Here is a 56,381-nt window from a genome sequence, read left to right as displayed (position 1 = left end):
GGCGAAGCCCGACGAGTTGACCGTTGATCCCACCAAGACGACGTGTTCCCTCCAAGACCTCAAGGTGCTGGCCAAGACCAACGAGGACAGTGTTCCGGCCGATAAGATGCCGACCTTCTACTTGGAGGTCTTTAACCCGACAACGGCAGATTGCTCCATAGATCTGGATGAGGAACAGCTGCGCTTCGAGGTCTACAAGATGGGCTCTAACGAGCGCGTGTGGGCCGATACCGATTGCTATGCCTCGGTGGAAACCGGCAAGCAGACCTTCAAATCCGGTGAGACTCGCTACTTCCAGGCGGATTGGTCCCGTAAGCGCTCCGAGCCGGGCAAGTGCACCGACCGCGAGGAAGCCGAGCCGGGTGCTTACTTCCTACACTCCGTCATCGGTGAGAATTACTCCCCAGCGCTCCCGTTTAATCTGCTTTAAGAGCAGCAATTGCTTCGCTTAGCGTTGCTGCTTGACGCACCTGCATGCTGCCGCTGACCTCCACCTTTCCGGGCGGGACTAGGGCATGGCGGTAACCCAAGCGGGCGGCTTCCGCCAAGCGACGGTCTAGGTTGGGCACGCGGCGCACCTCTCCGGCGAGGCCAACCTCCCCGATGACAACGGTCTTCGCCGGTAGCGGTTGCTCGTGCAAGGAGGACCACGTGGCAAGGGCTACGGCAAGGTCCGTTGCCGGCTCCTGAATTTTCATTCCTCCCACCGTGGCCACATAGGCATCCTTGTCGTTGGTGCGTTCGCCCGCGCGGGCCTGGAGCACTGCGAGCACCATGGGGACACGGTTTGAGTCGAGCCCCGTCACCACGCGCCGCGGGTTCTTCGCCACAGGATCCACGGTGAGTGCCTGGACCTCAGCCAGAATGGGGCGCACACCATCCATAGCGACGGTCACCGCCGAGCCATCCGGGGTGCTGCCGCGGTGGGAGAGGAAGAGGCCAGAAGGATCCGCGACCTCCCGGATTCCGGACGCTGTCTGCTCGAAGCACCCCATCTCATCGGTGGCGCCGAAACGGTTCTTCAGGCCCCGGAGAAGGCGCAGAGAGGATTGACGGTCACCTTCAAAATTCAGGACGACGTCCACGAGGTGCTCAAGCACGCGCGGTCCGGCAACGTTGCCGTCTTTGGTTACGTGCCCGACGAGGAGGATGGGGATGCCGGTGGTTTTGGCCAGCGTGGTCAGGGCAGCGGTCACCGCGCGCGACTGGGCCACGCCGCCAGCCACGCCTTCGACTCCGGCGGCGTGCATGGTTTGGACGGAGTCCACGATGAGCAGGCTGGGTTTGAGCTGTTCCACGTGCCCAAAGACGACGTCGAGATTCGACTCAGCCGCAAGGTAGAGCGTTTCGTGCAAAGCCCCGGTGCGCTCAGCGCGGGCGCGGACCTGACCGGCGGATTCCTCCGCGGTGGCATACAGCGCAGTGCGCCCTAGCTGCGCCCAGCGGGAAGCAACCTCGAGCAGGAGAGTGGATTTGCCGACTCCCGGTTCACCCGCCATGAGCACCACCGACCCGGGGACGATGCCGCGGCCCAAGACTCGGTCAAGCTCCCCAATTCCGGTATTGATGGCCTTCGTCGCTGACGCACCGACCTTCGTTATCGGCACCGCTGGGCTCGTCGGAGTCAAACCGGTGGGGCGCCGCCCAGACATGGCGGCTTGGGCGGCGGTACTGCTTTGGGCTGCCGCGGTTTCCTGCAGCGTCCCCCACGAGCCGCACTCAGGGCAGCGGCCAAGCCACTTGGGGGAGACGAAGCCACACTCAGAGCAGGTGTGGACGGGACGAACCTTTTTTGCCATGTCTCACACTCTAGTAAGCCGCGTGGACAGGCACGTGTTTGTGTTGCTCCATCAGCAGAAACAAGCGTTACCCCCGAGTGGAGAAAATCTAGCCTACGAGAGGCGTCCCACTAGTGATGGGGTAAACTACGCGGCGAGGGGCATACAACACAGTCCCAAGTTTGTGTGTCTCCGGTCCTATACTCTCCCGACCCGCGAAGGTGTTTTCATGAAGATCCGTCGTACTCTTGTCGCCGTTGGTGCTGCCGTAGCCGTTGCAACTGCTGGTACCCCCGCCGCTTCCGCTGCACAGGCTCCGGAGCCGCTGGCCTCCGTTCTGACCCAGATCGCCAACACTGCTGGCTACGAGGCTCAGAACGTTATTCTTGTTCCGGCAGCTTTGTCCTCCTTGGGCTTCCTGTCCAACCTGCTGTTCAACTAATCCGCCCCACACGTTCATCAGATTTTTCAAGGAGACATAATGAAGATTCGTCGCACCCTCGTTGCTCTGGCCGCTGCTACCTCTGTCGCATTTGCTGGCGCCCCGGCTGCTTCCGCAGCTACCTACCCGGAGCCGTTGAACCAGGTTATGGATCAGATGGTTAAGTACGGCGGCCCGCAGGCACCGAACCTTCTTCTGGTTCCGGCTGCTCTGTCCTCCCTGGGCATCGTGAACTCTATTGTTGTCCTCGCGCTCGCAGGCTCTTCTCAGGCCTAAGCGCCTCGCCGGCACCGTAGAAAAAGGCCACCGCGTGGTATCTCATGCGGTGGCCTTTGTGTATGTGCGAAAACACTAATACGAAACGCAGCTGCCCCAACTGACGAAGTTTTCCCGAATCTTTAAATCACGGGCTACAACTTTGGCAGCTGGGGCGGTTTATCTATGAAGAAAAGGCTTATTTGTTCTCGGCGTAGCCCTCGGTGGACTGCGGGTCGCGGTCATAGTTACCGGACTGCAGCGGGGAGGCAGACACGGTGGCATCAACCTCGATGGTACCGGTGTTGAAGGTGAAGGTCACCGGGCGGGAGCCACCAAAGGCGTAGTCCTCATTCTCCAGGGAGGTGGTCACGTAGGTGATCTTCTCATCCTTGCCGTCCTTGGGGAGGCGGTCCAGGTTCTCCTGGGAATCGGCGTAGAGAGCATGATCGCGCGGAAGCGGCTCGACGCCCTCCAGGGGCACATCCTGGCCGTCAACGCTGACGGACTCGAGGGTAACGTCATCGACCTTGTAGCCCTGGTTCACGGCAACGAACTTCAGGGAGGTCTCACCGGTGTCCGGCTCAACCTGAATGGTGACGTCACGTACGGCCACCTTGCCATCTTCGGAGCTTGCGGATGCACCGTCGACAGCAATCACCTTTTCCGCGGTCTGCGCAACATGACCGGCCGAGCAGGACGCCAAGGCCAGCGCGGAGAGGGCGGTAACTGACATGATGGCACCGCAGCGAGCGGCGGACTTCAGGGACTGCACTGTGAGTGTCCTCCATTGAATTGCGATCACAAAGCTTATCAACGCTTTAGCCTAGTACCTCCGGGGGGAAAGCACACAGTTTCCGCTAAACCCCTTGGGTAGACCGGGGGTAGCCGGGCTTTATATCAGCCGCCATAGTGGTGTAGTGCAGCCAGTGCGCAGCGCCCGGGCGGGGCAGCAGGGGTAGAAAGCAGCGTGCTAGAATAGACTCCCTGTATATGCGGCCCACCGAGAGCACGCCGAGCGCACACGATGGGCATCGTCTCAAAGGCTTCACAAGGAGTGGCAATGGAATTTAAGGTCGGAGAGGTCGTCGTCTACCCCCACCACGGCGCCGCCAAGATTACGGCGATTGAAACGCGGGAGATGGGCGGCGAGGAGCTCGAATACCTCGTTCTCCAAATCAACCAGTCCGACCTGGTGGTGCGTGTCCCTTCCAAGAACGTTGAGATGGTGGGCGTGCGCGACGTTGTGGGCAAGGAAGGACTCGAGAAGGTTTTCTCCGTCCTGCGCGAAGTAGACGTCGAGGAAGCCGGCAACTGGTCCCGCCGCTACAAGGCGAACCAGGAGCGCCTCGCCTCCGGTGATATCAACAAGGTGGCAGAGGTCGTGCGTGACTTGTGGCGCCGCGATCAGGACCGCGGCCTGTCCGCTGGTGAGAAGCGCATGCTGGCTAAGGCCCGTCAGATCTTGGTGGGCGAGCTTTCCCTGGCTAAGCCGGTTGATGAGAAGAAGGCTGACACCATGATGGAGGAGATTAACGCCACCATCGAGCGCCACCGCGCCGCTGGCCTGGTGGAGGACAAGTCCATTACCACCGACATTGACAATGACGTCGATCTCGATGACCTCTCCTTCGACGACGAAGACTAATCAACGCTCCACCGCCCGCGTCATTGCTCTCGTCGCGGCTGCCGGTCAGGGAACGCGCCTCGGGGCCGAAGTCCCGAAGGCCTACGTGGAGCTGCGCGGGCGCACCTTGCTGGAGCGTTCTGTCCGCGCCATGATCACCTCAGAATTCGTCGATGAGATCATCGTTCTGGTCAGTCCCGCGATGGAGGGCTACGCCGCCAGTATCCTCGACCGCATCGATTCTGATGTTCCCGTACGTATCGTCCACGGTGGGGGTGAGCGCGCCGATTCTGTCTGGGCGGGCCTGCAGGCCATCCCGGATGAAGATGCCGTGGTGCTGATCCACGACGCCGCCCGAGCATTGACGCCGCCGGGGATGATCGCGCGCGTCGCCAAGCGCGTGCTCGACGGTGCCACCGCAGTTATCCCGGTCCTTCCCGTGGCGGACACTATCAAAGAAGTCGAAGGGACCGCGGTGCTGTCTACGCCGGACCGTTCCCGTCTGCGCGCTGTGCAGACGCCGCAGGGTTTTAGCCTGGCTGCGCTGCGCCGCGCCAACCTAGACTATTGGGCGCAGGACCCCGACTTCGTCGCCACGGACGACGCCAGCCTCATGGAATGGCATGGTGAGCGCGTGGAGACCGTGCAGGGAGATACCTTCGCGTTTAAAATCACCACCCCCATCGACCTCGTCCTGGCGAAAGCCGTGACGGATGAGGTCGAACCGACCATCTTCGAGGTGCCTAGTGACTAACCCCATCATCCCCCGCGTGGGAATCGCTACCGATGCCCACCAGATCGAGCCCGGAAAACCCTGCTGGATCGCAGGTCTGCTTTTTGAAGGCGTCGATGGCTGCGAGGGCCATTCCGATGGGGACGTGGTGAGCCACGCGCTTGTCGACGCTTTGCTCTCCGCCTCCAACCTCGGCGATTTGGGCTCTTTCGTTGGCGTAGGCCGGCCGGAGTACGACGGGGTTTCCGGCGCCCAGTTGCTGCGCGAGTGCCGCGAGCTGCTAGAAAAGGAAGGCTTCATCATCGGCAACGCTGCCGCACAATTGGTTGGCCAGAGCCCCAAGATGGGCCCGCGGAGGAAGGAAGCCGAGGCCGTGCTGAGCGACATCCTCGGCGCCCCAGTATCCGTTTCGGCCACGACGACGGATCACCTTGGCTTCACCGGCCGCAAGGAGGGCCGCGCTGCCGTGGCGACTGCCGTAGTCTGGCGCGCCTAAGGAGTCCTGAACTTGCCGGCTGGATGAGTCAATTAGACTAGGCCAGGTGAGTACTTTGCGCATTTTTGATACCGCCACCCGCAGCCAACGTGAGTTCGAGCCGGTTCGTCCCGGCCACGCGTCGATCTACCTGTGTGGTGCCACCCCGCAGTCCCAGCCACACATCGGCCACCTGCGCTCCGGCGTGGCCTTCGACATTCTGCGCCGCTGGCTTATCGCACAAGGCTATGACGTGGCACTCGTGCGCAACGTGACTGATATCGATGACAAGATCCTCACCAAGGCCGCTGAGAATAACCGCCCCTGGTGGGAGTGGGTATCCACCTACGAGCGTGAGTTCACCAAGGCCTATAACACCCTGGGCGTTCTGCCGCCTTCCGTGGAGCCGCGCGCGACGGGCTTTGTCACCCAGATGGTGGAGTACATGCAGCGGCTTATCGACGCCGGCTTTGCTTATGCCGTGCCTGGCGAAGGTGATTCCGGTTCTGTTTACTTCGACGTCGCGGCGTGGAATGCCACGGAAGGCTCGGACTACGGAGCGTTGTCTGGCAACCGTGTCGAGGAGATGGAACAGGGCGAAACAGACAACGCTGGCAAGCGCAGTCCCCAGGACTTCGCGCTGTGGAAGGCGGCTAAACCAGGTGAGCCGTCCTGGCCCACCCCGTGGGGCCGTGGCCGGCCGGGCTGGCACTTGGAGTGCTCGGCCATGTCCACCTACTACCTAGGCGGCGAATTCGATATCCACTGCGGTGGCTTGGATCTGCAGTTCCCGCACCACGAAAATGAGATCGCACAATCCCATGCGGCGGGCGATAAGTTTGCCAACTACTGGATGCACAACCACTGGGTCACCATGGCCGGTGAGAAGATGTCGAAGTCCTTGGGTAACGTGCTCTCCATTGCCAACATGCTGGAGATCGTCCGCCCGGTGGAGCTGCGCTACTACCTGGGCTCTGCGCATTACCGTTCGGTCCTCGAATACTCCGAGGCAGCGCTGACCGAAGCTGCGGCTGGCTACCGCCGCATCGAGGACTTCGTGGGCAAGTTCGAAAACGTAGAGAAGGGCGAGTGGACTCCGGCCTTCGAAGAGGCGATGAATGATGACATCGCTGTGCCGAAGGCGCTGGCGGAAATTCACACCACCGTGCGCGCGGGCAATAAGGCGCTCAGTGAAGGCAACCGTGAAGAGGCCGAGCGCCTCGCTGGGGCGGTGCGCGCCATGGCCGCGGTTCTTGGCTTTGATCCACTCGATGAACAGTGGAAAGATAGTGGCGAAGAAAGCGGCGCTGATGCGGCCCTGGACGTGCTCGTCCGTGCCGAACTGGAGCGTCGCACCACCGCCCGCGCAGAAAAGGATTGGGCTACTGCGGACGCCGTGCGCGACCGCCTTGCAGCCGCGGGTATTACCATCACCGACACCGCCGACGGCCCCACCTGGTCCTTGGCGGATTAACCGTCCTTGGCAAAGGCCAAGGACAGCACAGAAGTCGAGGACAACAAAGGAGAAGAATTATGGCACGTACCCATGGCCGCGGCGGCGCGGGCGCCCGCAAGTCCAATAAGAAGGGGGCTACGAAGGGCTCTGGTGGTCAGCGTCGCAAGGGCCTGGCCGGCAAGGGCCCTACGCCCAAGGCGGAGGACCGCGTCTACCACGCCAAGCACAAGGCGAAGCTGGAACGCGAGCGCCGCAATTCGGGCCGCCACCAGAAGGAGACCGCGGAGATGGTCGTTGGCCGCAACCCGGTCATCGAGTGCCTGCACGCCAAGGTGCCTGCTACCTCCCTCTACATCGTGCAGGGCACGCGTAATGATGCCCGCCTGTCGGAGGCAGTGGCCATGTGCAATACCCGCAACATCCCGATTCTTGAGGTCCAGCGCCACGAGATGGATCGCATGACCGGCAACGGCATGCACCAGGGCATTGGCCTGCAGATTCCGCCGTACAAGTATGCCGACGTTCATGACCTGATGGATCGGGCCCGCGATGCTCAGGAACCGGGTATGTTCGTCATCCTCGATAACATCACCGACCCGCGCAATCTCGGCGCAGTCATCCGCTCCGTCGCGGCCTTCGGCGGCCATGGTGTCATCATCCCAGAGCGTCGCTCCGCCTCCGTCACCGCGGTGGCCTGGCGTACCTCCGCCGGCACCGCCGCGCGCTTGCCGGTGGCTCGCGTGACCAACGTGACCCGCACGGTCCAGGACTTCCAGAAGGCCGGCTACCAGGTTGTTGGCCTGGATGCGGGAGGCGAGCACACCCTCGATACTTACAACGGTGGCACCGACCCCGTTGTCATCGTCATCGGCTCTGAGGGCAAAGGCATTTCGCGCCTCGTCCGCGAGAACTGCGATGCCATCATGTCCATCCCCATGACCGACTGGGTTGAATCCCTCAACGCCTCCGTGGCGGCAGGTGCGGTGCTTTCCGAGTTCGCCCGCCAGCGTCGCGCGGCCCAGAAGTAGGCTCACGCTTTCGTCGCCATGTTCCTCACGAGTGTGCGTCCCGCCCCGGAGCTTATTGGGGAGGGACTGCCCGGCGTGCCGGAACACATGCGCCGCCTGGGCGTGCTCATCGCAGCGCTGCCCGGCGGCGCCTTGCGTTTGCCTACGCCCGTGACCGTCGTCGTGGGGGATAACGGCGCCGGAAAATCCACGCTGCTCGAGGCCATCGCCGTGGGGCTTGGCGTCAATCCCGAGGGCGGCTCGCGCCACGCCCGGTTTGCCACCGGCGACGAGGACTATCCCGAGTGGCTCATCTGCTCGCGGGCGCACAACCCGCGCGACGTGTACTTCTTGCGCGGCGAGACCTTCCTCAACTTGAGCGAGTATCACCACCAGATCCACAGCCCGGAGAATCCCGATCCGCTCAGTGACCTGCCGTTTCTCAGCCACGGCCAGGGTCTGCTCGCCCTCGTCGAGAGACGCTTCCATTCTGACGGAATGATCATTCTCGACGAGCCGGAAGACGGCTTGTCCTATCCCCGGCAGGTCGAGGTTGTCACGCAGCTCGAGCGCCTCGCCGCCCAGGGCGCGCAGGTCATCCTCGCGACGCACTCGCCAGTCTTCCTCAGCATGCAAGGCGCGACCGTCTACGCGTTCGGCGACAAGGGGATTGCGCCCGTCGCTCCCGAAGCGACGGAAGCTGTCCACGCCGCGCGCGAGTTCCTTGCCGATCCATTGGGGACCGCCGCGTTTCTTATTGGGGAGGGCGAATGAGAGACTTCTATGTCGACGCCTATGCCGCGCTGGACGGCGGCCACGGACCTGAGTGGGTGTCCTCCGTTCCTGGTTTCGTGGCGCTGCGACGCCAAGGACTGGACCTGCGTGCGCCGGTGACCGTGCTGACCGGGGACAACGGGGTAGGAAAGTCGACGCTCGCCGAGGGCATTGCCTTCGAGTACGGCTTTCCTGAGCGCGGTGGGATATGGGGTGTGCAGCGCTCCGCCGGTCCCATCAATCCCCTCCGGAGGTGGGCGAGCCTGCGGCTAGGTACCGCGCCCAAGGACGGCTACTTCCTGCGAGCGGAGGCGCACTACAACGTTGGTTCGACCGCGATGTCGCATGGCGAGTCCGTCATGGACGTCGTGCAGCGTTCCTTTGATGGGCGCGGGCTCTACATCCTCGACGAGCCGGAATCTGGGCTTTCGCTCGTGCGGCAGATGACGCTCATGGCGGAAATCCATCGCGCCGCGGAGGCGGGTGCGCAGTTCATCGTGGTGACGCACTCGCCGATTGTGGCAGCCATCCCCGGTGCGCGGATTGTTGAAATTACAGAAGATGGGTTCTTCCTTGAGCTGCGCGACGTGACACAGACGCTGGCGTTTCAGTCGTTGCGTGAGTTTCTCTACGCCTCCGGATGCTAGATTCAGGGCCGAGAAAGCTGGATGGCGATCTTTACTTCTTGGTTGCTGGCCAGTACTTCACATCTTGAACATTCAGATTGCGTGCGTGTGCCGAATACAAGGTTCTGGAGGATTGGGGTTCCACGGCTTAGAGACGAGGACGACTCGGTCCTTTCCCTGCCGTTTTCACCTTGTACAGATTCAGCTGCGGGTAACTTGAAGAATCTTCGCCAGCAAACCGTGACATCGAGAGTACATACATGCACAGACGTGTGCAACATCACGCTGGGACGTAATAATTCTCTAGATAACAACGGGTCGCAAGTGTGATTAGTCAGTACGCGAGAAAAGAAAACCTACGCGATGGAACGCGACCTCTACGCGATCGTCAACGACATTGCCGACCACTACAACAAGGTTCACTGAATGATGAACTGAAGGATCTTTTATCCCTTGTAGGCCTTTCATTGCACCACAGTGTTTCCTGCGAGCATGCTTCGCTCGGTATGAAACAGCGTCTAGGAATCGCCAAAGCACTGGTCGGTAATCCACAATTATTGCTTCTCGACGCTCACCTACGAACGGCCTCGACCCGAGGTTGGGGCTGAGTGGAGTGAGACACGATGGGGCGCACGTGCAGTCTAGAGCCCGAAGAATTCCTCCACGAGCTCGGCAGCGATGAAGGAATCCGTGTTTTTACCCAGGCGTGGGTCCAGCTCGTTGCCCGACGGGATGACGTGGCCCATGCCCTCGACGCTCACGAGCTCGACCGGCGCGCCGGTGGCGTCTGCCGGCTCCCAGCGGTCGACAACGGTGTCGGGGAAAAGGTGGGTGCGCTCTGGGCCGGCGGCATGGTTGAGCTCCGCGAAGCGTGCGGCGTTCTCCTGCGCGCCGGTGACGGCACCGCGGGTGCGCTTCGGGTCAATGCCCGCCGTTCCGCCCGTATAGGGCGCGAGCTGGTCGCCCGTGCCGTGGACGAACATGACCGGGGTGGGTTGGTACGCCGAGTCCGGATTGGTGGGCGCATGGTTGGCGCCGGCGCCGAGAGTGGAGGCGAAGACGCAGGCGGCATCGGCAAGCCCGGGGGCGTCGAAGAGCAAGCGGATAACCATCTGCCCGCCGTTGGAGAAGCCGCAGAGGAACACGCGGCCAATCTCCTGCTCCGCGCGCAGCTCGTCGAGGATGGCGCGCGTGAAGGCGACGTCATCGATGCCCAGCTCGCGCGCGGCGACGGGCAGGGTGGCGCGGGCATCGTTAAAGTGCTGTTCCACGCCGGTGGGGTAGACCGCAAGCATGCCGTGGCGGGTGGCGAGGTCATCGAACGTGCCGTTAGTGAAGCGGCGGATGACGTTCGCGGATTGCAGGGAGCCGTGGAAGAACAGGAGGAGGTCTCTCTGGCGCTCGACGTCATCATTCGGGCGGTACACGAGGTACGTGCGGGTGCGGTCTTGTAATTCGAGGCTACGGCGTTCCAAAGTCACGCATCTAGCCTAATCCTGATGCGCGCAGTGCTCATCGTGCGTCGAGGTGTGGTGTGTCTCGGCGTCGGCGCGATCGGTGGCGGCGCGGAAGTGTTCCTGGGAGGCGCGGCGGGCGGCGACGTCGTCGCGGACGGCCTTGCGGCTGCGAGCCCAGCCGATGCCGCGGCAGACCAGGTAAATAACAAAAGAGATGCTCGTGACGAAGACCGAGACGGGCAGGCCCGGCGCCAGGGAGAGGACCAGGCCGCCCACGGCGGAGACCTCCGCGAAGATGGTGGACCACATCACCGCGCGCAGCGGGGAGGAGGTAATCTGTACCGCCGCTGCGCCTGGGGTGATGAGCAGCGCCATGACGAGCAGGGAACCGACGATCTGTACGGATTGCGCGGCCGTCAGGCCCACGAGGATGGCGAAACACACCGCTAGAGACTTCACCGGCACGCCGGCGGCTTGGGCCATGACCGGGTCCGCGGAAGCGAAAAGCAGGGGGCGCCAGAAGAGCGCCACCACGGCGACGATGATGGCGGTGGTTGCGGCGAGCAGCCACACCGACGCGGAGGAGACACCGACGATCTGTCCCGTCAGCAGCGTCATTGCGGTCTTGGCGTTGCCGGGGTAGAGGTGTAAGAAAAGCACCGAGAGACCCAGGCCGAAACTCATGACCACGCCGATAGCGCTGTCTTGTTGGCCTTTCAGTCCCAGCACCGCCAGGATGATGGCGGCCACGATAGCACCGGCAATCGCACCGAAGCCGATGTTGAGACCGAACAGCAACGCTGCGGCCGCGCCCATGAGCGCGAGCTCAGAGGTGGCGTGCACAGAGAAGGACATGTGGCGCAGGACGATAAGTGAGGTCATCACTCCGGAAAGGATTCCGAGCAGCGCGCAGGCGATGAGCGAGGATTGCACAAAATCAACGCCCAGCAGGTACTGGGTATCTTCGATGAATTTAGACAACGATGAGCCTCCCATCGACGTTGAGAACAGTCACGGAGGAGCCATACAGTTCCGAGAGGACCTCGGAGCGCATGACCTCATCGACTGAACCGAACGTGTGGCCATTGGGCGCGAGGTAGAGCACTTTATCCACCACGCCCAGCACCGGGTTTATGCCATGGGTAACGAAGAGTACGGAGGTGCCGCGCTCGTGGCGCCACGCATTGAGCTTCTCGACGGTCGCCTGCTGCCGCGCTGGATCCAAAGACAACAGCGGCTCGTCCGCGAGGATGAGCTCTGGATCGTTGGCTAGGGCCTGGGCTTGGCGGATGAGCTGTTGCTGTCCACCGGAGAGCTGGCCCACGCGGCGGTCAGCGATGCCGGTGGCGCCAACTTCGGCGAGGAGTTCGTCGATACGCCCCCGCGCCGGCTTTCGCTTCCGGAGCACGCCATGGGCGAGGGACAGTGACACGAGATCCCGGGCGCGCAGGGGCAGGTCCTGGGGGAACATTCTTTGCTGTGGGATAAAGCCCACGCGGCAGTTGACGTCGACGCTGCCCGCGGTGAGCTGGCGGGTACCCAAGATTGTTCCCAGCAGCGTGGACTTGCCCACGCCGTTGGGGCCCAAAACGGCGATGAACTCGCCGCGGTCTACGGCGAGGTTCATGTCCGACCACAGTGGTTCTACTGCGGCATTCTTGAAAGAAATGAGCACTTACACAGCCTCGAGTGCGTTGACGACTTCCTCGTAGTAGTCAAGGAAGTTGGTGTCTTCTGGTGGGGTTTCACCAATCTCTACCACCGGGATGTTCTTATCCTCGGCGGCGGCGCGGATGCGCTTGGTCATGTCAGTTTCGGTCTGCGGGTTGAAGATGAGCAGGTCGATCTTGTCCTGCTTGATGTCCTCGAGGAAGCGGGCCAGGTCGGCGGCGGTGGGCTCGCCCTCAGCGACGGTGGCCTTGCGGTAGCCCTCCGGGGTGGCGTCGGTGCTATCGGTGTACTTGAAGATGTAGTCCGCGATGGGCTCGGTCTGCGCGTAGTTGCGCTGCGGGAGCTTCTCGATGCGTGCCTTCAGTCCTTCCATACGTTCCACGAGTGGGTCGGCGGTCGCCTTGGCTTCTGGGTTGGCCTCGTTAACGAGGGTGGCGACCTCCGTCGCCACCTTCTCGATGGCGGCGGAGTCGTACCACACGTGCTCGTTGCCATCGATGTTGGTGACCTGCTCGGGGTGCTCGGCGGCAATCTTCTTGGCCTCGTCCATGGTCACGGTCTCGCCTTCGTGAGCGTGGTCATGGTCATGACCTTCTCCATGGTCATGGTGGTCATGACCATGCTCATCATGCGCGTGGTCGTGTTCCTCGCCATGCTCATGTTCTCCATGATCGTGATCGCCATGGTCATGCGCAGTAAGCGGCAGGGCGTGAATGATCTGGTCCTGGTTCTTGACGGCCTGGTAAAGCCAGGCGTCGTAGCCGCCGCCACCGGCGATGATGACGTCGGCCTCGTCGGCGCGGGCGATATCCGCGGCGGTGGGCTCGAAGTGGTGTGGGTCCACGCTGTTGCCGCTCACGATGGCGTGGACGTCGATATTGACGTCGGTCTGCGCGGTGTTGACGACCGCCTGGGCCACATCAGCCCAGATGGAGGTTGAGGCGACGACCTGAATGGTCTCCTTATCGGAACCGGCATCCGAGCCGCCATCGGCGTTATCGCCGCTGGAAGAACAGGCGCTCAGCGAGGCGGCGCCCAGCGTGGCAGCGAAGAGGAGGGCGGTGGGACGTCGGAAAGCGCGGCGTGGGAGGGTAGTGGTCATGTCCCTATTTCTACGCTTTAGTGAAAATTGTTGTCAAATGATAATGAGTTGAAAACGGGTAACCTTACCGTCATGTCCAAACGCAGCACGACGCTGGCCTCCCTGGCAGCCGAACTCGGGGTTTCGCCCACCACGGTGTCCAACGCGTATAACCGCCCAGACCAGCTGGCCCCCGCCACCCGGGAGCGCATCCTCACCGCGGCGGCTGAGCGTGGCTACACAGGCCCGGATCCCACCGCGCGCAGCCTGCGCACACGCCGCCAGGGGTCGCTGGGCGTCCTGCTTACTGAGCACCTGTCCTATGCCTTCGAGGACATGGCCTCGGTAGATTTCCTCGCCGGCATGGCGGAGGCCTCGGCAGGGGCGAGCACGACGTTGACTCTCATCCCGGCCGGTCCAGATACCGTCGGTGCTCCCAATGACGCCCAGGCAGCGCAGCTCGTAGGGTCGGCGGCGGTTGATGGATTTGTGGTCTATTCCGTGGCGGCGGGTGATGCTTACCTTGAAGCCGTGCAACGCCGCGGCTTGCCGGTGGTGGTGTGTGACCAGCCCACGGATTCGGGCTTGCCCTTCGTGGGCATCGATGACCGCGCCGCGATTGCCCCGGCGGCGCAGGCGCTTGTCGACGCCTCCCATACCCGCATCGGCATCCTTGCCATCCGCCTATACCGCGAGCGCCTCGATGGTGAAGTGACGGCTGCGCAGCTAGCTGCGGCGGATATGCACGTGCAACGCTCACGTGTATTGGGTGCGCTCGATGTCTTTGCAGACGCGGGACTCGATCCTGCAGGCATCCCCGTGGTGACGCGCCACATCAATGATCCACGCACCGCTTATGCGGCCGCAGAGGAATTGCTGACTAGGCACCCGGATCTCACCGCGGTGTTGTGTACGACGGACTCGATGGCGCTTGGCGTAATCGCTTATGCACGCGATCATGGAATCGCGGTTCCCGAGCAGCTTTCTGTTACCGGCTTCGACGGCATTGCGCCCGCCTTGGCGCTGGGCCTGAGCACCGTCGTGCAGCCGAACAAGGAAAAGGGGGCGGCGGCGGGGCGCATGCTGGCCAGCCTCATCGATGGGCGCGGAGAGGTGCCGCGCGCGTTGTTGGAGACCACCTTCCATCCCGGGCGGACCGTGGCCCCGGCTGGGGCTTAAGCGCTGTGCTGCGCGCGGGCGGCGGCGAGTTCTTCGAGGAACTCCGTCACCGCCGCGATATCGGGCACGCGCAGCGCCGCTTGCGTTGCGCCCTCACCGACCTTGACGCCGAGGTCCGGCGGTTGGTTGAGCAGGGCGAAGCCGTCTTCATCGGTGGTGTCATCCCCCAAGAAGACCACTGCCGTGGCGCCGACGCGCTGGCGAAGCTTCTCAAGCCACGTGCCTTTCGTGGCCTGTGTAGCAGAAAACTCGACGACGCACTTGCCCGCTGTCTTGGGGAAACCATCGGCGCTGAGAGCCTCGCCTTCTGCATACGCCGCGGCCGCCGCGTCAGGATCCTGCAATTCTAGTGTCCGCAGGTGCAGCACGCGCTGGAAGGGTTTGACCTCCAGTTCCGCGCCGGGGTGGCGCGCGATGATTTCTCTGAGCTCTGCTTCTTTCTTCGCCAGGTGAGCTTCCATCTCCGGAGTGAGGGCGGAATCCTCCCACGAGGACTCGGCGCCATGCGAACCGCCCAAAAGTACCGGTTCGCGCAGCGGGCATACCTGTTTTAGGCCCTCGAGGTGCCGGCCGGAGAGCACCGCGGCGGTGGTGTTCGGGAGCTCCGCTAAGGTGGCCAGGGCGTCGAGCGAGCGCTGCTCCGGCTTTACATCATACGCGTTGCGTGCGAAGCCCGCTAAGGTGCCATCAAAATCGGAAACAACCGCGAGGTGTTCTGCGGAGGCGAGAGCATCAATCATGCTTCCCACCCTAGCGCCGAAAACTTCAAGGCTACAGCGAGGCCATCCGGATGATCGGTGAGTCCACCTTGTCAGTGCGCAGCGTCAACACCAGCTGGTTGTTCGGGTTAAGCCCGAAATCGAATTCATGGCCCTCAGCAATGAGGTTGCGCATGAGTGAATCGGCCCACTGTATCGAGCCCTCGCAGTCAGCACTGCGCGGCGGGCTCTCATAAGTGGCTTTCTCCACCCGCATCACGTCGCCCTCCCAGATGGTGGAGGCCTTGTCATCCTTGTGGAAGGAAACCTCGGCAGTGAAGGAAACACAGCCGGTCGAGCCCACAGCGGTGTGTTCACCGAAGCTCATGTGCGGCACGTGTGCAGTATCGGCGGGCAGGGAGGAAGGAGCATCCGGAGATGTATAGAGGTTAATGACCTGCCAATCCTTGTCCAGGATGCGCTCATCGCCGCGCGGCGCAGGCTCCTCCTCGGCGGAGCCACACCCGCTCAGACCAAGCGTGAGCAGCGCCGTGCCGAGCACAGCGGTGAGCGCTGCGGCGGGCCGGCGCCGCATCATGCTTCCTCCTGGTTCAGTGCGCCGAGGAAGGACTGCGACCACAGTGCGATATCGTGCTGACGCACCTGCTCGTTCATCGCAATCATGCGCTCGCGCATGGTATCAGGAGATTCCTCCAGTGCCTTGACCGCGGAGAGTAGAGCGCGTTTGATGGACTCGATGTCGAAGGGATTGCACAGGTTGGCTTGGGTAAGCTCTGCTGCAGCGCCCGCGAATTCGGAGAGCACGAGCGCGCCGGAGCCATCGCTGTGGGAAGCCACGTATTCCTTGGCCACCAGATTCATACCGTCCTTGAATGGTGTGACCAGCATGATGTCTGCGAGCCGGTAGTAGCGCCGTAGTACGTCTTTCGGGACTGAGCTGTGCTGGTAATGCACCACGGGTGCTCCTAAGCGCCCAAAGCGTCCATTGATGCGGCCCACGGCTTCCTCCACCTTCGAGCGCGTGGCGCGGTAGTGATCGATGCGCTCGCGCGAGGGAGTAGCTAGTTGGACGAAGGTCACCTCGTCCGGGTCCAGCGCCCCGGTCTCGAGGAGTTCCTCGAAGGCAGTGAGGCGCTGCAGGATGCCCTTCGTGTAATCCAAGCGGTCGACCCCCAAAATGACGTGTGCGGGGTTGCCCAACTCAGCGCGGAGCTGGGCGACGTCCTCTGCATCGCCACCCTCAGCGAACTCACTCGCTGCAATGGAGATGGGAAAGGCGCCGACCCCGACGGAATGACCGCTATTCGTCACGATGCGGGCGGTCACCTCGCGGGTGCTGACCTCACCTTCTACTGTGAGGCCCTGGGTGCGAGCCAGCTCCACGAAGTTGCGGGCGTTGGATTCGAGGTGGAAGCCGATCAGGTTGGCGTCGAGAAGCCCCCGCACCAACTCTTCACGCCACGGCAACTGGCGGAAGAGATCCGGGGAAGGGAAGGGGATGTGGAGGAAGAAACCGATAGTGAGATCGGGGCGCAGTTGGCGCAGGATGCCAGGCACCAGCTGTAGCTGATAGTCCTGCACCCATACCGTGGCATTCTCCGCAGCGACGGCCGCTACCTCGTTGGCAAAGCGCAGGTTGACCTCGCGGTAGGTGTCCCACCAATCGCGGTTATAGATGGGGGTGACGATGAGATCGTGATAGAGCGGCCACAGGGTGGCGTTGGAAAAACCCTCGTAAAAGGCCTCAAAATCCTCATTCGTGAGGCGTACCGGGTGAAGCAGAACGCCGTTGTCGGTGGTGAAAGGCTCGGGGGCTTCGTCGGCCACGCCCGGCCAGCCCACCCAGCAGCCCTGGTGCTCTTCTAGGACAGGGGAGAGCGCGGTGACGAGGCCGCCCGGGGAGGCCTTCCACTCACGGGTGCCGTCGGCGGCGGTTTCGAGGTCCACCGGCAGCCGGTTGGCCACGACTACGAAGCTATTGCTGCGCCCGGACATAACTAGGCCTTCTTCGTGGCCTTTTTAGTTGCCTTCTTGGTAGCTTTTTTGCTCGACTTCTTAGTGGCCTTCTTGGTGGCTTTCTTCGTAGCCTTCTTTGTCGTCTTCTTGGTGGACTTCTTGGAGGCCTTCTTGGTTGCCTTCTTGCTGCTCTTCTTCGGAGCGGCATCGGCTTGCTCAGCCAAAACCTTGCGGTGGACTAAGCCTTCTGGTTCGACGCCCAGCATCGACATGAGGGTCACGCCGTCGAGGAAATCCTCCGCATAGGTGGCGACGACGCGACGCGCGGCGCGGGCGGTCTCTTCCTCTACTGCATGAGTCTGATCAGCGGCGGGCTGAGTATCTGTGACCTTTGGTGGCACGGAGTCCTCCTGGGATGAAGTGTGAAAGCTTTCAGACCGGCTATTCTACGCTATTGCGAGTCCGTTGGGGCGCTCGGGTCATCTTTGCCGGGCACTGTGTAGGTGGGGCGCTGCGCTGGAAATTGCGTGGTGACGGGCCACATGTCCGTGACGGCATCGCCCTGCTGGAAGCGCGCCTGCTGTGCAGGCGTCGGCGGTTTGGGGCCGAACTGCGGCGGTGGGGCTGGCAGGTTGTGACGCGGAGCGAAGGGCGATAGGGGAACGCGCGGAATGCGGGCGCGCTGGGCCAAGCGGGTGGCACGCGAGAAGGAGAACGTGCCCAAGCGCTTGATCGAGTTATAAGGCCGGAAGTATTGCGGGCGGCGCAGGCGGCGGGCCACTCGCTCGCCGAAGACCACGCCAGCGGCTAGTGCACCGGAAATGGCGAGGGCGCTGGCCAGGTTGGTCAGGCCGGTAATGAGCTGTTCGTTGAGCATGGCGTACATGCCGCGGTACAAAGTCAGACCCGGCAGCATGGGGGTATAGCCCACGATCATGGTGATGAGCGGCGGCATCATGTAGCGGCGGGAGAGGAGACCACCGGCGAGGCCGACCGCCACGGCCGAAATGCCAGAGGCGACGACAGCTCCAACGCCTAATAAGACGACGAGGAAATAGTAGAAAATCATACCGGCGGCTGCGGTGAGCCCGGAGATGGTGACCTCGGACCACGACGCTCCCAGCGCTAGTGCGAAGGCGGCAGAACCGATTCCACCGCACAGCACCAGAAGGGGGATCTGGTGATAGACGGGCGGGGCGAGTGTCGCCAGTGGCGGCAGGCTGAAGCCCAACCACGAAGCCACCTGGATACCTAGACCGACGCCGGCGATGATGGCGCCGGTGGACATGAGCGCCTCAAAGAACTTGGCGGATGAGGTCACGGGCGCGCGGGTGATCCCGTCCACCAAACACTGCACCAAGGTCAGGCCCGCCACCAGGATGATGATTCCGGAACCGATGATTTGGGAAGGTAGCATCTGGATGCCAAATCCCGCGAAGATGTTGTAGAGGATGGCCGCGGGGACAACGGCGAGTAGGCCGCCGACGAGGTTCTGATAAAAGGGCGGCAAGCGATAGTCCGCCAGGAACATGTTCGTGCCCATAATGAGTGCCGAAATGAGGAAGGTGACAACCCCGACGAGAAGGTCGCCGCCCAGCATCACGGCGATGAATCCACCCATGGCACCCCACGCGCTGACGATGGTGGTCTTGGAATAAGGGTTCTTCATCGCGTCGATGTCATCCAGGATTTTCTCCGCCATTGCCGGCGGGGTAGCACCGGAGTGGATGGAGCGGATGAGCCGGTCGACGGCGGAGAGTTTAGTGAAGTCCACGGCGATGCTCGGTGCCACGCGGAAGACATGGAGGTTGTGCCGCTCCGGTCCGGTGCCGATGGAGGTGTGGATGGTGATGGTGTTCATCAGAATCGACACGTGGCAGTAGTGCAGACCATAGGAGGAAGCGACGAGGTGAATCTGCGCTTGCACGTCGGTATTGGCTGAGCCCGCCGCAATGAGGATTTCACCAACGCATGCGGCGATTTCCATGACGCCTGTGACCTGGGCCGGATCGGTGAGATCGACAGGGGCTAGAGGGGAGGGCGGTGGTGCGGCCTTTGCAGCGTCGATGGTGGCGACGGAGGCCGAACGGTACAGCAGGCGCTGGCGCAAGGAAGAAAGAACAGACACGGAAAAGATAGACCTCAACAACACTTCTGGGTTCGGTAAGTCAGCACTTTAGTAACTGCCGTCGATTTATGCACCTGCCAGTGCTTTTCGCGGCTTTTACGTTCACTTTTTCGCAGCGCAAGCACCCTGACTTTCTCTGTATGGGGTGGGCTCAGGTACGATTCCCCTAGCGGATGAGCCGCGGTGCTGGAGTGGCGCAATTGGTAGCGCAACGCACTTGTAATGCGTAGGTTGCGAGTTCAAGTCTCGTCTCCAGCTCAAAAGGGCCTTTTCAAGGCCCTTTTTTCATTCTGGGGGTTATTCGGCGAGGTGGCCTAAGGCGACGTCGATAAGCGCGCGGCGTCTCTGCGGCGGCAGGGGGCGGTCGGTGAGGTGATCGTGCACCCACAGGCCGTCTGCGATGATTGATGCCAGCACGACGGATTCATCCTCCGCGGCAGGATCAGGCAGCCAGCGCCCATCGACGTCCCTCCACACCTTTTGGAAGTCCGGATGGGACTGCGAGTGGATGGACATGAGCAATTCAATGAGCGGGTCATTCTTGCCCATCGACTCCAAGGTGGCGCGGTAGCGCTGGCGAGGACTCAACTGCTCCGCCGTTTTGCCACCGGAGAGACCGATGAGCTCTTCCTCCCAGCGCTCCGCGCACAGCTTATGGCAATCAATGAGCAGCTCGTGCCGGGTAGGAAAGTGGTAGATGAGCCCCGACTTACTCATGCCCGTGGCAGTGGCCAGGGAATCGTAGGTGAGGGCGTGAACGCCATCCTTCTCGATGATGGCGAGCGCCTTTTCGAGCGCCTCAACCTTTTTACTAATGCGTGGCATCGGCACCTCCGGAGGTTGGGTTGCTGCGGAAGCACCAGCCGGTGACCGCAGCAAAAATGAGCATGACTACGCCAAGTCCGGCGGCGGTGGCCAAGTAAGCATCGGTGTATGCGGGGCCGGCGGCCTCCGCGAGCGCGGGGTCGTGGAGTGCATCCATGCCTAGGTCCCGGATGTCCTCTGGCAGCCCGCTCTTATAGAGCATGGGCAGCACCGAACCGGTGACCGCAATGGACAGCAGCGTGCCGAATTCATAGGAAACTTCCTCCACACCCGCGGCCATACCGGAACGCGAGGCAGGCGCGGCGCCGATGATGGCGGTGGAGGATACCGACATCACGAACCCCGCGCCGAGGCCGGTGATGAACAGGCCAACCAGGTATGCGGGGAACACGTCGTGCGTGCCGCCCCACACCACGCAGCCAATGCCCGCTGCCATAGCGAGGAAGCCGCCGGCGATGATGGGAAGGAAGCCCCAGCGGTGCAGGTTAGCCCCGCCCAGCGCGGACATCGGCAGCGCGGCCAGCGCGATGAGGGAAATGATGAGCCCAGCGTGCAGTGGGGAGTAGAGGTCCACCAACTGCAGCTTCTGCGTGGTGGTCATTTCCAGCCCGGCCATGCCAAACATGGCGCCAGCTGCGGCCAAAACACCACCACTGAAGATGGGGGATCGGAAGATATCGAAGGTGAGAAGCGGCTCTTCCAGTGTGTGCTGGCGGCGTGTAAAGAGGACAGCGCCTATGAGGCAGGCGGCCAGCGCGCCACCAATAAGCATGGCGTTGAGGTGGGAGCTGGCTACGGACTTGATGACGAGAACCAGCGAGGCCAGCGTGATCAGTGCGTAAAGGGAAGACAAGAAATCCCAATGCTTCGCTGGGTTCGCCACGTTCGGTGGGGCGAGGAAGGCAGTGAGGATGAGGGCGATGATCACGATGGGCACGTTGACCAAAAAGACCGAACCCCACCAGAAGTGCTCAAGCAAAAAGCCGCCCACCGTGGGTCCTGCGGCCGCGCCAACGACGGCAATGGAGCCCCAAATGCCGATGGCCGTGTTGCGCTCAATCTCATCTTCAAAGGTCAGGCGAATCAGAGCCAGGGTAGCGGGCATCATGATGGAGGCGCCGAGACCCAAGAAGGCTCGGGCAGCGACGAGCTCCCACGCGCCGGGCGCTAGCGCTGCGGTCAGTGACGCGATGCCGAAAATCCACAGGCCGATGACGAACATGCGGCGGTGGCCAATTTTATCGCCCAGAGTTCCGGTGCCCAGCAGGAGACCGGCAAGCATGAGTGCATAGGCGTTGATGATCCATAGTTGCTGCAGCGAAGTGGCGTGGAGCTGTTCGGAGAGCTCCGGAAGGGCTGTGTAGAGGATTGAGTTATCCAAGCCGATCATGAGCAGGCCTAAAGAGACCACGCCAAAGAAGGTCCACCGGCGGGTCGCTGAGGTTCGAAGCATCTCTGCCGAGGTTTCCGTTCGTGCATCTGTCATGCTGCGAAACTATAGCGAACGGTCGTTACAGTTTCAAAGCTCAAGAAGCGTGTTTGTTGTCGAAGTCACAAAGCCTCTACTACGTGAGAAGGCAGCTTTAAGGTGGCGAAATGTGCCCGGTGCGGGGACACTGGGGGCCGTTAGCGATAAAAGTTAGAGAGGTACAACATGGCACGCAATTACGCCACGCAGCTCGTGGAAACTCTGGAAGCCCAAGGGGTCAAGCGCATCTATGGCCTCGTTGGTGATTCCCTCAATCCCATCGTGGATGCGGTGCGTCAATCCTCCATCGAGTGGGTTCACGTCCGTAACGAAGAGGCCGCGGCTTTCGCCGCTGAGGCCGATTCCCTCACCACTGGCAACCTTGCCGTGTGCGCCGCCTCCTGCGGTCCGGGCAATACGCACCTTATTCAGGGGCTTTACGACGCCCACCGCAACGGCGCCAAGGTCCTCGCCCTAGCTAGCCACATTCCTTCCCGCCAGATCGGCTCGAAGTTCTTCCAGGAAACCCACCCGGAGGCCATCTTCCAGGAGTGCTCCGGCTACTGCGAGATGGTCAACTCTGCTGAGCAGGGAGGCGTGGTTCTGCACCATGCCATCCAGAGCACCATGGCCGGCAAGGGCGTGTCCGTCCTCGTCATTCCGGGTGATGTCTCCACTCAAGAGGCGGAAGAGGACACCTTCACCTCCTCCGTTATTTCCTCCGGACGCCCGGTTGTCTACCCGGACCCGGCAGAGGCCGCTGCGCTGACCCAGGCCATTAATGAGGCTAAGAACGTCGCTCTCTTCGTCGGTGCCGGCGTCAAGGATGCGCGCGAGCAGGTTCTTGCGTTGGCCGAGAAGATCAAGGCTCCCATCGGTCACGCCCTGGGCGGCAAGATGTACATCCAGTACGACAACCCCTTCGACGTCGGCATGTCCGGATTGCTCGGCTACGGCGCGGCACACGAGGCCACCCACGAGGCGGACTTGCTTATCCTGCTGGGCACGGACTTCCCCTATAACGACTTCCTGCCGGATGCCAACGTGGCCCAGGTCGATATCGATGGCTCCCACATTGGCCGCCGCACCCGCATTAAGTACCCGGTGACGGGTGATGTCGCCGCCACCATTGAGAACATCCTGCCGCACGTCGATGAAAAGAAGGACCGCTCCTTCCTCGACGACATGCTCAAGAAGCACTACGACAAGCTGCACCACGTCGTCGAGGCCTACACCTCTGGCGTGGAGAAGCACACGCCGATCCACCCGGAGTACATCGCAGACCTCATTGACCAGCAGGCCGATGAAGACGCCATCTTTACCGTCGATACCGGCATGTGCAACGTGTGGGGCGCGCGCTACATCACTGCGAATGGCAAGCGCGAGCAGATTGGCTCCTTCCGCCACGGAACTATGGCCAACGCACTGCCGATGGCCATCGGTGCGCAGGCGGCGCACCCGGAACGCCAGGTCATCACCTTCTCCGGCGACGGTGGGCTGTCCATGCTCATGGGCGAGCTGCTCACCGTGAAGCTGCACAACCTGCCGGTGAAGATGTTCGTGTTTAACAACTCTTCCCTCGGCATGGTCAAGCTGGAGATGCTGGTCCAAGGCCTGCCGGAGCATGAGACCGACCACGAGCACGTCAACTTCGCCCAGATCGCGGAAGGTGCCGGCATCAAGCACTTCCGCATCGAGGATCCGAAGGACGCGCCGCGCCTTATCAAGGAGGCCTTGGCTTACGACGGCCCTGCGCTTATCGACGTCGTCACGGACCCCAACGCCCTCTCCCTGCCGCCGACACTCACCTTCGAGCAGCTGCTCGGCTTCTCCAAGGCAGCAACCCGCACCGTCTTCGGTGGCGGCGTGGGCCAGATGCTCTCCATGGCGAAGTCCAACCTGCGCAACATTCCGCGTCCACAGGACTTCTAGCGTGAGCGCTTCGCTCTCACGCTAGAAGGGACCCACGCACCACAAGGAACCCACGCCCTGCGGCTCCACCCCCGCGACAGCGTTATGCTTTCGCGGGGTCTTTGACTGGGATGAGCACGAGCGCTCCGACGAGGAGGACTAGCCCTATGGCGAGCACGCCTCCCCGGTCTCCTTGGCCCATCAGGAAGACGAAGACGCCGAACAGGAAAGGCGTCAACCACGCTACGGCACGCCCGGTTGTGGCGTAGAGGCCAAACATCTCGCCTTCACGTCCTGGCGGGGCAACGCGCGCCAAGAAGCCGCGGGCGGAAGCCTGGGCTGGTCCCACGCACAGGCACAGGATGAGCCCGCAGATCCAGAAGGCCGTCGGGCCTTGCGCGAAGAACATGATGCCCGCCATCAACGTCAGAATTGTCAGGCAGGTGAGGATGATGGCTTTGGGGCCCACGTGGTCGTCGATCAGCCCGCCCGCAACCGCGCCCAGTGCGGCCGCAACGTTGGCGGCAACGCCGAAGATGAGGACGTCGCCAGGCGAAAGCCCATAGACGGATACGCCCAACACCGCCCCGAAGCTGAATACGGCCGAGAGCCCATCACGGAAGATGGCAGAAGCGAAAAGGAAGGCAAAGGCGTTGCGATCTTCCCGCCACAGCGTGTGCACCGTGCGCCACAGCTCGCGATAAGACGCCGCAACGCCGCCCGCTGCTTCACCCGACGGCGCAATCTCCGGCACGCGCAGCAGCACGGGAATGGCAGATAGCCCAAACCACGCTGCGGCGAGCAGCGCCACGAGCCGAATATTCCAGCCGCCCTCCGTGGATAGCCCAAGTCCGCCTCCCTCTCCGGAGACGAAGCCGAAGTAACAGATGAGCAGCAGCACGATGCCACCGAAATAACCCGCCGACCAGCCCAGGCCAGATACCCGGCCCACCTTGTCCTCGGTGGCCACCTGGTTGAGCTGGGCAAAGTAATTGACTTCGGCGAATTGGATGGTCACCGAACCTACCGCCAAGCCGACAAGCCCCAGCCAGAAATACACGGGCGCATCATTGCGGATGAAAAACAGGCTGGCCATGACCAGGAAGGTCAGCAGCGACCAGAAGCCCAGCGCGCGCCGCCGCGTGCCCAACCGGTCGGAACGCTGACCCATCACGGGGGTGACCGCAAAAATCACCAGACCCGCCACCGTCATGGACCACGACAACCACTGCGCCGGGGTGAACTGCGAGTCAATGTGTTGGCCCACCGAGTCGGTGAGATAGACCGAGAAAATAAACGTCACGAGAACCGCGTTGAAGGCAGCCGAACCCCAGTCCCACAGGGCCCAAGCAGCCACGGTGAGGCGGTCAGTGCGTTTCGAGGCTTGCGTCATGCTTCATTATCGTAGGCAAAAATATGTGCTGAGTGGCAGGAGTTGCACTTAACGCGACGTCAACTTTTAGGCTCAACGTCATGCGTAATGACTACAGCATCGGCGACGTTGCCGAAATCCTCAAAGTCACCACCCGCACGTTGCGGCACTGGGATGACATTGGGCTGCTCAGCCCACAGTGGCGCACTGGGGGTGATCACCGCCTGTACACCGAAGATGACGTGCAGCGCGGGATGGACATCCTGATATATCGCAGCGTGGGAATTGAGCTGAAGGACATCGCAGTGCTTCTCGATGCCCCTTCCTCCGCCACTCTGGCCCGCCTCCGAGGCCAACACGAGGCTTTACAGAAGCGGCGAGCCGACGTCGATGCGATGTTGTACGCAGTGGAAAGACTGATTGAGGAGACCGAAATGGATAAGAACCTAAGCCCCAGCCAAAAAGTGCGCAATCTGGGTGATGCATGGCCCCAACTGCAGGAAGAAGCCCGCGAGAAGTGGGGAGACAGCAAAGAATGGGCGGCGAGTGCGGCCGCTGCGGAATCGATGGGGAAGAAGGATTGGGAAGGATTCTCCGTGGATCATGAAAACTTTGCGGCCGAGCTAGAGGAGTCCGCGAACGCAGGGCTTGAACCGGGCAGCGAGGGGGCGAAGGAAATCGTCGACAAGCACCGCGACCTCATTGCTCAGTGGTACCCAGTGTCGAGGTCCAAGCAAGTGATCTTGGCTCGCATGTACTGCGAGGATCCGCGCTTCGATGAGACCTATCGCGGTAATGTCGGCTACTTGCGTCAGCTGATTGAAGCACAAGCCCAGGCAGAAGGGCTGGATCTGGGTAATCTCGTGTGGGACTGATTTGTTCACAGCGCACGTCCAGACTCCGCTCAGTACCCTGGGAAGGTGTAGTGCAATACTTCTCACTTTGAATGAGAAACCCCCACGCCACCTAGTCATAGGAACAGCGGAGAAAGGACCAGAGCGGGACCATGGATGATTCAAAGGACGTCAAGGTACTTGTCGTCGATGACGAGCCCAATATCGTTGAACTACTTACTGTTTCCCTGAAGTTTCAGGGCTTCGATGTACACAGCGCCAACTCCGGCAACGAAGCCCTGCGCATCGCGCGGGAGATCAACCCTGATGCCTACATCATGGACGTCATGATGCCGGGCATGGATGGTTTTGAGTTGCTGGGCAAGCTGCGCGCGGAAGGCCTCGACGGCCCCGTCCTCTACCTCACCGCCAAAGACAGCGTGGATCAGCGAATCCATGGCCTGACCATTGGGGCGGATGATTACGTCACCAAGCCCTTCAGCCTGGAAGAGGTCATCACCCGCCTGCGCGTGATCCTGCGCCGCGGCAGCACGGTGGATGACCAGAACGGTGACGCCACCATGACCTATGCCGACCTCACCCTCAACGATGACACCCACGAGGTCACCAAGGCAGGGGAGATCGTGGAGCTTTCGCCCACCGAGTTCAACCTGCTGCGCTACCTCATGCAGAACCGCGAGGTGGTGCTGTCCAAGTCCAAGATTCTGGATAACGTTTGGCACTACGACTTTGGCGGCGATGGCAACGTGGTTGAGTCCTACATTTCTTATCTGCGCCGCAAGATTGATACCGGCGATACTCCGCTCATCCACACCGTCCGTGGTGTCGGTTATGTGCTGCGCACACCGCGCTCGTAGGCTTTTTCACTATGAGCGAATCCACCGCGAACCCGGATTCCGGATCCACGCCGGTGCTCAATAGCGCCTTGCGCCGGCGCATGCAGCGACCTAAAGCGCTGCCCTTGCGCACGTGGCTGCTCGTCTTGATGGTGCTGGTTTCGGGCCTGGGCCTGGCTATGTCCTCCTTGGCGGTCTCGTCGATCATGCGCAACGTGCTCTACACCCGCGTGGACACCGAGCTGAATGATGCCCTGAGTTCTTGGGCCAGCAATCTCGACGCGACTTTCTACACGCCGCAGGACGGGAGCCGCCGACCCCCGACGGACTATGTAGCACTGGCGTATTATCCCGATGGCTCCGTGGTAACCACGCGGCCGACGGCGGCGTTGCCGGATGCTCGTTCGGTGGTCGTTGGTGGTGAACCTAGCACCGTTCGCTCAATTCAAGGCGAAACCGAATGGCGTGCCGTGGCGCAGCTCAAGACGGATGGCTCCGTGGTGGTCGTCGCTAAAGACATGACGACGGAAAACTCCATTCTGAAAGGCCTCGCTATAGTCCAGGTCATCATCGCGGCGCTGGTCATGCTCATTATCGCGCTCGTGGGTATGTGGCTGATCCACCGGGCGCTGCGGCCGCTGCGCGTGGTCGAGAAAACGGCCTCCCAAATCGCGGCCGGCAACCTGGACAAGCGCGTGCCAGAGTGGCCGCTACATACCGAGGTAGGCCAGCTCGCCGCGGCGCTTAACGTCATGCTGGGACAGTTGCAGAACTCCGTCGTCCATGCGCAGGAAAAGGAGCAGCAGATGCGCCGCTTCGTCGGCGATGCCTCCCACGAGCTGCGCACGCCGCTGACCAGCCTGCGCGGCTACACGGAGCTGTACCGTTCGGGGGCGACTAAAGATCCGGAATTTGTCTTCAGCAAGATCGATGCCGAGTCGCAGCGCATGTCGTTGCTGGTGGAGGACTTGCTAGCCCTGACGCGTGCGGAGGGATCGCGCCTCGATATGCGCGAGGTAGACATGCTGGAGCTCGTGCTTTCCGTGGGCTCTTCGGCACGCGCGGCCTTTTCTGGCCGCACGATCAACGTCAACAATGAAGCCTCCGAGATTCCGATAGTCAACGGTGACGCGGACCGCCTGCACCAAGTGTTGCTCAACTTGGTATCTAACGGTATCCGTCACGGTGGTGACGAGGCATCGGTGACGCTGACTTTGCGGGATGATGAGGAGAACGTGCTTATCGACGTCGCCGATGACGGCAAGGGCATCTCCCCCGAAGATGCAGCCCATATCTTTGAGCGCTTCTACCGTGCGGATAGTTCACGGACCCGCGATACGGGTGGCTCGGGCTTGGGCTTGGCCATCGTGAAATCACTCGTCGAGCAGCACGGCGGTTCAATCTCCGTGGACTCTGAGCTGGGCAGCGGATCGGTCTTTACCGTCCGCCTCCCCAAGGCGCCGACGAGCGGCAGTTAGCGCCTAGTTGCTGCGGCGGCCATCCTCATCCGTGCCGAGGTGCTGGCGGATGCGCGCGGCGGCCTCGTCCATGGCGGCGGGGTCGGTGGCGTCGGCAGCGAAGGCCTTGGCGAAGTCGTAGTCTTCCATCTTCTCGGTGGGGAAGAGGTGGATGTGGGTATGCGGCACGTCGAAGCCGGCGATGATGTAGCCGGTACGTGGGGTATCAAAGGCCGTCCTAATGGCGCCACCGATCTCTAGAGCAATCTCGTTGAGGTGGGCCCAAGTCTGAGAATCGAGGTCAGTCCACTTATCGACCTCCTCGATCGGCACCACCAAGGTGTGGCCATAACGCAGCGGCTCGATGGACAAAAATGCCACGCATTTCTCGTCGCGGTAGACAAAGCGAGCTGGCAGCTCGCCCTCGATGATCTTTGTAAATACGGAAGACATGGCCCCTAGGCTACCGCCAGTTAAGATAGACGGTATGCGCATTCTCGTTATTGGCTCGGGCGGCCGCGAACACGCCCTGCTCACTGGCCTTAAATCTGATCCCTCTGTTACCGATTTGCACATCGCACCGGGTTCCCCGGCACATGCCAAGCAAGCCACCATTCACCCGGAGTATTCCCAAGTGGACGATCCTGCGCGCATGACGGAGCTGGCGGTTGATATTGACGCGGATCTGGTCGTCATTGGGCCGGAGGTGCCGCTGGTGAAAGGCGTGGCGGATGCTCTGCGCGAGCGCGGCATTGCGGTCTTCGGGCCGTCGGCAAGCGCGGCACAGATCGAGGGTTCCAAGGCCTTTGCCAAGGATGTCATGGCGGCCGCCGGCGTGCGCACCGCCCGCGCGGAGCAGCTCGCCCCCGGCACCAGCGATGCGGACATCGAGGCCGCCCTCGATCGTTTCGGCCCGCACTTCGTGGTTAAGGACGACGGCTTGGCCGGCGGCAAGGGCGTCGTGGTGACCGAGTCCCGCGACGCGGCCCGCGCGCACGTTGATGCGGTTCACGCCGTGGGTAACCCAGTGCTGCTCGAGTCCTTCCTCGACGGCCCCGAAGTGTCCCTGTTCTGCCTCGTGGATGGCGAAACCGTCGTCCCGCTGCTCCCGGCACAGGACCATAAGCGCGCCTATGACAACGATGAAGGCCCCAACACCGGCGGCATGGGTGCCTACACCCCGCTGCCGTGGCTGCCTGCCGACGGCGTCCAGCGCATCGTCGACGAAGTCTGCGTTCCCGTGGCCAAGGAAATGGTCAAGCGTGGCACTCCCTACTCTGGCTTGCTCTACGCCGGCCTGGCATGGGGCAAGGAAGGCCCGGCCGTGGTGGAATTCAATGCCCGCTTCGGAGACCCGGAGACACAGGCGGTGCTTGCCTTGCTGAAGTCTCCGCTGGGTGAGGTTTTGAATGCCACCGCCACTGGACAGCTGGCGGAACTTGCGCCGCTGGAGTGGGAAGAGGGCTACGCCGTTACCGTGGTGCTGGCCGCAGAGGGCTACCCGGCCTCCCCGCGCAAGGGCGATCCGATTACCTCGCCGGACCTGGATGACCCCACCCGGATCCTCCATGCCGGCACCACTACGGGGGAGGGCGGCTACGTCTCCAACGGTGGGCGCGTCCTCAACGTCCTCGGTCGCGGCGCCACCCTCGCCGATGCCCGTGCTGCCGCCTACGAGATTCTCGGCGGCATCGAGCTGGAGGGCAGCTTCTTCCGCACAGACATCGCACTCCCAGCGGAGAAGGGCCAGATCAGCATCTAATCCGCTGATAATGCCTCCTTTGGGGCGAGGCGTGGAATAATGAGCGACGTGGCTGAAAAGAAGAACATTTCCAACGTCCTGTCCGCTCGATACGCCTCCCCCGAGATGGCTGAAATCTGGTCCCCAGAACACAAGATCATCCTGGAGCGCCAGCTGTGGATTGCGGTGATGAAGGCGCAGAAGGATCTCGGCGTCGACATCCCAGCTGCGGCTATCGCCGCTTACGAGGCGCAGGTTGAGAACGTCGACCTCGCCTCCATCGCGGAGCGTGAGCGCGTCACGCGCCACGACGTTAAAGCTCGCATCGAGGAGTTCAACGCCCTGGCCGGCTGCGAGCACATCCACAAGGGCATGACCTCGCGTGATCTGACGGAGAACGTGGAACAGCTGCAGATTCTGCGTTCTTTGGAGCTGACCCGCGATAAAGCCATCGCGGTGGTCTCCCGCATCGGTGAGCGCGCCGCGCAGTACCAGACGCTGGTGATGGCGGGCCGCTCCCACAACGTCGCTGCCCAGGCGACGACCCTGGGCAAGCGTTTCGCCTCGGCTGCCGACGAACTGCTGCTCGGCATCGAGCGCGTGGAGTCTCTGCTGAGCCGTTACCCGCTGCGCGGCATCAAGGGCCCGATGGGCACCTCGCAGGACATGCTTGACCTCATGGGCGGATCCGAGGACAAGCTCGCGGCGCTAGAAACGCGCATTGCGGATCACCTGGGCTTCTCTCGCGTATTCAACTCGGTGGGCCAGGTTTACCCGCGCTCCCTCGACTTCGATGCTGTTTCCGCGCTGGTGGAGCTTGGTGCTGCGCCCTCCTCACTGGCGACGACCATCCGCCTCATGGCCGGCAACGAAACCGTGACTGAAGGCTTCAAGGAGGGCCAGGTTGGGTCCTCTGCGATGCCGCACAAGATGAATGCCCGCTCCTGCGAGCGCGTCGGCGGTTTCCAGGTCATTCTGCGCGGCTACCTGACGATGGTGGCGGACCTGTCCGGCCAGCAGTGGAACGAGGGCGACGTCTTCTGCTCGGTGGTGCGCCGCGTTGCCTTGCCGGATGCTTTCTTTGCCATTGACGGCATGTTCGAAACCTTCCTCACCGTGCTGGCAGAATTCGGTGCTTTCCCGGCGATGATCGACCGTGAGCTAGAGCGCTACCTGCCCTTCCTCGCCACCACCCGCATCCTCATGGCGGCGGTGCGCGCGGGCGTGGGCCGTGAGACCGCGCACGAGGTCATCAAGGAAAACGCCGTCGCTGTAGCACTCAACATGCGCGAGAATGGCGGGGAGCAGGACCTGATTGAGCGCCTGGCTGCCGACGAGCGCCTGCCGCTCGATGCCGCCGCTCTCGAGGCCGCGCTGTCGGATAAGCACGCCTTCATCGGTGCTGCCGAGTCGCAGGTGAGCCAGATTCTGGGCCGCATCAAGGCGATTGCTGACCAGCACCCGCAGGCCGCGGCCTACACCCCGGGCGAAATCCTCTAGCTCACGCGGCCGGGGGATCCCCTGTGAAGGGACGACCCGGCGCGGTACGTTTTCGCAGACAAGCCCTCTCAAACGTGAGTTTTTGAGGCTCTATTTACGAAAACGTACCGCGCTGGCCCGGTCCAGGTACGTTTCGATCAATTAAGGTTGCCCGCCGGGGGTTTCTGCTCCTATTTGATCGAAACGACCTTCTATCGACGTCCCGGGCCACCCGTCACCAGCTCTTAGGCCATCCCGGGGATGCGGAGCACCGGCAACTCGAAGCCGCCGAGGGATTTCCCGTTGGAGGCGAGGTAGCCGCCGAGCATCAGCGCGGTGAGCACCGCCATGATGCCGAGAACCGCAGCACCCGTGGACGAGGTTTGCTGCTGCGTCGTCTTGCCCGGAATGGGCAGCTCCGGCACCGGCTGGATGCCTTCTTGCGCACCGCGGCTGCGCAGTTCCTCGACGCACTCAGCGAAAGACTGCACCTGCGCTGCGTTGAAGGCGTCAACGGCTTCTTTCTCCTGTGCCTGGTTTTCTGCCAGAGCGGCGCGCAGCTTGGGGCTGAAATCGCTACCCGTCGACAGTAGTGGCGCCGGTCCCTTCTTTGCGCGGGCGGCAGCAGCATTGATGGAGTACTCGGCGTCCTGCGGCAGCAGCACCGATTCATCCTCCACCACGTCCTCTGGGGCGGTTGCGCCGACCATGATGATGACCATATCCGCGCCCGTGTAGCCGGCCTTGGCCAGCGCGGCCACCGTCGCCGCATAGCCCGGAGCCTTGCTGATATCGCGCGAGGTATACGCGGAGAAATCCAGCTTCGGGAACTGCGCTTGAATCTGCTCGGAAGTCGCCTTAATCGTCGCGATATATCCAGCGCGGACGTCCCGGGCTAGCTCGCGATCCGTGGCCGAGGCCGACATCGTGCACAGCCATTGGCCGTGGTCAGATTCGCGCACGGAGATATCGGCAGCCTGCGCCGCCGGCACGCTCAGGGCACCGCCCACCAGTGCAGCGGAGGTCAAAAGGGAGATCATGCGAGAGTGCACAGGCTTAACTCCTCATGCTTGGGATGTATCTTGAAGCAGTCTAGACGGGTCTAGGATGTATGTCATGCGTCCAGAACTTTCTTCCTATGCCCACATCGCCTCCGGCAAGGTGCGCGATATCTACGAAATCGACGACAATACCCTGCTCATGGTCGTCTCCGACCGCATTTCCGCCTACGACCACGCCCTGGAGCCCGCCATTCCGGACAAGGGCCGTGTGCTTACGGCGACCTCGAAGTTCTTCTTCGACGTCATTGATTTCCCTAACCACCTCGCCGGCCCGCTCGATGATGAGCGCATCCCCGAAGAGGTACTCGGCCGCGCCATGGTGGTGCAGAAGCTCGACATGCTGCCCTTCGAGTGCGTCGCCCGCGGTTACCTCACCGGCTCCGGGCTGAAGGAATACAAGGCATCCGGCAGCGTGTGCGGCGTCGAGCTGCCGGAGGGGCTGACCGAGGCCTCCCGCCTGCCCGAGCCCATTTTCACCCCGGCCACCAAGGCGGAGCAGGGCGACCACGATGAGAACGTCTCCTTCGACGTCGTTGTGGAGAAGCTAGGCCGCGAGCGAGCTGAGCACCTGCGCGAAGCCACCCTGCGCATTTATGCCACGGCCGCCGCGCTGGCGGAGGAGAAGGGCATTATTTTGGCGGATACGAAGTTCGAGTTTGGCGTCGATAAGCACGGCACTTTGGTCTTAGCTGATGAGGTCCTCACCCCGGACTCCTCGCGCTACTGGCCGGCCGATACCTACGAGGAAGGCAAGGTCCAGCCTTCCTTTGATAAGCAGTACGTGCGCGATTGGCTCACCGACTCCGGCTGGGACAAGGAGTCCACGCCGCCGCGCCTGCCGGATGACGTTGTCCAGGCCACCCGCGCGCGTTATGTTGAGGCCTTTGAACGCCTGTCCGGGACCACTTTTTAAGGAGGCTGAATGAACGCACCACACGCAGCGAAACGCCCGGTCACCCGTGAGTTCCATGGCCGCAGCTTCATCGATAACTACGAGTGGCTGCGTGAGAAAGACTCCCCGGAGACCCGCGAATACTTGGAGGCCGAAAACGCCTACACCAAGGAGCGCACCGCACACCTGGACACCTTGACGGAGAACATCTTCACTGAGGTCAAGTCCCGCATTAAGCAGACGGACATGTCCGTGCCCCAGCGCCGCGGTAAGTACTGGTACTACGGGCGCACCGAGGAGGGGCAGGAGTACGGCTACAGCTGCCGCATCCCGGTGTCGGAAGGCTCTGATCCGTGGACTCCGCCGACCATCCCGGAGGAGGGGGCGCCGGAAGGGGAGCAGGTGCTTCTCGACGTCAACGCGCTCGCCGAAGACCACGACTTCTTCGCCCTGGGTGCTTCTTCGGTGAGCGATTCCGGTGACCTGCTGGCCTATTCCGTGGACGTGGCCGGCGACGAGCGCTTTGAGCTCTTCATCAAGGACCTGCGCACAGGAGAGCTGTTGGAGGACCGCCTAGAAGGCATCTTCTATGGCGCGACGTGGGTCGGGGAGGAGTTCATGTTCTACACCACCGTCGATGATGCCTGGCGGCCGGACACCGTGTGGCGCCACCGTGTGGGAACCCCGCAGTCAGAGGACGTCGTGGTCATGCGCGAGGAGGATTCGCGTTTCGGCATTGGCGTGGGGACGACCCGCAGCGAGAAGTACATCATGATTGTGTCCGGCTCGAAGACGACGAATGAGGCGTGGGTGCTCGAGCAGTCCAACCCCGAGGGGGAGTTCCGCTGCCTCTGGGAGCGGGAGACCGGCGTGGACTATGACGTCGACCATGCGGTGGTGGACGGCACCGACTACTGGGTTGTCACGCACAATGCCACCGGCCCCAACTTTGCCTTAGGCTACTGTCCTGTCTCCGATGACCTTCCAGCCTTGCGCGAACTCACCGTCCTCATGCCGCATGATGACACCGTGCGCATTGAAGGCGTGGATTGTTACCGCGACCAGATCGTCGTGGGCTACCGCCGCGGCGGCATTGGCCGTGCCGCGGTAATGGATGTGCGGGAGGGGTGGGCGCGTTTCGACGAGCTCAACTTCAACGAGGAGCTCTACACCGTTGGCGTGGCCGGCAACCCGGAGTGGGATGCGCCGGTGCTGCGCGTGAGCTATACCTCCTTCATCCAGCCAGCCCAGCTCTTTGATTACCGCGTGGCCACCGGCGAGTACACGCTGCTGAAGGAACAGGAAGTCCCTGGCGGCTATGACAAGGATGAGTACGTGGCTTACCGCGTCTGGTCTGAAGCGCCTGACGGGACGAAGGTGCCGGTGTCCATCGTGCACCGCGCGGACCTCGACCGCACGCAGCCGAACCCGACGCTGCTGTATGGCTACGGCTCCTATGAGGCGAACATGGACCCGTATTTCTCGGTCTTCCGTTTGTCTCTCATGGACCGCGGCATGATCTTTGCCATGGCGCACGTGCGCGGTGGTGGTGAGATGGGCCGCAACTGGTACGACGACGGCAAGATGCTGGCTAAGAAGAACACGTTTACGGACTTCATCGCGGTGGCCGATGACCTCATCGCGCGCCGGGTGACCACGCCGGACACCTTGGTGGCTGAGGGCGGCTCCGCCGGTGGTCTGCTCATGGGCGCGGTGGCGAACATGGCGCCAGATCGGTTTAAGGCCATCGAGGCCAACGTGCCCTTCGTGGATCCGCTGACCTCGATTCTCATGCCGGAGCTGCCGCTTACGGTGGTGGAGTGGGAAGAATGGGGCGACCCGTACCACGACCCGGAGGTCTATGACTACATGGCTTCTTACTCACCGTATGAGAACATTGCGCCGCAGAAGTATCCCAATATCCTGGCGCTGACCTCGCTTAACGACACCCGCGTGCTCTACGTGGAGCCGGCGAAGTGGGTGGCCAAGCTTCGTGACGTCGCCACCGGTGGCGAGTTCCTCCTCAAGACTGAGATGGCCGCCGGCCATGGTGGTGTGTCTGGCCGCTATGCCAAGTGGCGGCAGGCGGCATTCGAGTATGCGTGGTTGATTAACCAGGCCACGGGGGTTGAGTCTTAGGCTCCCCGCTTGAGCTGTGTGGCTAATGAGCCGCACAGCGTCCTAGGCCGCCCATGTGGGGGAGTGAGGCTTCCCCTCGGCGCGCGCCGGGACGGTGGCTGTGCGATAATTTTCCTTATGCATGGCCACCTTTTGGTTTCGATTTCCAGTATCTTCGACGACACCCGAAGGCAGGCCGCTGACCTGCTGGAGCAGTTCGATAAAGCGGATATCCCGGTGTCCTTGCTTGTAGCGCCACACATCGATGGCAATTGGCACCTGGCTAAGGATTCGGCGACACAGTCGTGGTTGCGTGAGCAGGCCGAATCGGGCCGAGTGCTCATTCTCAACGGCTTCGACCAAGCAGTTCAGGGCCGCCGTGCGGAATTCGCAAACCTGGATGCACACGAGGCGCGTCTGCGCCTCAAGGGGGCGACGCGGCAGATGGCCAGAATCGGCTTTGAGCCCACTATCTTTGCGCCGCCGCGCTGGCGTATGTCGGAGGGAACTCTAGAAGTTCTTCCTGAGTTTGATTTTGACTTTGCTGCATCCACCCGCGGCATCCATGACCTGCGCACCGGCGAGCTCCACCAAGCCCGCAACTTGTCCTTTGGTGAGGGTTTCGGTTCGGCCAAGTGGTGGCGCCGCAACATCATCCGCGCTGCCGAGCGCTCCGCGCAGCGCGGCAACACCGTGCGCCTATCGATTTCCGGCCGTAACCTCGATGACCGCAAGGTAGTGTCCGATTTCCTTAAGGCCGCCGAGCGCGCCGTTGGAGCAGGCGCCAGTCCCGCTGACTATACGGCCTTCGCACCGCGCTAGCCGTGCCCACTCGAATGCTCACGACACGTTAAACCATCCGCATATCCCGGTGTCCGTTGGCCTGTATAGAAAGGGAGACGCGTCTTCCAGGAACGACGGAGTGCCCGTAAACCTTCATCCGGTTGGCAGGTTTCGCTCTTTAAGGGCTTAAGGATCCCGTTGCTCTTGCTGCTTCCGGCAGCACGTGAAGCCGGACTTGGGGTCGCCGGATTGCCCGTCAGTCTGGCTTTGGATGATGGGTGGCGCTGGCATAAGGCTCGCAGGTTTTCCTGCGTGCCTTGTTGTGGTTTGTGGGTGGTGTTGTCTGAAGGATCGCCGGTGTGCCCGCGAACCTTCCCTCGGTTGGCGGGTAGCGGTGTTGGTGCTGGTGGTAAGCCGTTTCCTTTCAGTCGTTGTTGTGTGTGGTTGCTTGGGGGTGTTAGCTGCTGTCGGGTGGTTCCTCTGGTGGCTGTCCTGCTTTCTCGGTGTTGAGTCTGGCGAGTGCTTCTTGGTATTCCGGCATTGCGGTTATCGGTGCACCCCAGGGTGGGATGAAGGACACTCCGGTGTTGAGTCGGTACATGTAGCCGCGTCCGGTAGGCCTGTGTGGGTCATCGTCGTTAATGCCGTTGTGGTAGGCGCACAGGAAGGTCAGGTTTTTAATGTTGGTAAAGCCACCTGCTTGCCAGGGGATGAGGTGGTGGACTTGGCAGTAATCGGCTGGTTTGTTGCAGCCTGGTCTTGAGCAGGTGTGGAATTCCGCGTGCAGGCTAAGGCGTTGGTTGAGGTTTGCTCCACGTTCTAGGCGCCAGGTGTTGATGGGGCCGTCAAGAGGGTGGACGATGGTGGCGTAGCCTATTTCGGCAAACTTGTGGGTGAGAAACTCTGCGCCTGTCATGCGCGCGCCGTTAGTCAGGTTGAGCTGGATTTCATCACCCTCGCCGTTAATGATTTGGTCGAGCTCATTCAGGGTGATGATGACTTGGGTGCGCACCGCGGGTGTGGATCCAGTGCTTTCTTTGAAGAAGATGTCATTGGCGGCTTGAAGGAGGTCGGTGGTGTTGGTGGATTCTAAGACGGCGCGCATGTTGGCAATCGTGGTGGCATCGTCGGTAATGGAGAGTGTGTTGGGGCCTTGTTCCCGGTAGGTGATGCGTACGCCTGGTTTGGCGGTTCTTTTAGCACGGAGTTCTTTAAGCCGTGCGGCGGCAACATGTGGGATGCGGTGTGCGGGTGTGGCAGCGAGTTTGATTCTTAAGTTCCAGGCATCCAGGGTCTTTTTCACCTTGGAGGTGTAGGTTTCAATCAGTGTGAGGGTGCCAAGGCTGTGGCGTTGTTGAAGGGCTGCAGCACGGGCTTTCTTTTGTTTACCGGTAAAGCGGGTGGGACCGAAGTAAACCTGGTGCAGCTGTGAAAGCTCGGTGGCATCGGCGGCATCCGCGCCGAGCGCGCGGAGCTCTTCGGGTGTGCCAGGTGCATGCTCCACCAGTGCAATCCCCGAGTTGCGTAGGCGGAGGTAGGTTTCGATATCCCCCATGAGCACAGAGACTAAAACAGCACTAGCAACCCCGCAACCGGAGGAAGAAAATTCCTGGTTAGAGGGGTAATCGGGCTGGTAGGAGAAAAGCCCCTCAGATGAGGGGCTTAACGAGACTGAATAAATACGCTCAGCAGAGTGCTTTATTTAGACCCGGTCGGGACGCAGGCCGCGCCGATGATGCCAAGCGCAGCCAGCAGGCCGAGACCACCGGCAGCGTACTGAGCTTCGCGCGGGATGTTGCGGGCCATCGACTCAATCTGCTTCCGGACCGGCTCGAAGCCCGGGATGTTGAACTGTGTATTGGCAAACCCAAGGAAGGCCAGCGGGATGGCAAGGGCTGCGGGGATGGCGAGACCGAGGGCAGTCGGCAGGCAGCGCTCGCCAGTAGAAGAACCGGTTTGGCTGGCGGGCTTGCTGTCTACCTTGATGGTTTCGGAAGTGCCATCGGTGTACTTCACAACGAGGTTGCCCGCAGCGTCAGTGGTCACGGACTCGATGCCACGGCCATCCTTGCCGTCTTGACCATCGGCGCCGTCCTTACCGTCTTTGCCGTCGCTACCCGGTGAGCCCTGGTCGCCCTTCGGTCCGACAAGGAGACCGAGATTATCGGTTGTGCCGTCGGTGTAGGCGACGATGACCTTGCCCCTGTCGTTGGTGGTCACGGACTCAATACCACGGCCGTCTTTGCCTGGCTTGCCGTCAGCGCCGTCTTCGCCGTCGGTACCATCCTTGCCATCGGCACCGACAACATTGCCGGCGTCTTCGGTGGTGCCGTCGGTGTAGGTGATGATGAGGTGGCCCTCGTCGTTGACGGTGACAGACTTGATGCTGCGAGACTCATCAGCCTGATCCTGGTCTTGAGCTGGATCCGGATTCTCAGCAGAGCCGCAGCCCTCGAGCTCGTCCGCAGAGCGCTTCACCGTCGCAAGGTTGAAGCCCACCTTGACCGGGTCGTGGTCGGAGGAACGGTACGGGTTATTGGCCTCAAAGACATCGCCGCCGGTGTAGTTGCGGCGGGAGTACTCCATGGCAATCGGCTCGTCGGAGTTGATGTTCCACGTCTGCGCGGCCTGGGCGTCGACGTGCTCGTTGGCCAGGATGTGGTCCAGGGAGCCGAGGCGGCCGGAGAACTGGTAGGAGGCCACGTCCTGCCAGTCCTCTTGGGCGTTGAGCTCCTCAACCGGGATGGTGTAGCCAGCGTTGCGGAAGACGGAGATGGCGTCTTCCTTGGAGTAAGCGTTTAAGTCACCCATGACGAAGGTGGCCTTCTTCTGCCACTTCGGCTGCTTGGACAAACCATCCAGGACTGCCTGGGCGTGGGCATTGCGCACGTTCGGGTTGTTGCCCTGACCATCGCCGGTGTCCTTGTCACCGTTGGCCACGGAGCCCTTGGACTTGAAATGGTTGGTTACCACCACGAAGGAATCGGGGCCCTCAGGAGCGCACTTATCAGCAACCGGCTTGAACTCCGCAGCGAGCGGGGTGCGGGCGGTACCCTTGAAACGCTCGTCCTCCAGCAAGGTGGCCTCACCTACTGGCTGGACGCGGTCCTTCTTGTAGATGATCGCGGTGCGGATGACGTCTGTATCGGCTGACGCGTTCGCCGGGGCCTTGACGTAATCCCACTTTTCAGACCCCGCACGGGAGTTGAGCTCACCCACGAGGTACTTCACAGCATCGTCGTAGGAACCGCCCACGGTGTTGGCGGCGTTCTCAATCTCCGACAGGCCGATAACATCGGCGTCGAGTCCCTCCAGCGCGGTGAGGATCTTGCCCTTCTGGTCGTTGAACGCGGACTCGGACCACGCGCCGCGGAAGGTGGGGCTGTCAGAACCCACGCCGTTGCCAAAGCGGTCATTGTAGGATTTCGCGCCGTTGTCTTCGCCCAGGTTGATGAAGAAGTTGAGCACGTTAAACGCCGCCACGGTGTAATCGCCAGCCACCTGCGGGGCCTCCGGACGGGCCGGGTCCCACGTAATTGGCAGATCTGCGGTAGCGGAGTCACCCGTAATCATCGTGGTGGGCTGGAAGCGCCACTGCTCGTGGCCGTAACCCAGGATGACGCCAGAGTCGGCAAACTCCACCTGGTTGGTGGTGCGGATGGTTTTGACCTCCGAGCCGTTGTGCATGATGTACGGCAGCTTCGTCGACGCGCCATCGCGGGTGAAGTCACGGGTGGAGCCGTCATCCAAGATGACGTACTTCGCCGCGTTAGCAGCCTCCATGTCCTTTTGCTCCTGGGTGCCAGGGGAGACAATATCGGTGGGCTGGCGCAGCGCCTCGGTGCCCGGTGCTAGACCGAGCTCGCCGTAGCGGTTGAGACCATAGTTATCGGTCACGGTGTGCACGCCAGGCTTGAGAAGCATGGACTCGAGCTTCTCTCGCTCCTCATCTCCCTCGGGTAGGGCATCGATGGCGAGCGGGGTGACGAGATCGAGTGCGGTGTCGAGGACGGAGCCTTGGGCAAGGGCGATTTGGGTCTGCCCGTAGTACTCATCAACGGTGCCGGTGACCTCGACGGATTCTCCAATCTCCGGGTAGAAGCCGGTGCCACCGGTGTAGACGAAGATGGCCTCCGAGGCTTTCTTCGGTGCGGTCTGGCCCGTGCCCGGGGTCTGGATGGTGAAGCCGTTGAGGGACTTTTCACCTTTCCACACCGCGGTCACCACGCCTTGGGTGGTGACGTTCTGGCCGTTGAGCGGGGACTCCGCGCCGGTGCCCTGGATTTCCGGGATGGTGACGGATGCGCCCGGCTCGGCCGGTGTGGGGTCCTCCGGCGCGGTGGCGCCACCGCCAGCAGACTTCGGCGTCGGCGCTGTAGCGCTGAAGTCAGCAACGTTGTCGTCGGTGTCGGTGCCCTCGGCGTCGCGTTGCGCAGAGGTGGAGTTGTTCAAGGCCTGGGCAGGGGAGCCCTCGCTGAGCGACGCCTCCCCGTACCCCACGAGGTCTACCTCGGCCCCGGAGGCGTCGTAAAGCTTCACCGAGCCCTTGGAGCCGGACAGATTCAGGTTCCCCTCTGCATCAGGAGCAGGAAGCGGCTCACCGGTACCGCCACCACCTTCCTGGATGAGGAAGTGGCCCGCGGCCGGGAGGGAACCGGACAGCTCGTGCTTTCCGCCAGAGTTGCCGGAGGCGGACAGGTACTCCACGGACCAGCCAGTGAGGTCGAGGTCAGCCGAGGTGGGGTTATAAAGCTCGATGAAATCGTGGTTAAACGCGGCACCCTTGTTGCCGCCGCCACCGTAGACCTCAGAGATGACGGCGTTGGAGCCGTCCACAAAGGCGCTGGCCTGGGGGACAACAATGCAGGTAGAGACAAGGGCGGCGATGGCAAGTGAGCCAATGCGTTTGAAATGCATGAGAGGTTCCTTGGATAGGTGAGAAAAGGGCAGCGCATCTCGTTCTACCTGGGTTTCGGGGCACGTGATACCGGAGCGCAGAGGGCGAGCTGGGGGTTAAGGTGGGATTCCCCAAGAATTCTTCAACCGTTTGGTTTGAATTCACTACCCCCAAAGATTCCGAATCTTTCTTGCCGGCGGGATAGACTGGCGGGGCACCTATACTCACGCACAGTAAGGCAAAATTTTCATGGCTCGTGTAGTTGTCAATGTCATGCCCAAGGCCGAGATTTTGGACCCGCAAGGCCAGGCCGTCGTTCGCGCGCTGGGCCGCCTGGGGGTTGCTGGTGTCAGCGACGTGCGCCAGGGCAAGCGTTTTGAGATTGAAGTTGATGATTCGGTCAGCGCCGAGGAACTCGAGAAGGTGGCTTCCACCTTGCTGGCCAACACCGTGATCGAGGATTACGAGGTCATCCAGTAATGAAGATCGGCGTTATTACCTTCCCCGGCACGCTTGACGACGTCGACGCGGCCCGCGCCGCCCGCACCGCCGGCGCCGACGTCGTGTCCCTGTGGCATGCGGATGAAGACCTGCGAGGAGTGGACGCCGTCGTTGTCCCCGGTGGCTTTTCCTACGGTGACTACCTGCGCTCCGGCGCTATTTCGGCGCTGGCCCCGGTGATGCGCGCGGTGGTGGAAGCAGCGAATAAGGGCATGCCGGTGCTCGGCATCTGCAACGGCTTCCAGATTTTGACGGAGGCTGGCTTGCTGCCTGGCGCCCTGACTCGCAACCAGGGACTCCACTTCCACTGTGTGGATACCTACCTCGAGGTGGAGAACGCGCAGACCTCCTGGACCAGTGAGTTTGAGCAGGGCCAGCGAATCCTGATTCCGGCGAAGCACGGCGAGGGCCGCTTCCAGGCGGATGCGGAGACCGTGGAACGCTTGGAGGGCGAGGGCCGCGTGGTCTTCCGTTATACCGATAACTTCAACGGCTCCATCAACGGCATCGCCGGCATCACCAATGAGGCCGGCAACGTGGTGGGGCTGATGCCGCACCCAGAGCACGCCATCGATCTTCTTACCGGCCCGTCCACCGACGGTCTGGGTTTGTTTGTGTCCGCCCTCAAGGTCGTCGCTTAACCCGCGCCGACGGTTATAAGGAGAAACAATGACCGTACACAACGACACCGTCGAGCAAGCAGCCGCGCAGCCTGAGCTGGAGCAGCCCTACCGCGAGTTGGGCCTGAAGGATGACGAGTACGCGCACATCCGCGAGATCCTGGGCCGCCGCCCGACCGATGCCGAGCTGACCATGTACTCGGTGATGTGGTCGGAGCACTGTTCTTATAAGTCCTCCAAGACGCACCTGCGCTACTTCGGTGAGACCATGACTGAGGAGATGGGCTCCAAGATTCTCGCCGGCATCGGTGAGAACGCCGGCGTGGTGGATATCGGAGACGGCAACGCGGTGACCTTCCGCGTGGAAAGCCACAACCACCCCTCCTACGTGGAGCCGCACCAGGGTGCGGCCACCGGCGTGGGCGGCATTGTCCGCGACATCATGGCCATGGGCGCTCGCCCGATTGCCGTGATGGACCAGCTGCGCTTCGGCCCGGCGGATGCCCCCGACACCAAGCGCGTTTTGCCTGGCGTGGTTGGCGGTATTTCGCACTACGGCAACTGCTTGGGCCTGCCCAACATTGGCGGCGAAACCGTTTTTGATGAGTCTTATGCTGGTAACCCGCTGGTTAACGCGCTGTGCGTGGGAACGCTGAAGGTGGAGGACCTGAAATTGGCCTTCGCCTCCGGTACTGGAAACAAGGTCATGCTCTTCGGCTCGCGCACCGGCCTCGATGGCATCGGTGGCGTGTCCGTGTTGGCTTCTGACACCTTCGAGGACGGCGCGGAGCGCAAGCTGCCGGCCGTTCAGGTGGGCGACCCGTTCGCGGAGAAGGTCCTCATCGAGTGCTGCCTGGAGCTGTACAAGTCCGGCATCGTCGTGGGCATCCAGGACTTGGGCGGCGCGGGCCTGGCGTGCGCCACCTCCGAGCTGGCCGCCGCCGGTGATGGCGGCATGGAGATCAACCTGGACAACGTCCCGCTGCGTGCCAAGGACATGACCGCCGCAGAGATCCTCGCCTCCGAGTCCCAGGAGCGCATGTGTGCTGTGGTGACCCCGGAGAACGTGGAGAAGTTCAAGGAGATCTGCGCGCGGTGGGATGTCACCTGCGCTGAGATTGGTGAGGTCACCACCGGTAAGCACCTCATCATTCGCCACCAAGGCGAGGTCGTTGTGGATGCCCCGGCCGGCACCATCGCGGACGAGGCCCCGGTCTACGACCGCCCCTACGCCCGCCCGGAGTGGCAGGATGCGCTGCAGGAGTTCAAGGGCGTCGAGAAGCAGGACCTTACCGTGGCGCTGAAGAAGCTCGTGGCCTCCCCGGCGCTGTGCTCCCGTGATTTCATCACCGAGCAGTATGACCGCTACGTGCGCGGCAACACCGTGCAGTCCCATCACGCGAACGCTGGTGTGCTGCGCATCGACGAGGAGACCGGCCGCGGTATCGCGGTATCGGCTGATGCTTCTGGGCGCTACACCAAGCTGGATCCGAACATGGGCACACGCCTGGCGTTGGCGGAGGCCTACCGCAACGTCGCTGTGACCGGTGCCCGTCCGGTCGCCATCACCAACTGCCTCAACTACGGCTCCCCGGAGAACCCGGACGTAATGTGGCAGTTCCGCGAGTCCGTGCACGGGCTTGCCGACGGCGCCGTGGAGCTCGGCATCCCCGTCTCCGGTGGCAACGTCTCCTTCTACAACCAAACCGGCGAGGAGCCGATCTTGCCGACGCCCGTCGTAGGCGTCCTGGGTGTCATCGACGACGTCCACACGTCCATCGGCAACGAGCTTGGACGCGTAGAGGAGCCGGAGGTCCTTGTTCTGCTGGGTGAGACCAAGGATGAGTTCGGTGGTTCCATCTGGCAGCAGGTAAACGCCCACGAGCAGGGCCATGCATCGAAGGACGGGCTCAATGGCCTGCCGCCGCAGGTGGACCTGGCCAACGAGCAGCGTCTCGCGGACTTCTTCGTGGGCAACGAAGGCCTGACCGCCGCTCACGACATCTCCGAAGGCGGTCTCGCCGTTACTGCATTCGAGATGGCCAAGCGCAGCGGCGTGGGCCTGAGCCTGGATCTGTCTAAGGTCCACGAGGACGCCTTCGTGGCAGCCTTCTCTGAGTCCGCCTCCCGAGTGCTGGTAGCAACGACCGCTGACCGCGTCGACATGCTGCTGCAGCGCGCCGAGGAGTGCGGCGTTCCGGCCGTCGTCGTCGGCCAGACCACCGACAACGGTGAGCTGGAGCTGGGCGGCGAGTCCGTTGCTGTTTCTGAGTTGCGCGAAGCTTGGGCGGCGACCCTGCCGGACCTCTTCGGTCACGCCGTCGGCGCGAACTCCGTCGTGGAGTAAAACGCGCAGTTCCGCTCAGCAGCGTTGACGCTGCATCAGCCCGGCTTCGGCCGGGCTTTTCCTTTTCCGAGTCATTTAAATTGTTTCTTCATCCCAGTTGCCATGAATACCGATACTGGCTTTTTCGACAAGAGGATTGGTGAGGAAGTGTCCATTTAACAAGGCCACTACTTTTTCAGGCCACGTGGTTCCAGGAGACACAGTCCGCAGTAAATGCGCCATGATTATCAAAGCGCCGAATAACTTCTCACTTTGATTCTCTGGAAGGATGTGTAGGTTTCCATTGTTCCGGATAACCTCAGTTGGAGCCGGAGCAAATGAACGATTCCACAGCCTTCCATGGTGGGCACATGTATTCCGAATGACAGTTAGCTGCTCGAGCCAACTCGCCAGCGGATGTTTCTTCGTAAGTCTTTGCTTCTGATTCCTATTCAAACTAGAGAAGTTGATCTTTATATTCAGCGCTTCCGAAATTGACCGTTGATCGTTGGATCCTAAGCCTGCATAGAGCTTTGAAATGTCCGAAAAATCGAGCACTTCAGCCACAACCCACATGGGATACTGTCCACCGTATTCATCAATGTAGTGCTTCACGGCGTCGCTCTTCTTCGCTCTCGCAAGCCGACCGTACGCTGTACTCAGCCACGACACGTGGTCAAAGTTTGGCCGAAAGTCGTCTGAACGGAGATAGAAAGTAGGATCATTGGGGTGTCGAGTACACAGTAGCTCGACGAGCTTGGTGCGCATCGCAACCTCGATTCGCTCCATACCATCATGAATCAGGGTACGGAGTTTCCGATCGGCTTCATATAAGGAGACGACGTCGGCAAAGTCAGTACCATCGACGAAGCTGCTAATTCGGCTAGTTCCGTCTTCAGTGAACTGTCTAGCCGGATACCAATAGGCGGAAAGCCGGTAGTAGCTGACGTGTGAAAACCATTGTTCAGCTAAAGCTCTGTCGATCTTCATGCCGCGGCTTTGCAGGCGAAGAATGTGTTCGCCAATGGTCGCTGCTGGCTTGAGCGTAGAAGACATGAAAAGCCAATCTAGAGGTGGGATGTGTTGCCACGATGACAGTGTTGGCGAGACTGCGCAAATAGAGATCCAGCCCACTCCGTGTTTCCGAAGGGAACCGGGCGGGCTGAACTATTAACCAAAATTTTACCGCAGAATCTTGACATGCGTCAATCCCTTTTTTCGGGCAAACGTGAACCTTGAAGATCTAGTTGTTTAGCTGAGGGTTAGTGGAATCAAATCCTGCAGTGGGTATATTTCGTGGTCGTGGTGATGAAGGGGGCTTGCGTCTGCAGTGAAGCGACAACCAGTCAAAACTTAGGCGCCGATAGTGCGGGCGATGGTCTGGTCCCAACTCAGCTTCATCTGGTGGGAGAAGAGGTTGAAGGTGTGCGAACCCTGGGGGCTGAAGTAGCGGTTCACGCGCACCCCGGCGTTGCGGGCGTTGCGGGTGAATTCCTCCGAGCACTGGTTGGCCACCATCTCTACCGCGCGGGGGCCCAGCCACTGGGCGGGGCTGTTGGTGCCATCGATGGGGCCCGGGGTGCCGGAGGCCGAGCCCACGAAGACCTCGACGTCGCGCAGGCGTCCGGGGTTGGCGTTGGGGTCGTGCTCGAACCACTGCGGGGAGCCTGGCAGGCCCCAGGCATTGAAGGAGGAGCCGCCGCCGTAGGCAATCATCGCGGTGGAGGTAGGGAAACCAATTGCACCGGAGCGCACCGGACAACCGGAGTAGGAGGCTGCGGCTTTGTAGCGCTGTGGGGCGTGGCCGGCGATGTCGAGTGCGGCGCCGCCAGTAGAAGAAATGCCGCCGATGGCATCGCGGCCGGTGCCGTGGAATTCGGCGTCGATCAGCGGGGGCAACTCAGCGGTCATGTAGGTGCTCCACTTGTTCACGCCCAGGATCGGATCCTCGGCATTCCAATCGGTGTAGAGAGAGTAAGCGCCGCCAAGCGGCATCACCACGTTGACGTTCTTGCCCACGGCCCAGTGGCGGATATCGGAGTGCGTCATCCAGTTCATGCCGGCCTGGCCGCCCTCCACGCCGGGCAGCAGGTAGAAGGAGGGGCGCGGCTTATCGCCCTCAGGGAGCAGGACGTTATTAGAAATCACCGCATGATTGGCCGGGGACCAGACGTCCACCACCCAGTGGTTGCCGCCCATGTGGCGCTTAGAGGTAATGAAGGCCTTGTCACCGAGCCAGGGCTGCGGGTTGGTCACGCGCGAGGAAACCTCGCCGATGGTGCTGGACTGTGCAGAGGCGGAGCCGACGCCTGCCGACGCCGCTCCCAGCGCCACCATGGTAGCTGCGAACAGCGCCGCGGTGCGGCGAGAGCGTGAGACAAAGGAAAGCATAATGTGGGTAGTTTACGTGGCCAGTGCCCTCGTGCTGCAAATATTGGAAGAAAAACTGGAGGAAACTTTCGCTCCACCCTTGTCTGCCGCAATGCTCGGCCGTATAGTTACGGATACGTAAGTTTTGGGAGTGAATGCGTTATGCGCACGACCCGCATCTCAGGCAAGGCAAGGCCCCCACTATGAACGCACCCAGTGCTCAGAAATCGTCCCCGCAAGAATTTCCAGTTGAATCAGGCTCTGTGCAGGAAAATAGCACGATAGAGCAGCTCATCCAGCGCACGTACTGGATGGCGGACCGCGGCCCGCGCCCATTAACGCGCGGCTGGGGTCACCTCTTTGCTGCGCTTGCGTCCCTGATCGCATCGACAGTGTTGATTACCTTTGCGTGGATGACGCTGCCGTGGTGGCAGGGGTTAGCAGTAACGGTGTATGGCGTCGGCGTGGTTGGCCTCTTTACAGTCTCGGCGCTGTACCACCGCTGGCCATGGGTATCGATGCGTGCTGTGCAGTGGTGGCGGCGTGCTGATCACGCGACGATTTCGGTGTTCATCGCGGCGACCTACACGCCGCTGTGTGCCATCGTGCTGGAGCCCACGCAGGCGCTATGGATGCTGACTGCTGCGTGGGTGGGCGCCACCATGGGGGTTGTCTTGAACTTGGTGTGGATTAATCATCCGCGGTGGCTGGACGTGGTGGTCTATCTCGTGCTGGGTTGGCTCATCCTGCCTCTGTTGCCGAATCTGTGGCACTCCGCAGGGCCGGCCGTGGTGTGGCTGCTTTTTGCGGGTGGCGTGGTCTATTCAGTGGGGGCGCTGATGTACGGCTTCAAGTGGCCGGGTCGCAACGCACGTTGGTATGGCTACCACGAGCACTTTCACACCGCGACGATTGCCGCGGCGGTGGTGCACATGGTAGCCATCTGGATGGTTGTTGCGGGCTAGCTTTAAAGGATCTATTGAAAGCGTCTATTAGGCGTTGGTGAGGTCCTCCGCGAGGGGAAATTCGACAACTAGGCCTTGGCAGAGCACACGTGCGTTAGGGTTGCCGTCCCAGGTGGGGTTGAAACCAACAGCGCGCAGCGCTTCGACGAGTTGCTCGCCAACGCTTGCTGGCGTGCTGAGCTCGTCATCGGTTTTCATGGTGCCGAAACCGAAGAAGAGGTCGCCGGTGTGAATCAGCCTGTCGACGTCCTGCATGTGGCAATAAACATATCCTGCGGCATCGTCTTCTTCCGCTTGTTCGGCTCCGCACTCAGCGCCGTCGGAGGCGTCCCACCCCTCGTCGAAGCTGAAAGCTAGGTTGCGCTGTTGCAGCTCATCCCGAAGGGCGTCGAGGCGCTGTGCATCAGCAGACTTTTCTGTAACTTTTTGAGCGTATTCGGCGGCAACTTCGTCGATGATGGCGTCGAAATCTTCTGGGAACGGTTCCTGGCGGGTGCTCTTCCAATCAGAGGGATCGTCGAGAAGCTCGAAGAAGTCGTTGTGAATGTCCTGGCGTGAATGGCCGTGGCACAGATGCAGCGAGATGTCGTTGCGAAGGGTTCCGGAGACTAAGAGATCCTCGGAGGGTGGGAAGGAACTGGAGAACATGGCGTGTGAGGTAGTCATGCTTGTGGATGGTAAATGTGTGATACTGCGCGTGACTGAAAAGCAGGGAGGGCACCCCGCCAGATGGCGGAAGTGCCCTCGAGATGCGTGGCGTGACTAGACGTGGAGCGGATCCACACCGGCCTCGGTGAGCATCGGGATGTTGTGTACCTCAGGCGGAACGCCGAAGGCATCCACGAGTACGACGGACCATGGTGCGAGCGAATCGACGAGGTCGTTGATAGCAGCGCGGGCGGCCTTCATGCGGCCGGCCGGAATCAGGTTGTGCTCCTGGTACCAGCCCGCGTGCTGAACCAAGGTGTCGAAGACAAAGAGGTGGCGCAGCTGCTCGAAGACCTGGCGTGCCAGCGAACCTTCCTCAAGACGCTCCTCTGCCTCAATCATGGCTTGGACCAACAAGGTATCCACACGGGCCCAACCGGCGGCGATGAGGTGATCCTGGCACTGGTCCACGATGGCAGCAGCCTGCACCTTATCGGCCTTGCGGGCTGGCTGGATGCGGCGCACGAGGGAGAAGAGGATGGACTGGGCACGGTCGTCGATCAGCTTGGCCTGGTAGGTGGCGTCGAAAAGCGAAGCCTCAGAAGGATTCACGCGGTCCACCAGGCTTTGCAGGCGGGTGGTAAAGCCGTAGCGGCGGCGAACCACATCGGTGGCGGTGGAGGCCGCGTATTTTACGGTGTCCCACGGGCTCATGTCATTCATCGCGCGGCCATAGGCGGTGAGCAGGTTCTTGCCCACCATCTGGATGAGCACGGTGTTATCGCCCTCGAAGGTGGCGAAGACATCGGAGTCGGCGCGGTAGGTGGTCAAGCGGTTCTCCGACATGTAGCCAGCACCGCCGCAGGCCTCGCGGCATTCCTGGATGGTGCGGGTGGCGTGCTGGGTCTGCGCAGTCTTGATGGCCGCAGCCAGGGATTCCATCTCGCGGGAGGCGAACTTCTGCTCTTCGGTCGGTTCCGTCACCGACCACGTTCCGGCCTCATGCTGATCGTTTTGCTCCTGGTAGCGTTCCAGAATCTGGTTGTAGAGCAGGTGCAGCGCGTAAGTACGGGCCAGCGGAATGAGCAGGCGGCGACGGTGCTGACGGTGCTCGATGAGGCGCTTTTCCGCGCCGGTGGCTCCTTCGAACTGGCGGCGGCGGTTGGCGTAGCGGATGGCGATGTCCAGGGAGGCCTCGGTGGCCGCGCCCGCTGCGCCGGATACACCGATGCGGCCGCGGATAAGCGTGCCCAGCATGGTGAAGAAGCGGGCATTCTTGGACTCGATCGGGGAGGAGTACTTACCCTTCTCATCGACATCGGCGAAGCGGTTGAGCAGGTTCTCGCGTGGCACGCGGACGTTGTCGAAGCGCAGGGTGCCATTATCGACACCCACCAAACCACCCTTGTGGCCATGATCGCCCAGGGTGACGCCTGGTAGCTCGTTGCCTTCTTCATCGCGGATAGGGACGATGATGGCGTGGACGCCATGGGAGCGGCCATCGCTGTCCGGGGTAATGAGCTGGGTGAAGACGACGGCCGCACGGCCATCCTTGGCGGCGTTGCCGATGTAGTTCTTCACCGCGGAATCGGAGGGGGTGTTGATGATGAACTCATCGGTCTCCGGGTCGAAGGTTGCGGTGGTCTCTAGGGATTGTACGTCGGAGCCGTGGCCGCGCTCGGTCATGGCGAAACAGCCCGGAAGCTCTAGGCTGGCGGCCTTGTTGATCCAGTCGAGGTGGCGCTCGGTGCCCAGCTGATCTAGCGCGCCACCCCACAGGCCCCACTGCACACCGGACTTGATGGCCAGCGAGCCATCAACCCAAGCTAGGCCCTCGAGGGTGAAGGTGGAGAGATTCGGTTTGCCGGCGCCGCCGTGTGCGCTGCGCAGGCCGTGGCTGAATCCGCCGAAATCGCGAACCTTGGAGAGGTTCTCAAAGGTGTGCTGGCGCTGCTCCGCCATGGACAGGTGGGGCTTTGGGAAGAGCTCCGGGTCATTGAGGAAGGTGCGCAGTTCCTGGCGGAAGGCGGCATGGGGGCCGTCGAGAAGCGCGGCAAGTTCGGTGGCGACGGAAGGCTTGGGGGTGGTGGGCAGGCGGTGCGGGCTGCGGGCCTCCGCCTTGGGCGCATCGGTGGTGGCTTGGTTGTTGAGCTCTGGGGAGACGGGTTTCTTGTCTGAAGAAGACTTGGTGAGTGCCATGATGGGGGTCCTTTCTGAGAGGGCGGTGCTTAACGCTCGACGATGGCTGCGACACCCTGGCCGCCGGCGGCGCAGATGGAAATGAGGGCGCGTCCGCCGCCGTTTTCCTCAAGAATCTTGGCCGTGGTGGCGAGGATGCGGGTGCCGGTAGCGGCGAAGGGGTGACCGGCTGCTAGAGAAGAGCCCTTGACATTGAGCTTGGCGCGGTCGATGGGGCCGAGTGCAGACTGCAGGCCGAGGCGCTCGCGACAGTAGGTCTCGTCCTCCCATGCAGACAGGGTGGCGAGTACCTGGGAGGCGAAGGCCTCGTGGATCTCGTAGAAATCGAAATCCTGCAGGCTTAGGTTGTTGCGCTCGAGCAGGCGCGGGACCGCGTAGGTGGGGGCCATGAGTAGGCCGTCGGGGCCGTGGACAAAGTCGACGGCCGCGGTCTCGGAGTCCACCAGGAAGGCGCGGGGTTCGATGTTGTGTTCGGCAGCCCACTCTTCAGAGCTGAGGAGGGCCACGGAGGCGCCGTCGGTCAGCGGCGTGGAGTTGCCTGCGGTCATGGTGGCCTGCGTGCCGTGCTGCTCGGCATCGCGTTTACCAAAGACTGGCTTCAGCTTGGCTAGGGACTCCAGGGAGGAGTCCGGGCGCAGGTTGGTATCGCGATTGACGCCGAGGAAGCCGGTGGTGAGGTCATTGAAGAAGCCCTCCTCCCAGGCCTTGTGGAGGTTCTGGTGGGAGGCGAGTGCCAGCTCGTCCTGGGCTTCGCGGCTGACGTTCATCTCGCGGGCGGTGATGGCGGCGTGGTCACCCATGGAGAGCCCAGTGCGGGGTTCGCCATTCTGCGGCTGCTCCGGAGCCAGCTGCGATGGGCGGATGGAGCCGACGAGCTGTGCGCGCTGTGCGGCGGTCTTGGCACGGGTGAGGTTGAGCAGTGTGCGTCGCAGCGTGTCATTGACAGCCAGCGGGGCGTCTGAGGTGGTGTCCGTTCCTCCTGCGATGCCGGCGGAGATGCGTCCTTGGGCGATGGCATCGCCGACGTGGATGGCTGCCGCAAGGGAAGTGCAGCAGGCCTGCTGCATATCGATAGCTGGCGTCGTGGAATCGAGGGCGGAGCCGAGTACGGATTCGCGGGTGAGGTTGAAATCGCGGGAGTGCTTGAGAACTGCGCCGGCTGCCACGAGGCCTAGGCGTTCATCGTGCAACCCGTAGCGTGCCACGAGGCCATCCAGTGCACTGGTAAGCATGTCCTGGTTGGACGCATGAGCGTACTGCTTATTGGAGCGAGCAAAGGGAATGCGGTTGCCACCCAGGATGGCTACGCGGTGCGGGGGGTTGGTCATTGAAAACTCCTTCGCGAGTGGTCTTGTGCGAATCGTCCCAGTGGGAGGGGGTAGCAACCCGACTGTTTATTTCGCGTCACAACTAAAGTGATATTGTTAGTTCTATCACTTAATTAACTAACCTTGCAACCGCTCGATCAAGGCTTGCAAGGTTGTGAAGAACCGAGAAAGGAACAGGCCAGCCTATGCCGCACGTCACATTTGCTGAGAAGCTCATCATCTCACCGCTCGCCGCCAAAGCAGGAGTACCGCAGGGGTACCCCCTGCGCCGCCACAAGGTAGGGGAACCGGCGCTCGATGGTCCCATTGTCATCGGCGGTCAGGGGCGCATCGCAGACTTCTTGCGCTCCCAGCTAGCCGTGGACTACCAGGTCATCAACTCTTCGGCAGAGGCGAAGCGCGCTGCCCTCGTTTTTGACGCCACCGGCCTAGACACCCCTGAACAGCTGCGTGAGCTTTATGACTTCTTCAACCCCCAGATGCGCAACCTCCTGCCATGCGCGCGCTTGGTAGTTGTCGGTACCACCCCGGAGGCGGCAGATACCATCGACGCCCGCATTAGCGCACGCGCCCTCGAAGGCTTTACCCGTTCTTTGGCTAAGGAGATGCGCAAGGGCGGCACTGTGAACCTGGTGTGGGTAGACCCCGCGGCCACCGCAGAGGTGGAATCCACGGTCCGCTTCTTTCTTTCCGGAAAGTCGGCTTTCGTGGATGGGCAGGTTGTGCGCGTCAGCGCCCAGGGACAGGTGCCTTCCGGACATAGCAGACATAGCAGTGGGACACAGAACTGGGAGCAGCCACTCGATGGGCGGCTTGCAGTGGTGACCGGTGCCGACCGCGGTATCGGCGCCACCATCGCGGAAGTGCTGGCGCGCGACGGTGCCAGCGTTATCTGTATCGACGTCCCACAGGCCAGCGAGCACCTGGCAAAGACCGCGAACAAGGTCAAAGGCACCGCGCTGCCTCTCGACGTCACTGACCCTCAGGCCGCGGACAAGATTGCCCAGCACGCCCAGGAGCGCCATGGCCGAGCTATTGACGTCATCGTTCACAACGCCGGCATTACCCGTGACAAGCTTATGGCCAATATGAATGAAGGCCAGTGGGATGCTGTCCTGGCCGTTAACCTTCTGGCGCCGGTGCGTATCACCGAAAACCTTCTGGAGTCTGGCTCCCTCGCGCCGGGTGCGGCCGTGGTCGGTGTGTCCTCCATGGCCGGCATCTCCGGTAACCGCGGCCAAACGAACTACGCCACCACCAAGGCCGGCATCATCGGGCTGGTCGACGCCCTGCGTCCCGTCCTCGCCGAGAACGGCTCCACCATCAATGCCGTGGCGCCGGGCTTCATTGAGACCGCCATGACCGCCGCGATGCCGACCGGCCCGCGCGAGATCGGCCGCCGTTTGAACTCACTGCAGCAAGGCGGCTTGCCTGTTGACGTCGCCGAGACCGTCGCTTTCTTCGCCTCGCCGGCCTCCGCGGCGGTAAGCGGCAACACCGTCCGCGTCTGCGGCCAGAACCTCATGGGAGCCTAAATGAACGTCACCACACTCAACGAGATTCCAGATCTTCCTGCGCTCTACCGCAGCCTGATGGTAGGCGCGGTGCCCATCCCCGGGCTGGGGGCAGGCAAGCGCAAGGTCGACGACCCACAGACTGCTTACCGGGTCGCGGGAGTGCGCGTAGACACCGAGCACCTCGCACGATATTGCCAAGCCACGGGCCTGCGTCTGGGCAACGAGCTGCCCGCTACTTATCTCTACGCGCTGGCCTTCCCGCTCGCCATCAAGGTGATGGCCGCCCAGGACTTTCCTTTCCCCGCTGTGGGCGTGGTGCACCTGTCCAACCGTATTGAACAGATCCGCCCGCTGCGCGTCGACGAGAGCTGCGACATCACCGTGCATGCGGAAAACTTGCGACCGCACCGCAAGGGGCTGGTCATTGATATGGTGACCACCTACAGCGTGGAGGGGGAGGAGATCTGGCGCCAGACATCGGTCTTTCTAGGCCAAGGCGCGAAATTCACCAAGGACACCCCGCGGCAAGTGAAAACGCGCCCGGAGGCCGAGCGTTTCCTCGACTTCCCCGGCGATGAGGTGGGAACCCCCACGGCAACGCTGCGCTTTAGTGCCGAGAGCACTCGCGTCTATGCGGCGGCATCTGGCGATAAGAACCCCATTCACGTTTCCGCCGTGGGAGCCAAGCTCTTCGGCTTCCCCGCGCCCATCGCGCATGGCATGTACACGCACGCCCGTATGCTGTCGGTGCTCGACGGCACCCTTCCGGGTGCTGTTCGCATCAGCGCGGATTTCTACAAGCCCGTCATTCTTCCAGCGAGCACGGGAGTGTTTGTGGCTCCGAGCGTCGCCACAAACAGTGAGATCGGAGCCCGCACCGTTGCGTTGCGTAAGGCCAAGGACCCAAGCTCCCTCCACGTGGCGTGCCGGGTTGAGCCAGTGGACTAGCCCCTCGGCACTAGCGCCAAGCAGCTGTGGGGTGGTGGGGGAGCCTCGGGCTAATCTACGTGCTGGTGCTGTGGTGCCACCACCAGCGGCTTCGGGGAGTACTTGCCACGCAGGCCACGAAGAATGCCGGCGTGCTCCCAGAGGCGCTTATCCTCTTCGGTGCGTGGAGTGAACTGGCGGGCAGCTAGCGGCTGCCAGTCGGCGTCCATCGCCATGTAGGAGACGGTGGCGTGGATGGCGGTTTCCAATTGCTCGCGGCCACCGCGCGGGTTGCCCGAGCGCACGTGGACCGACATCTGCATCGAGCGGGTATCCGTGCGCATCATGCGGGCATCCACTTCGATGAGGTCTCCAATGTGAATGGGCCGGTAGAAGCGAATACCACCGGCATAGACCGCGACGGTGTGCTCACCCGACCATTCCATAGTGCAGGCAGCGCCGGCCTCATCAATCCATTCCATGGCCGTTCCGCCGTGAACGTTGCCGCCCCAATTGACATCGGTGGGCTTAGCCAAGAAGCGGTTTACCATTCGGGGTGCATCGGAAGGGCCATCATAAGTCTGCTTTTCCATTTCCGCTTCGATGGCCTGGCGCAGCTCGATGCGGGATTCTGCAGCCTCCCACACACGCTGGTGCTCAGTGGTGCCCGGAATCAGCGGCGGAACAGCCACCGACTTTCCGGTCTCGGTGTCCTTAGCTACGAAGATGACCAGGCAGTCGCAGGCGCGGGTAAAGATACCATCACGCGGATCGGCGGAGAGCACCTCGTTGACGATGTGCATGGAGGATCGCCCAGTCATCGCGATTCGTGAGCGCACCTCCACCAAGTGGCCCGAAGGGATTGGGCGAGTGAAGTGAATATGGCCCACGTAGGCTGTCACGCAGTAGGTGCCCGACCACTGGACCGCGCACGCATAGGCGGCCTTATCGATCCACTCCAGAACGCGGCCGCCGCCGATGCCTTGGGCGCCGGCGATAGTGAGATCTGTCGGGGCGGCCATAAACCGCAGCGTGATGGAGGGAGACTTGCCGGTGGGAACCAGCTTCTTTTCTTCCGAGGAGCTTGGTGGCATGGTTGGTGACATGGATAACAAAGTATCAGGGAGCGTGCTGACCGTATGAAAAAGGCTGTTGATGCCGCCACCACCCGCGCTGCTGTCGAAGCGGTGGAGGAGTGGATCCGTGACCCTGAAGGGGTGGAAAAACCAGGTCGCCCGGCCCTTGCGAAAGCCACTCGGACCACAGCTCGCCTGTTGGAGGCGGACGCGCCGGGTCACTCCGTGGAATTGCGGGTCCCCCCATTCGTGGCAGTGCAGTGTATCGCCGGGCCTCGGCACACCCGGGGTACTCCTCCGAATGTGGTGGAGACGGATCCCCAGACGTGGTTGCAGCTGGCCACGGGCGTCCTGGACTGGGAGCAGGCGCTTCACGACGGCCGCGTGGACGCCTCCGGCTCCCGTTCTCACGAGATCGCTGGCTGCCTGCCCGTGATTCCGTTAGTTTTCACTGGCCGGAACGGCTAGGATTAGCGCCGTGGTAGCTGAACACGTCCAGAGCATGACTAAGCCCCTGTCTACGGATCCCAGCCTGGATCCGGAGCCCCGCGAAGAATGCGGAGTCTTTGGTGTTTGGGCACCAGGAGAAGAGGTTTCCAAGTTAACCTACTTCGGACTTTTCGCCCTCCAGCACCGCGGTCAAGAGGCCGCCGGCATCGCGGTCGGGGATGATGACCGCATTGTTGTCTTCAAAGACATGGGCCTAGTCTCCAATGTCTTCGATGAATCCATCCTCACCTCACTGCACGGAAACGTGGCCGTCGGCCACACGCGTTATTCCACTGCGGGTGGCAAGGAATGGTCGAATGTACAGCCGATGTTTGGGACGTCGCCCAGCGGCGTCGA

At 62.0% G+C, this 56,381-nt stretch carries 53 protein-coding genes and 1 tRNA gene (2 of these 54 only partly in view); 30 read left to right on the top strand and 24 right to left on the bottom strand.

From position 1 onward, the window contains the following. On the top strand, positions 1–430 hold the 3' portion of the coding sequence (locus CAURIM_RS11105) for a hypothetical protein (RefSeq protein ID WP_070445957.1). The gene continues 311 nt to the left of window position 1, outside the view; the window shows 430 of its 741 coding nt (coding positions 312–741); its start codon lies beyond the left edge, outside the window; it ends in the stop codon at positions 428–430. Here the strand turns inward: CAURIM_RS11105 and radA are convergent. Continuing rightward, complete coding sequence (gene radA / locus CAURIM_RS11100) at positions 417–1,799, bottom strand: DNA repair protein RadA (RefSeq protein ID WP_201829108.1); 1,383 nt, start codon at positions 1,797–1,799, stop codon at positions 417–419. The two genes, CAURIM_RS11105 and radA, sit on opposite strands and share 14 nt — an antisense overlap. A 208-nt stretch (positions 1,800–2,007) precedes the next feature. On the opposite strand from radA, the gene CAURIM_RS11095 reads away from it, so the two are divergent. Both CAURIM_RS11095 and CAURIM_RS11090 read left to right on the top strand, forming a co-directional pair. Further along, the gene (locus tag CAURIM_RS11095; protein ID WP_070711556.1) at positions 2,008–2,220 is read left to right on the top strand and encodes a hypothetical protein; all 213 of its coding nucleotides are present in this window, start codon (positions 2,008–2,010) and stop codon (positions 2,218–2,220) included. 39 nt (positions 2,221–2,259) lie between these two features. Then, positions 2,260–2,496 carry a hypothetical protein gene (locus CAURIM_RS11090; protein ID WP_070711555.1) on the top strand — a complete coding sequence of 79 codons (237 nt, stop codon included), beginning with the start codon at positions 2,260–2,262 and terminating at the stop codon, positions 2,494–2,496. Between the two features lie 178 nt (positions 2,497–2,674). Here CAURIM_RS11090 and CAURIM_RS11085 read toward each other — a convergent pair whose 3' ends face one another. Continuing rightward, a complete protein-coding gene (locus tag CAURIM_RS11085) occupies positions 2,675–3,250 on the bottom strand; it encodes a hypothetical protein (protein WP_070645576.1) in 576 nt (191 codons plus the stop codon). 288 nt (positions 3,251–3,538) lie between these two features. Here CAURIM_RS11085 and CAURIM_RS11080 point away from each other — a divergent pair, with 288 nt between their 5' ends. From CAURIM_RS11080 to CAURIM_RS11045, 8 genes are all read left to right on the top strand, one after another. After that, positions 3,539–4,123, top strand: coding sequence for a CarD family transcriptional regulator (locus tag CAURIM_RS11080; RefSeq protein WP_010188874.1), 585 nt, complete (start codon positions 3,539–3,541; stop codon positions 4,121–4,123). Then, on the top strand, positions 4,095–4,856 hold the full coding sequence (ispD, locus tag CAURIM_RS11075) for a 2-C-methyl-D-erythritol 4-phosphate cytidylyltransferase (protein ID WP_070645578.1): 762 nt from the start codon (positions 4,095–4,097) through the stop codon (positions 4,854–4,856). Before CAURIM_RS11080 ends, ispD begins: the two co-directional genes overlap by 29 nt. Then, positions 4,849–5,331: a 2-C-methyl-D-erythritol 2,4-cyclodiphosphate synthase gene (ispF, locus tag CAURIM_RS11070; RefSeq protein WP_070645580.1), complete on the top strand. Its 483-nt coding sequence runs from the start codon at positions 4,849–4,851 to the stop codon at positions 5,329–5,331. The genes ispD and ispF overlap by 8 nt, the downstream gene beginning before the upstream one ends. A 46-nt stretch (positions 5,332–5,377) precedes the next feature. Next, on the top strand, positions 5,378–6,784 hold the full coding sequence (gene cysS / locus CAURIM_RS11065) for a cysteine--tRNA ligase (RefSeq protein WP_201829110.1): 1,407 nt from the start codon (positions 5,378–5,380) through the stop codon (positions 6,782–6,784). A 59-nt stretch (positions 6,785–6,843) separates the two neighbouring features. Next, positions 6,844–7,794: a 23S rRNA (guanosine(2251)-2'-O)-methyltransferase RlmB gene (gene rlmB / locus CAURIM_RS11060; RefSeq protein WP_070445974.1), complete on the top strand. Its 951-nt coding sequence runs from the start codon at positions 6,844–6,846 to the stop codon at positions 7,792–7,794. Between the two features lie 18 nt (positions 7,795–7,812). Next, entirely contained in the window at positions 7,813–8,547 is a 735-nt protein-coding gene (locus CAURIM_RS11055; protein WP_010188884.1) for an AAA family ATPase, read from the top strand. After that, positions 8,544–9,194 carry an AAA family ATPase gene (locus tag CAURIM_RS11050; RefSeq protein ID WP_010188886.1) on the top strand — a complete coding sequence of 217 codons (651 nt, stop codon included), beginning with the start codon at positions 8,544–8,546 and terminating at the stop codon, positions 9,192–9,194. Before CAURIM_RS11055 ends, CAURIM_RS11050 begins: the two co-directional genes overlap by 4 nt. A gap of 305 nt (positions 9,195–9,499) precedes the next feature. Beyond that, the gene (locus tag CAURIM_RS11045; protein WP_080550367.1) at positions 9,500–9,781 is read left to right on the top strand and encodes an ATP-binding cassette domain-containing protein; all 282 of its coding nucleotides are present in this window, start codon (positions 9,500–9,502) and stop codon (positions 9,779–9,781) included. A 33-nt stretch (positions 9,782–9,814) separates the two neighbouring features. Here the strand turns inward: CAURIM_RS11045 and CAURIM_RS11040 are convergent, their stop codons facing one another. The 4 genes from CAURIM_RS11040 to CAURIM_RS11025 are packed head-to-tail and all read right to left on the bottom strand — an operon-like array spanning position 9,815 to position 13,403. Beyond that, positions 9,815–10,654, bottom strand: coding sequence for a CE1 family esterase (locus CAURIM_RS11040; RefSeq protein ID WP_070445983.1), 840 nt, complete (start codon positions 10,652–10,654; stop codon positions 9,815–9,817). A 9-nt stretch (positions 10,655–10,663) separates the two neighbouring features. Further along, positions 10,664–11,626, bottom strand: coding sequence for a metal ABC transporter permease (locus CAURIM_RS11035; protein ID WP_201829112.1), 963 nt, complete (start codon positions 11,624–11,626; stop codon positions 10,664–10,666). Beyond that, positions 11,604–12,305: a metal ABC transporter ATP-binding protein gene (locus CAURIM_RS11030; protein WP_070711552.1), complete on the bottom strand. Its 702-nt coding sequence runs from the start codon at positions 12,303–12,305 to the stop codon at positions 11,604–11,606. The genes CAURIM_RS11035 and CAURIM_RS11030 overlap by 23 nt, the downstream gene beginning before the upstream one ends. After that, positions 12,306–13,403, bottom strand: coding sequence for a metal ABC transporter solute-binding protein, Zn/Mn family (locus tag CAURIM_RS11025; protein WP_201829115.1), 1,098 nt, complete (start codon positions 13,401–13,403; stop codon positions 12,306–12,308). It lies immediately after the preceding gene. Positions 13,404–13,475: 72 nt separating this feature from the next. Here CAURIM_RS11025 and CAURIM_RS11020 point away from each other — a divergent pair, with 72 nt between their 5' ends. Then, positions 13,476–14,561, top strand: a complete 1,086-nt coding sequence (locus CAURIM_RS11020) for a LacI family DNA-binding transcriptional regulator (RefSeq protein ID WP_070445994.1) — start codon at positions 13,476–13,478, stop codon at positions 14,559–14,561. Here the strand turns inward: CAURIM_RS11020 and otsB are convergent. Genes otsB through thrE form a run of 5 tightly spaced genes read right to left on the bottom strand, consistent with a single transcriptional unit; the run spans position 14,558 to position 19,364 of the window. Continuing rightward, positions 14,558–15,301, bottom strand: coding sequence for a trehalose-phosphatase (gene otsB, locus CAURIM_RS11015; RefSeq protein ID WP_070445997.1), 744 nt, complete (start codon positions 15,299–15,301; stop codon positions 14,558–14,560). The two genes, CAURIM_RS11020 and otsB, sit on opposite strands and share 4 nt — an antisense overlap. A gap of 31 nt (positions 15,302–15,332) precedes the next feature. After that, positions 15,333–15,857 (bottom strand): hypothetical protein, encoded by a 525-nt coding sequence (locus CAURIM_RS11010; protein WP_070446002.1) that lies wholly within the window; start codon positions 15,855–15,857, stop codon positions 15,333–15,335. Beyond that, the gene (locus tag CAURIM_RS11005) at positions 15,854–17,275 is read right to left on the bottom strand and encodes an alpha,alpha-trehalose-phosphate synthase (UDP-forming) (RefSeq protein ID WP_070711549.1); all 1,422 of its coding nucleotides are present in this window, start codon (positions 17,273–17,275) and stop codon (positions 15,854–15,856) included. Before CAURIM_RS11005 ends, CAURIM_RS11010 begins: the two co-directional genes overlap by 4 nt. Before the next feature lie 2 nt (positions 17,276–17,277). Continuing rightward, a complete protein-coding gene (locus tag CAURIM_RS11000) occupies positions 17,278–17,637 on the bottom strand; it encodes a hypothetical protein (protein ID WP_070446010.1) in 360 nt (119 codons plus the stop codon). Between the two features lie 50 nt (positions 17,638–17,687). After that, positions 17,688–19,364 (bottom strand): threonine/serine exporter ThrE, encoded by a 1,677-nt coding sequence (gene thrE, locus CAURIM_RS10995; protein WP_201829117.1) that lies wholly within the window; start codon positions 19,362–19,364, stop codon positions 17,688–17,690. Positions 19,365–19,549: 185 nt separating this feature from the next. Here thrE and CAURIM_RS10990 point away from each other — a divergent pair. Further along, positions 19,550–19,622 (top strand) — tRNA-Thr (locus tag CAURIM_RS10990). A 39-nt stretch (positions 19,623–19,661) separates the two neighbouring features. Here the strand turns inward: CAURIM_RS10990 and CAURIM_RS10985 are convergent. Together CAURIM_RS10985 and CAURIM_RS10980 are read right to left on the bottom strand one after the other, a co-directional pair. Then, entirely contained in the window at positions 19,662–20,189 is a 528-nt protein-coding gene (locus CAURIM_RS10985; protein WP_070446013.1) for a TetR/AcrR family transcriptional regulator, read from the bottom strand. Beyond that, positions 20,176–21,675, bottom strand: a complete 1,500-nt coding sequence (locus CAURIM_RS10980) for an MFS transporter (protein ID WP_070711534.1) — start codon at positions 21,673–21,675, stop codon at positions 20,176–20,178. The genes CAURIM_RS10985 and CAURIM_RS10980 overlap by 14 nt, the downstream gene beginning before the upstream one ends. Positions 21,676–21,843: 168 nt before the next feature. On the opposite strand from CAURIM_RS10980, the gene CAURIM_RS10975 reads away from it, so the two are divergent. Beyond that, positions 21,844–23,589, top strand: a complete 1,746-nt coding sequence (locus CAURIM_RS10975; RefSeq protein ID WP_201829119.1) for a pyruvate dehydrogenase — start codon at positions 21,844–21,846, stop codon at positions 23,587–23,589. An 82-nt stretch (positions 23,590–23,671) separates the two neighbouring features. On the opposite strand, the gene CAURIM_RS10970 is transcribed toward CAURIM_RS10975, so the two are convergent. Further along, a complete protein-coding gene (locus CAURIM_RS10970) occupies positions 23,672–24,961 on the bottom strand; it encodes an MFS transporter (RefSeq protein WP_201829121.1) in 1,290 nt (429 codons plus the stop codon). A gap of 80 nt (positions 24,962–25,041) precedes the next feature. On the opposite strand from CAURIM_RS10970, the gene CAURIM_RS10965 reads away from it, so the two are divergent. The 3 genes from CAURIM_RS10965 to CAURIM_RS10955 all read left to right on the top strand — a co-directional run bounded on the left by CAURIM_RS10965 (position 25,042) and on the right by CAURIM_RS10955 (position 28,108). Then, positions 25,042–25,815 carry a MerR family transcriptional regulator gene (locus tag CAURIM_RS10965; RefSeq protein WP_201829123.1) on the top strand — a complete coding sequence of 258 codons (774 nt, stop codon included), beginning with the start codon at positions 25,042–25,044 and terminating at the stop codon, positions 25,813–25,815. Positions 25,816–25,946: 131 nt separating this feature from the next. Beyond that, positions 25,947–26,651 (top strand): response regulator transcription factor, encoded by a 705-nt coding sequence (locus CAURIM_RS10960; protein WP_070446030.1) that lies wholly within the window; start codon positions 25,947–25,949, stop codon positions 26,649–26,651. An 11-nt stretch (positions 26,652–26,662) separates the two neighbouring features. After that, the gene (locus CAURIM_RS10955) at positions 26,663–28,108 is read left to right on the top strand and encodes a sensor histidine kinase (protein WP_201829125.1); all 1,446 of its coding nucleotides are present in this window, start codon (positions 26,663–26,665) and stop codon (positions 28,106–28,108) included. A 3-nt stretch (positions 28,109–28,111) separates the two neighbouring features. Here CAURIM_RS10955 and CAURIM_RS10950 read toward each other — a convergent pair whose 3' ends face one another. Continuing rightward, positions 28,112–28,540: an HIT family protein gene (locus CAURIM_RS10950; RefSeq protein WP_201829127.1), complete on the bottom strand. Its 429-nt coding sequence runs from the start codon at positions 28,538–28,540 to the stop codon at positions 28,112–28,114. Positions 28,541–28,574: 34 nt separating this feature from the next. Here CAURIM_RS10950 and purD point away from each other — a divergent pair, with 34 nt between their 5' ends. Beyond that, a complete protein-coding gene (gene purD / locus CAURIM_RS10945) occupies positions 28,575–29,849 on the top strand; it encodes a phosphoribosylamine--glycine ligase (RefSeq protein WP_201829129.1) in 1,275 nt (424 codons plus the stop codon). A gap of 39 nt (positions 29,850–29,888) precedes the next feature. Then, the gene (gene purB, locus CAURIM_RS10940) at positions 29,889–31,328 is read left to right on the top strand and encodes an adenylosuccinate lyase (protein ID WP_070446043.1); all 1,440 of its coding nucleotides are present in this window, start codon (positions 29,889–29,891) and stop codon (positions 31,326–31,328) included. Positions 31,329–31,552: 224 nt separating this feature from the next. Here purB and CAURIM_RS10935 read toward each other — a convergent pair whose 3' ends face one another. After that, positions 31,553–32,359, bottom strand: a complete 807-nt coding sequence (locus CAURIM_RS10935) for a serine/threonine protein kinase (protein ID WP_236659383.1) — start codon at positions 32,357–32,359, stop codon at positions 31,553–31,555. 64 nt (positions 32,360–32,423) lie between these two features. On the opposite strand from CAURIM_RS10935, the gene CAURIM_RS10930 reads away from it, so the two are divergent. The 3 genes from CAURIM_RS10930 (at position 32,424) to CAURIM_RS10920 (ending at position 36,200) form a co-directional block, all read left to right on the top strand. Continuing rightward, on the top strand, positions 32,424–33,281 hold the full coding sequence (locus CAURIM_RS10930) for a phosphoribosylaminoimidazolesuccinocarboxamide synthase (RefSeq protein WP_201829131.1): 858 nt from the start codon (positions 32,424–32,426) through the stop codon (positions 33,279–33,281). Between the two features lie 9 nt (positions 33,282–33,290). Then, a complete protein-coding gene (locus CAURIM_RS10925; protein WP_201829133.1) occupies positions 33,291–35,399 on the top strand; it encodes a S9 family peptidase in 2,109 nt (702 codons plus the stop codon). A 117-nt stretch (positions 35,400–35,516) separates the two neighbouring features. After that, positions 35,517–36,200 (top strand): DUF2334 domain-containing protein, encoded by a 684-nt coding sequence (locus tag CAURIM_RS10920; protein WP_070446055.1) that lies wholly within the window; start codon positions 35,517–35,519, stop codon positions 36,198–36,200. A gap of 418 nt (positions 36,201–36,618) precedes the next feature. Here the strand turns inward: CAURIM_RS10920 and CAURIM_RS10915 are convergent, their stop codons facing one another. Both CAURIM_RS10915 and CAURIM_RS10910 read right to left on the bottom strand, forming a co-directional pair. Further along, positions 36,619–37,716 carry an HNH endonuclease signature motif containing protein gene (locus tag CAURIM_RS10915; protein WP_201829135.1) on the bottom strand — a complete coding sequence of 366 codons (1,098 nt, stop codon included), beginning with the start codon at positions 37,714–37,716 and terminating at the stop codon, positions 36,619–36,621. A gap of 143 nt (positions 37,717–37,859) precedes the next feature. Beyond that, positions 37,860–41,078: an ExeM/NucH family extracellular endonuclease gene (locus CAURIM_RS10910; protein WP_236659384.1), complete on the bottom strand. Its 3,219-nt coding sequence runs from the start codon at positions 41,076–41,078 to the stop codon at positions 37,860–37,862. Between the two features lie 229 nt (positions 41,079–41,307). Between CAURIM_RS10910 and purS the strand changes: the two genes are divergently transcribed. The 3 genes from purS to purL are packed head-to-tail and all read left to right on the top strand — an operon-like array spanning position 41,308 to position 44,526. Further along, a complete protein-coding gene (purS, locus tag CAURIM_RS10905) occupies positions 41,308–41,538 on the top strand; it encodes a phosphoribosylformylglycinamidine synthase subunit PurS (protein WP_039676532.1) in 231 nt (76 codons plus the stop codon). Beyond that, positions 41,538–42,200 carry a phosphoribosylformylglycinamidine synthase subunit PurQ gene (gene purQ / locus CAURIM_RS10900; RefSeq protein WP_070645623.1) on the top strand — a complete coding sequence of 221 codons (663 nt, stop codon included), beginning with the start codon at positions 41,538–41,540 and terminating at the stop codon, positions 42,198–42,200. The genes purS and purQ overlap by 1 nt, the downstream gene beginning before the upstream one ends. A gap of 28 nt (positions 42,201–42,228) precedes the next feature. Next, entirely contained in the window at positions 42,229–44,526 is a 2,298-nt protein-coding gene (gene purL, locus CAURIM_RS10895) for a phosphoribosylformylglycinamidine synthase subunit PurL (RefSeq protein ID WP_201829137.1), read from the top strand. Positions 44,527–44,601: 75 nt separating this feature from the next. On the opposite strand, the gene CAURIM_RS10890 is transcribed toward purL, so the two are convergent. After that, on the bottom strand, positions 44,602–45,561 hold the full coding sequence (locus tag CAURIM_RS10890; protein ID WP_070645627.1) for an Abi family protein: 960 nt from the start codon (positions 45,559–45,561) through the stop codon (positions 44,602–44,604). A 297-nt stretch (positions 45,562–45,858) separates the two neighbouring features. Continuing rightward, the gene (locus tag CAURIM_RS10885; protein WP_201829139.1) at positions 45,859–46,896 is read right to left on the bottom strand and encodes an alpha/beta hydrolase; all 1,038 of its coding nucleotides are present in this window, start codon (positions 46,894–46,896) and stop codon (positions 45,859–45,861) included. A 290-nt stretch (positions 46,897–47,186) separates the two neighbouring features. Here CAURIM_RS10885 and trhA point away from each other — a divergent pair, with 290 nt between their 5' ends. Beyond that, positions 47,187–47,840 (top strand): PAQR family membrane homeostasis protein TrhA, encoded by a 654-nt coding sequence (trhA, locus tag CAURIM_RS10880; RefSeq protein ID WP_236659413.1) that lies wholly within the window; start codon positions 47,187–47,189, stop codon positions 47,838–47,840. A 27-nt stretch (positions 47,841–47,867) separates the two neighbouring features. Here the strand turns inward: trhA and CAURIM_RS10875 are convergent, their stop codons facing one another. From CAURIM_RS10875 to CAURIM_RS10865, 3 genes are all read right to left on the bottom strand, one after another. Then, the gene (locus CAURIM_RS10875; RefSeq protein ID WP_201829141.1) at positions 47,868–48,506 is read right to left on the bottom strand and encodes a DUF6891 domain-containing protein; all 639 of its coding nucleotides are present in this window, start codon (positions 48,504–48,506) and stop codon (positions 47,868–47,870) included. Between the two features lie 96 nt (positions 48,507–48,602). Continuing rightward, positions 48,603–50,687 (bottom strand): acyl-CoA dehydrogenase family protein, encoded by a 2,085-nt coding sequence (locus CAURIM_RS10870; RefSeq protein ID WP_201829143.1) that lies wholly within the window; start codon positions 50,685–50,687, stop codon positions 48,603–48,605. Between the two features lie 29 nt (positions 50,688–50,716). After that, positions 50,717–52,015 (bottom strand): acetyl-CoA C-acetyltransferase, encoded by a 1,299-nt coding sequence (locus CAURIM_RS10865; RefSeq protein ID WP_070710528.1) that lies wholly within the window; start codon positions 52,013–52,015, stop codon positions 50,717–50,719. Positions 52,016–52,200: 185 nt separating this feature from the next. Here CAURIM_RS10865 and CAURIM_RS10860 point away from each other — a divergent pair, with 185 nt between their 5' ends. Then, positions 52,201–53,550 (top strand): 3-oxoacyl-ACP reductase, encoded by a 1,350-nt coding sequence (locus tag CAURIM_RS10860; protein ID WP_201829145.1) that lies wholly within the window; start codon positions 52,201–52,203, stop codon positions 53,548–53,550. Then, on the top strand, positions 53,551–54,480 hold the full coding sequence (locus tag CAURIM_RS10855) for a MaoC/PaaZ C-terminal domain-containing protein (protein ID WP_070645641.1): 930 nt from the start codon (positions 53,551–53,553) through the stop codon (positions 54,478–54,480). Positions 54,481–54,530: 50 nt separating this feature from the next. Here CAURIM_RS10855 and CAURIM_RS10850 read toward each other — a convergent pair whose 3' ends face one another. Beyond that, positions 54,531–55,565, bottom strand: coding sequence for an acyl-CoA thioesterase (locus CAURIM_RS10850; RefSeq protein WP_201829147.1), 1,035 nt, complete (start codon positions 55,563–55,565; stop codon positions 54,531–54,533). 33 nt (positions 55,566–55,598) lie between these two features. Between CAURIM_RS10850 and CAURIM_RS10845 the strand changes: the two genes are divergently transcribed. Together CAURIM_RS10845 and purF are read left to right on the top strand one after the other, a co-directional pair. Next, positions 55,599–56,003 carry a sterol carrier family protein gene (locus tag CAURIM_RS10845; protein ID WP_070443897.1) on the top strand — a complete coding sequence of 135 codons (405 nt, stop codon included), beginning with the start codon at positions 55,599–55,601 and terminating at the stop codon, positions 56,001–56,003. Positions 56,004–56,037: 34 nt separating this feature from the next. Beyond that, a protein-coding gene (gene purF / locus CAURIM_RS10840) for an amidophosphoribosyltransferase (RefSeq protein WP_201829149.1) crosses the window boundary here: on the top strand, positions 56,038–56,381 show its 5' portion. Its footprint extends 1,144 nt past the window's final position; the window shows 344 of its 1,488 coding nt (coding positions 1–344); it begins with the start codon at positions 56,038–56,040; the stop codon falls past the right edge of the window.

This window comes from Corynebacterium aurimucosum, from assembly GCF_030408555.1.
Taxonomy (GTDB): Bacteria; Actinomycetota; Actinomycetes; order Mycobacteriales; family Mycobacteriaceae; genus Corynebacterium; species Corynebacterium aurimucosum.
The sequence above is the reverse complement of the archived record's forward strand: the minus strand, read 5'-3'. Positions and strand labels throughout refer to the sequence as shown.

Bases quoted from the DNA above. Each gene is read 5' to 3' on its own strand.
- CAURIM_RS10970 (WP_201829121.1), bottom strand. From the start codon at position 24,961: ATGACGCAAGCCTCGAAACGCACTGACCGCCTCACCGTGGCTGCTTGG.
- radA (WP_201829108.1), bottom strand. From the start codon at position 1,799: ATGGCAAAAAAGGTTCGTCCCGTCCACACCTGCTCTGAGTGTGGCTTC.
- otsB (WP_070445997.1), bottom strand. From the start codon at position 15,301: ATGATTGATGCTCTCGCCTCCGCAGAACACCTCGCGGTTGTTTCCGAT.
- CAURIM_RS10885 (WP_201829139.1), bottom strand. From the start codon at position 46,896: ATGCTTTCCTTTGTCTCACGCTCTCGCCGCACCGCGGCGCTGTTCGCA.
- CAURIM_RS10925 (WP_201829133.1), top strand. From the start codon at position 33,291: ATGAACGCACCACACGCAGCGAAACGCCCGGTCACCCGTGAGTTCCAT.
- ispD (WP_070645578.1), top strand. From the start codon at position 4,095: ATGACCTCTCCTTCGACGACGAAGACTAATCAACGCTCCACCGCCCGC.
- CAURIM_RS10960 (WP_070446030.1), top strand. From the start codon at position 25,947: ATGGATGATTCAAAGGACGTCAAGGTACTTGTCGTCGATGACGAGCCC.
- CAURIM_RS11010 (WP_070446002.1), bottom strand. From the start codon at position 15,857: ATGATGCGGCGCCGGCCCGCCGCAGCGCTCACCGCTGTGCTCGGCACG.
- CAURIM_RS11005 (WP_070711549.1), bottom strand. From the start codon at position 17,275: ATGTCCGGGCGCAGCAATAGCTTCGTAGTCGTGGCCAACCGGCTGCCG.
- CAURIM_RS11025 (WP_201829115.1), bottom strand. From the start codon at position 13,403: ATGACCACTACCCTCCCACGCCGCGCTTTCCGACGTCCCACCGCCCTC.
- CAURIM_RS10955 (WP_201829125.1), top strand. From the start codon at position 26,663: ATGAGCGAATCCACCGCGAACCCGGATTCCGGATCCACGCCGGTGCTC.
- CAURIM_RS10975 (WP_201829119.1), top strand. From the start codon at position 21,844: ATGGCACGCAATTACGCCACGCAGCTCGTGGAAACTCTGGAAGCCCAA.
- CAURIM_RS10910 (WP_236659384.1), bottom strand. From the start codon at position 41,078: ATGCATTTCAAACGCATTGGCTCACTTGCCATCGCCGCCCTTGTCTCT.
- purB (WP_070446043.1), top strand. From the start codon at position 29,889: ATGAGCGACGTGGCTGAAAAGAAGAACATTTCCAACGTCCTGTCCGCT.
- CAURIM_RS10985 (WP_070446013.1), bottom strand. From the start codon at position 20,189: ATGCCACGCATTAGTAAAAAGGTTGAGGCGCTCGAAAAGGCGCTCGCC.
- CAURIM_RS10930 (WP_201829131.1), top strand. From the start codon at position 32,424: ATGCGTCCAGAACTTTCTTCCTATGCCCACATCGCCTCCGGCAAGGTG.
- CAURIM_RS10915 (WP_201829135.1), bottom strand. From the start codon at position 37,716: ATGGGGGATATCGAAACCTACCTCCGCCTACGCAACTCGGGGATTGCA.
- CAURIM_RS10855 (WP_070645641.1), top strand. From the start codon at position 53,551: ATGAACGTCACCACACTCAACGAGATTCCAGATCTTCCTGCGCTCTAC.
- CAURIM_RS10980 (WP_070711534.1), bottom strand. From the start codon at position 21,675: ATGACAGATGCACGAACGGAAACCTCGGCAGAGATGCTTCGAACCTCA.
- CAURIM_RS11050 (WP_010188886.1), top strand. From the start codon at position 8,544: ATGAGAGACTTCTATGTCGACGCCTATGCCGCGCTGGACGGCGGCCAC.
- CAURIM_RS10870 (WP_201829143.1), bottom strand. From the start codon at position 50,687: ATGGCACTCACCAAGTCTTCTTCAGACAAGAAACCCGTCTCCCCAGAG.
- trhA (WP_236659413.1), top strand. From the start codon at position 47,187: ATGGCGGACCGCGGCCCGCGCCCATTAACGCGCGGCTGGGGTCACCTC.
- CAURIM_RS11095 (WP_070711556.1), top strand. From the start codon at position 2,008: ATGAAGATCCGTCGTACTCTTGTCGCCGTTGGTGCTGCCGTAGCCGTT.
- CAURIM_RS10845 (WP_070443897.1), top strand. From the start codon at position 55,599: ATGAAAAAGGCTGTTGATGCCGCCACCACCCGCGCTGCTGTCGAAGCG.
- CAURIM_RS10950 (WP_201829127.1), bottom strand. From the start codon at position 28,540: ATGTCTTCCGTATTTACAAAGATCATCGAGGGCGAGCTGCCAGCTCGC.
- CAURIM_RS11090 (WP_070711555.1), top strand. From the start codon at position 2,260: ATGAAGATTCGTCGCACCCTCGTTGCTCTGGCCGCTGCTACCTCTGTC.
- purD (WP_201829129.1), top strand. From the start codon at position 28,575: ATGCGCATTCTCGTTATTGGCTCGGGCGGCCGCGAACACGCCCTGCTC.
- purL (WP_201829137.1), top strand. From the start codon at position 42,229: ATGACCGTACACAACGACACCGTCGAGCAAGCAGCCGCGCAGCCTGAG.
- CAURIM_RS10860 (WP_201829145.1), top strand. From the start codon at position 52,201: ATGCCGCACGTCACATTTGCTGAGAAGCTCATCATCTCACCGCTCGCC.
- purQ (WP_070645623.1), top strand. From the start codon at position 41,538: ATGAAGATCGGCGTTATTACCTTCCCCGGCACGCTTGACGACGTCGAC.
- CAURIM_RS10865 (WP_070710528.1), bottom strand. From the start codon at position 52,015: ATGACCAACCCCCCGCACCGCGTAGCCATCCTGGGTGGCAACCGCATT.
- CAURIM_RS11055 (WP_010188884.1), top strand. From the start codon at position 7,813: ATGTTCCTCACGAGTGTGCGTCCCGCCCCGGAGCTTATTGGGGAGGGA.
- CAURIM_RS11035 (WP_201829112.1), bottom strand. From the start codon at position 11,626: ATGGGAGGCTCATCGTTGTCTAAATTCATCGAAGATACCCAGTACCTG.
- CAURIM_RS10890 (WP_070645627.1), bottom strand. From the start codon at position 45,561: ATGTCTTCTACGCTCAAGCCAGCAGCGACCATTGGCGAACACATTCTT.
- CAURIM_RS10920 (WP_070446055.1), top strand. From the start codon at position 35,517: ATGCATGGCCACCTTTTGGTTTCGATTTCCAGTATCTTCGACGACACC.
- CAURIM_RS11080 (WP_010188874.1), top strand. From the start codon at position 3,539: ATGGAATTTAAGGTCGGAGAGGTCGTCGTCTACCCCCACCACGGCGCC.
- CAURIM_RS10875 (WP_201829141.1), bottom strand. From the start codon at position 48,506: ATGACTACCTCACACGCCATGTTCTCCAGTTCCTTCCCACCCTCCGAG.
- rlmB (WP_070445974.1), top strand. From the start codon at position 6,844: ATGGCACGTACCCATGGCCGCGGCGGCGCGGGCGCCCGCAAGTCCAAT.
- CAURIM_RS11020 (WP_070445994.1), top strand. From the start codon at position 13,476: ATGTCCAAACGCAGCACGACGCTGGCCTCCCTGGCAGCCGAACTCGGG.
- purS (WP_039676532.1), top strand. From the start codon at position 41,308: ATGGCTCGTGTAGTTGTCAATGTCATGCCCAAGGCCGAGATTTTGGAC.
- CAURIM_RS10850 (WP_201829147.1), bottom strand. From the start codon at position 55,565: ATGTCACCAACCATGCCACCAAGCTCCTCGGAAGAAAAGAAGCTGGTT.
- CAURIM_RS10965 (WP_201829123.1), top strand. From the start codon at position 25,042: ATGCGTAATGACTACAGCATCGGCGACGTTGCCGAAATCCTCAAAGTC.